At 73.2% G+C, this 41,371-nt stretch carries 33 protein-coding genes; 11 read left to right on the plus strand and 22 right to left on the minus strand.

Going from position 1 to position 41,371, the window contains the following annotated elements; translation table 11 throughout:
• Nucleotides 1-79: 79 nt before the first annotated feature.
• Both ACFVGO_RS33360 and ACFVGO_RS33365 read left to right on the plus strand, forming a co-directional pair.
• Nucleotides 80-439: a hypothetical protein gene (locus tag ACFVGO_RS33360; RefSeq protein WP_359908503.1), complete on the plus strand. Its 360-nt coding sequence runs from the start codon at nucleotides 80-82 to the stop codon at nucleotides 437-439.
• A gap of 263 nt (nucleotides 440-702) precedes the next feature.
• On the plus strand, nucleotides 703-1,539 hold the full coding sequence (locus tag ACFVGO_RS33365; RefSeq protein WP_359908506.1) for a hypothetical protein: 837 nt from the start codon (nucleotides 703-705) through the stop codon (nucleotides 1,537-1,539).
• A 298-nt stretch (nucleotides 1,540-1,837) separates the two neighbouring features.
• Here ACFVGO_RS33365 and ACFVGO_RS33370 read toward each other — a convergent pair whose 3' ends face one another.
• The 14 genes from ACFVGO_RS33370 to ACFVGO_RS33435 form a co-directional block, all read right to left on the minus strand.
• Nucleotides 1,838-2,671 carry a hypothetical protein gene (locus ACFVGO_RS33370; RefSeq protein ID WP_380635839.1) on the minus strand — a complete coding sequence of 278 codons (834 nt, stop codon included), beginning with the start codon at nucleotides 2,669-2,671 and terminating at the stop codon, nucleotides 1,838-1,840.
• A 71-nt stretch (nucleotides 2,672-2,742) separates the two neighbouring features.
• On the minus strand, nucleotides 2,743-3,567 hold the full coding sequence (locus ACFVGO_RS33375) for a hypothetical protein (RefSeq protein ID WP_380635840.1): 825 nt from the start codon (nucleotides 3,565-3,567) through the stop codon (nucleotides 2,743-2,745).
• 122 nt (nucleotides 3,568-3,689) lie between these two features.
• Complete coding sequence (locus ACFVGO_RS33380) at nucleotides 3,690-4,652, minus strand: enoyl-CoA hydratase-related protein (RefSeq protein ID WP_359908515.1); 963 nt, start codon at nucleotides 4,650-4,652, stop codon at nucleotides 3,690-3,692.
• Nucleotides 4,649-5,920, minus strand: a complete 1,272-nt coding sequence (locus ACFVGO_RS33385) for a cytochrome P450 (RefSeq protein WP_359908582.1) — start codon at nucleotides 5,918-5,920, stop codon at nucleotides 4,649-4,651. The genes ACFVGO_RS33380 and ACFVGO_RS33385 overlap by 4 nt, the downstream gene beginning before the upstream one ends.
• Before the next feature lie 287 nt (nucleotides 5,921-6,207).
• Nucleotides 6,208-7,587, minus strand: a complete 1,380-nt coding sequence (locus ACFVGO_RS33390) for a cytochrome P450 (protein WP_359908518.1) — start codon at nucleotides 7,585-7,587, stop codon at nucleotides 6,208-6,210.
• A gap of 74 nt (nucleotides 7,588-7,661) precedes the next feature.
• Nucleotides 7,662-8,252 carry an ATP/GTP-binding protein gene (locus ACFVGO_RS33395; protein WP_359908521.1) on the minus strand — a complete coding sequence of 197 codons (591 nt, stop codon included), beginning with the start codon at nucleotides 8,250-8,252 and terminating at the stop codon, nucleotides 7,662-7,664.
• Complete coding sequence (locus ACFVGO_RS33400; protein ID WP_359908523.1) at nucleotides 8,227-8,601, minus strand: DUF742 domain-containing protein; 375 nt, start codon at nucleotides 8,599-8,601, stop codon at nucleotides 8,227-8,229. The genes ACFVGO_RS33395 and ACFVGO_RS33400 overlap by 26 nt, the downstream gene beginning before the upstream one ends.
• Nucleotides 8,598-8,999, minus strand: a complete 402-nt coding sequence (locus ACFVGO_RS33405) for a roadblock/LC7 domain-containing protein (protein ID WP_359908526.1) — start codon at nucleotides 8,997-8,999, stop codon at nucleotides 8,598-8,600. Before ACFVGO_RS33405 ends, ACFVGO_RS33400 begins: the two co-directional genes overlap by 4 nt.
• The gene (locus ACFVGO_RS33410) at nucleotides 8,996-10,282 is read right to left on the minus strand and encodes an ATP-binding protein (RefSeq protein ID WP_359908529.1); all 1,287 of its coding nucleotides are present in this window, start codon (nucleotides 10,280-10,282) and stop codon (nucleotides 8,996-8,998) included. The genes ACFVGO_RS33405 and ACFVGO_RS33410 overlap by 4 nt, the downstream gene beginning before the upstream one ends.
• Before the next feature lie 420 nt (nucleotides 10,283-10,702).
• Nucleotides 10,703-15,649, minus strand: a complete 4,947-nt coding sequence (locus ACFVGO_RS33415) for an NAD-glutamate dehydrogenase (RefSeq protein ID WP_380635843.1) — start codon at nucleotides 15,647-15,649, stop codon at nucleotides 10,703-10,705.
• A 284-nt stretch (nucleotides 15,650-15,933) separates the two neighbouring features.
• The gene (pruA, locus tag ACFVGO_RS33420; protein ID WP_380357174.1) at nucleotides 15,934-17,559 is read right to left on the minus strand and encodes an L-glutamate gamma-semialdehyde dehydrogenase; all 1,626 of its coding nucleotides are present in this window, start codon (nucleotides 17,557-17,559) and stop codon (nucleotides 15,934-15,936) included.
• A gap of 226 nt (nucleotides 17,560-17,785) precedes the next feature.
• Entirely contained in the window at nucleotides 17,786-18,442 is a 657-nt protein-coding gene (locus tag ACFVGO_RS33425) for an HAD hydrolase-like protein (RefSeq protein ID WP_359908535.1), read from the minus strand.
• A 47-nt stretch (nucleotides 18,443-18,489) separates the two neighbouring features.
• Complete coding sequence (locus ACFVGO_RS33430) at nucleotides 18,490-18,999, minus strand: DUF6912 family protein (RefSeq protein WP_359908538.1); 510 nt, start codon at nucleotides 18,997-18,999, stop codon at nucleotides 18,490-18,492.
• A gap of 146 nt (nucleotides 19,000-19,145) precedes the next feature.
• Complete coding sequence (locus ACFVGO_RS33435) at nucleotides 19,146-20,279, minus strand: patatin-like phospholipase family protein (protein WP_359908541.1); 1,134 nt, start codon at nucleotides 20,277-20,279, stop codon at nucleotides 19,146-19,148.
• A 334-nt stretch (nucleotides 20,280-20,613) separates the two neighbouring features.
• Here ACFVGO_RS33435 and ACFVGO_RS33440 point away from each other — a divergent pair, with 334 nt between their 5' ends.
• Nucleotides 20,614-21,072 carry an Rv3235 family protein gene (locus ACFVGO_RS33440; protein WP_380635846.1) on the plus strand — a complete coding sequence of 153 codons (459 nt, stop codon included), beginning with the start codon at nucleotides 20,614-20,616 and terminating at the stop codon, nucleotides 21,070-21,072.
• Nucleotides 21,073-21,173: 101 nt separating this feature from the next.
• Here ACFVGO_RS33440 and secA read toward each other — a convergent pair whose 3' ends face one another.
• Nucleotides 21,174-23,936 carry a preprotein translocase subunit SecA gene (gene secA, locus ACFVGO_RS33445; protein WP_359908546.1) on the minus strand — a complete coding sequence of 921 codons (2,763 nt, stop codon included), beginning with the start codon at nucleotides 23,934-23,936 and terminating at the stop codon, nucleotides 21,174-21,176.
• A gap of 265 nt (nucleotides 23,937-24,201) precedes the next feature.
• Between secA and ACFVGO_RS33450 the strand changes: the two genes are divergently transcribed.
• Together ACFVGO_RS33450 and ACFVGO_RS33455 are read left to right on the plus strand one after the other, a co-directional pair.
• Nucleotides 24,202-24,759 carry a GNAT family N-acetyltransferase gene (locus ACFVGO_RS33450; RefSeq protein WP_380357171.1) on the plus strand — a complete coding sequence of 186 codons (558 nt, stop codon included), beginning with the start codon at nucleotides 24,202-24,204 and terminating at the stop codon, nucleotides 24,757-24,759.
• A 132-nt stretch (nucleotides 24,760-24,891) separates the two neighbouring features.
• Nucleotides 24,892-26,094, plus strand: coding sequence for a winged helix-turn-helix domain-containing protein (locus ACFVGO_RS33455; RefSeq protein WP_380635848.1), 1,203 nt, complete (start codon nucleotides 24,892-24,894; stop codon nucleotides 26,092-26,094).
• Nucleotides 26,095-26,106: 12 nt separating this feature from the next.
• Here ACFVGO_RS33455 and ACFVGO_RS33460 read toward each other — a convergent pair whose 3' ends face one another.
• Nucleotides 26,107-26,859: a response regulator transcription factor gene (locus tag ACFVGO_RS33460; RefSeq protein WP_359908555.1), complete on the minus strand. Its 753-nt coding sequence runs from the start codon at nucleotides 26,857-26,859 to the stop codon at nucleotides 26,107-26,109.
• A 195-nt stretch (nucleotides 26,860-27,054) separates the two neighbouring features.
• Nucleotides 27,055-27,750: a ribosome hibernation-promoting factor, HPF/YfiA family gene (hpf, locus tag ACFVGO_RS33465; RefSeq protein ID WP_359908558.1), complete on the minus strand. Its 696-nt coding sequence runs from the start codon at nucleotides 27,748-27,750 to the stop codon at nucleotides 27,055-27,057.
• A 369-nt stretch (nucleotides 27,751-28,119) separates the two neighbouring features.
• Here hpf and ACFVGO_RS33470 point away from each other — a divergent pair, with 369 nt between their 5' ends.
• Nucleotides 28,120-28,848, plus strand: coding sequence for a ComF family protein (locus tag ACFVGO_RS33470; protein WP_380635851.1), 729 nt, complete (start codon nucleotides 28,120-28,122; stop codon nucleotides 28,846-28,848).
• 75 nt (nucleotides 28,849-28,923) lie between these two features.
• Here the strand turns inward: ACFVGO_RS33470 and ACFVGO_RS33475 are convergent, their stop codons facing one another.
• The 3 genes from ACFVGO_RS33475 to mtrA are packed head-to-tail and all read right to left on the minus strand — an operon-like array spanning nucleotide 28,924 to nucleotide 33,578.
• Complete coding sequence (locus tag ACFVGO_RS33475; RefSeq protein WP_359908561.1) at nucleotides 28,924-30,813, minus strand: LpqB family beta-propeller domain-containing protein; 1,890 nt, start codon at nucleotides 30,811-30,813, stop codon at nucleotides 28,924-28,926.
• Nucleotides 30,788-32,899 (minus strand): MtrAB system histidine kinase MtrB, encoded by a 2,112-nt coding sequence (gene mtrB, locus ACFVGO_RS33480; RefSeq protein ID WP_380358111.1) that lies wholly within the window; start codon nucleotides 32,897-32,899, stop codon nucleotides 30,788-30,790. Before mtrB ends, ACFVGO_RS33475 begins: the two co-directional genes overlap by 26 nt.
• Before the next feature lies 1 nt (nucleotide 32,900).
• Nucleotides 32,901-33,578: an MtrAB system response regulator MtrA gene (gene mtrA, locus ACFVGO_RS33485; RefSeq protein WP_030247322.1), complete on the minus strand. Its 678-nt coding sequence runs from the start codon at nucleotides 33,576-33,578 to the stop codon at nucleotides 32,901-32,903.
• 308 nt (nucleotides 33,579-33,886) lie between these two features.
• On the opposite strand from mtrA, the gene ACFVGO_RS33490 reads away from it, so the two are divergent.
• The 5 genes from ACFVGO_RS33490 to ACFVGO_RS33510 all read left to right on the plus strand — a co-directional run bounded on the left by ACFVGO_RS33490 (nucleotide 33,887) and on the right by ACFVGO_RS33510 (nucleotide 39,458).
• Entirely contained in the window at nucleotides 33,887-35,089 is a 1,203-nt protein-coding gene (locus ACFVGO_RS33490) for a hypothetical protein (RefSeq protein WP_380635853.1), read from the plus strand.
• A gap of 5 nt (nucleotides 35,090-35,094) precedes the next feature.
• Nucleotides 35,095-35,796 (plus strand): DUF4129 domain-containing protein, encoded by a 702-nt coding sequence (locus ACFVGO_RS33495; protein WP_359908566.1) that lies wholly within the window; start codon nucleotides 35,095-35,097, stop codon nucleotides 35,794-35,796.
• Nucleotides 35,793-37,013 (plus strand): DUF4350 domain-containing protein, encoded by a 1,221-nt coding sequence (locus ACFVGO_RS33500; RefSeq protein WP_380635855.1) that lies wholly within the window; start codon nucleotides 35,793-35,795, stop codon nucleotides 37,011-37,013. Before ACFVGO_RS33495 ends, ACFVGO_RS33500 begins: the two co-directional genes overlap by 4 nt.
• The gene (locus ACFVGO_RS33505) at nucleotides 37,010-38,020 is read left to right on the plus strand and encodes an AAA family ATPase (RefSeq protein WP_380358103.1); all 1,011 of its coding nucleotides are present in this window, start codon (nucleotides 37,010-37,012) and stop codon (nucleotides 38,018-38,020) included. Before ACFVGO_RS33500 ends, ACFVGO_RS33505 begins: the two co-directional genes overlap by 4 nt.
• Nucleotides 38,021-38,147: 127 nt before the next feature.
• The gene (locus ACFVGO_RS33510) at nucleotides 38,148-39,458 is read left to right on the plus strand and encodes a DUF58 domain-containing protein (protein WP_380358100.1); all 1,311 of its coding nucleotides are present in this window, start codon (nucleotides 38,148-38,150) and stop codon (nucleotides 39,456-39,458) included.
• A gap of 43 nt (nucleotides 39,459-39,501) precedes the next feature.
• Here ACFVGO_RS33510 and ACFVGO_RS33515 read toward each other — a convergent pair whose 3' ends face one another.
• Complete coding sequence (locus ACFVGO_RS33515) at nucleotides 39,502-40,659, minus strand: RNA polymerase sigma factor (protein ID WP_380358098.1); 1,158 nt, start codon at nucleotides 40,657-40,659, stop codon at nucleotides 39,502-39,504.
• A gap of 8 nt (nucleotides 40,660-40,667) precedes the next feature.
• A complete protein-coding gene (locus tag ACFVGO_RS33520) occupies nucleotides 40,668-41,075 on the minus strand; it encodes a YciI family protein (RefSeq protein WP_359908576.1) in 408 nt (135 codons plus the stop codon).
• Nucleotides 41,076-41,371: the final 296 nt, after the last annotated feature.

Here is a 41,371-nt window from a genome sequence, read left to right on the forward strand (position 1 = left end):
TCGCGGCCGATAGTCGCGCCTCAGCCCTGTACCAGCAGATTTCGGCGCTTGACAACGTCGCCTGACGAAGGAGCAATTCATGCCGTCCGACGGGCAATTCTTCCGCGAAGCGTGGATCGCCGGTGTGTCGAAGCACTATCCGGGCGAGCCGAAAGCAGGCTATGTCGCCGCATGGGACGAGACTCCTGAGTGGGAGCGGGAGTGCGCCGCCGCCGTCTTCGGCCAGGTCCGTGACTTCATCATCGTGAGCGGCGGCAACACGTCAAAGCTCACCCGGGAGCAGAAGAGCCGATTCGTCGCGACGTGTTGGATCGCTCAGATCCACAAGCACATCGAGAATCCGAAGCCGGGCTACGTCGCTGACTGGGTCGATCTGCCGTCGTGGCAGCAGGAGACCGATGCGGACATCTTCGAGGCGATCGAACGCACTCGTCCTTGAGTATCGCGCTCCACCCCCGCCCCCCGTGCCGATGGGCGGGGGTGGGGCCCGAGGCCGCCGGGTGGGACGGGATGCGTGGGAAGTCGGCGGGACCGACTTCCCACGCAACGGTGGGGGGCGTACTTGCTGCGGGGCCCGGGCCTCACACGAATGACTCGCACTCCGTGTAGTCGTTGTGCTACTTTCCGCATCATCAACAGAACATAGGAGACCCCGGCGGTGGTGACACACCCCGGGGTCGGGCACCAGGAGCAGGACTCCAGATGCAGATTCATCGTAGCGCGCACGTGCGCGCATTCACCGTGCTTCCGAACGGCCTGTTGCAGGACCGGCGGCTGAGTTACACCGCCCGGGGCCTCCTCGCCGACCTCCTCTCCCGTCCGGACGGTTGGCGGGAGGACGGGCGGCAGATGGCGGACAGCAGTCCGCAGGGGCGGGGTGCCGTCCGACGGGCGCTCAAAGAACTGAAGGACGCCGGGTACTACCGGGTCGACAGGGTCCGGATGGCCGACGGAACGGTCCGGTCCGAGGCCCATGTCTTCGACACCCCGCAGCCCGAACCGGCTGTCCCCCGCCCGGCCTCCGGTGGTCGAGGGACCGGCATCACTGTCACCCCTCCCGTAAAGGACCCGGGGCAAGAACCCACCCTCCCGGATGAACGGACGCGGGCCGCCGTGGCCACGCTGTTCCGGGTGATCCGGCCCGAACCCCGTCTGCGCCTCGGCGAGGCCGAGGCGCGAACGCTGGCTCCGCTCGTCGCGCAGTGGCTGGAACGAGGCTGCGACGAAGCCGGGTTGGCCCACGCCCTGCTCCCCGGGCTGCCCCAGCCGATGCACTCCCCCACGGCGATCCTCCGGGACCGGCTGCGGCGCAAGCTGCCGCCGGAACGCCCCGAAGCGCCCCCGCCGACGCCGTACACCGAGTGCGGCCGCTGCCACGATCCGGTGCCCCGGCCGGGAATCTGCCGCGCCTGCGCGGGCCTCGGCGCGAGAACCGTCGCCGTCGGCACGGGAGCCCCCGCCACCCCCGGCGGCGTCGCCCGGGCCCGCTCGGCCCTGCGCGGGCGGCACGAACCGCTCATCGCGGCGGGCAGCGGCTGACCGCCGCACGCCCTGCGCCGGTTCAGCGCTCCACGGCCCCTCCCCCGGTTGCGGTCCCGCTACGGGCGGGCGCCGGGGCCGGGGCCGGCGAACAGCTCCCCGAACGCCCGTCGGTCGCCGCTCCTCCATCGGGCCCGCTGTGACGGTTGCACGCTCCCACCTGTCCGCACGGGCCGCCGGGTTCCCACCGGAGTACGGCAAAGGCCCCGACGAACCCGGTGGTTCGTCGGGGCCTCCGCCGCCGGCCGGTCGGGCCGCCAGGCGGTCAAGCCGCCAAGCCACCAAGCCGGTCAGGCCGTCAGGCGCACTTGATGTCGCGGTTCACCACGGCCATCCCGGCGACCTTCGCGCCATCCACGGTGAACTCGTACTGCCAGCCCTGCTGGCCCTCGACCGGCAGCACGTACTTGCCACTCTTGTCCTGCTGGAGGCCCTTGGCGCCGTACGCCTGCTGGAGCGCCTCCAGGGTGGAGCCGGCGCTGATGCCCTCGGCCGTCTTCGCCTCCGCCGGGGCGGCCAGCTCGCGCAGGCCCGCCTCCGCGAAGGAGACCCGGCCGGTGGTCAGGTACGCCTTGTCCTTGGCCTCCTGTGCCACCCTCAGGTCGACCAGGGCCATCGTCGAGTCGGCGATCAGCTTGGCGGCGGCGGCCGAGTCCTTGGCCCCGGCGGCCGAGCCCGCGGCGGCGGCCGCCGCGTCCTTGGCAGAGGCGTTCGGCGGCAGGGTGCCCGCCGGGGCGGGCGCCTTGCCGCTGGCCGCGTCGGCCTTGGCGCTGAGGTCCTTGTAGCGGGCCTCGGTGGCCGCCTCGGCGGCCATCCGGGCCTGGTCCGGTGCCGGGCCGCCCTTGTAGACGAAGTCCGTGCAGCCGCCGAGCAGCGAGACCGGTGACGGCTCCAGGGCGCCGGTGGCCAGCCCGGCCTCCTTGGCCATGCCCGGCTTGAGCCCCTGGTACCCAGCCGCCGCGAAGGCCTCCGGGCCCTTCGTCGTCGGCGCCGCCGAGGGTGCCGCAGCGGCGCCCTCGGCCTTCGCCGAGTCCTTCTTGTCGTCGGACGAACAGGCCGTCGCTGAGGCGGCCAGCAGTACTACCGAGATGCCCACGCCCACCGCGCGGACCGTGGCCCGGTTCTTCCCCATGTCACAAACCCCCACGTGATCTTTCAAGGGTCACCGTACCGAGAGTGCGGCCACGATCCACAACCGGTTTCTCAGGCGCAGTAGGTGTTGTGCTTCACCAGGGCGAGCCCGGCGACCTTGCCGTCGGCCACGGTGAACTCGTAGAACCAGTCCGGGCCGCCGCTGCCGCTCTCGGCCGGGAGTTCGTACGTGCCGCCCTTGGTCGGCTTGAGCTCCTTGCCCTCGTAGGCGCGCTTGAGCTCCTCCTCCGTCGAACCCGCGCCGACGCCCTCGGCGGTGCGGGCGTCCGCGGGCGCCACCACCTGGCGCAGGCCCTCGGTGCCGAAGTTGACCCGGCCGGTGGCCCTGAGGGCCTCGTCCCGGGCCTTGCGGGCGGGCGTGACGAGGTCCAGGTCCTTCTGGAGCTCGGCGAACTCCTTCTGGTCGGCGGCATCCTGCTGGAGCTGCTCCTGGAGGCGCGCGCTGTGCTCCTGCAGCTCCTTCAGCGAGGCCCCGGCCGCCAGCGGCGGGAGCGTCTTCCGCTTCGCCCTCATCTCGTCCATCCTGGCCAGCGCCTTGCCGGCCTTCGCGTGGACCTCCGCCTCGTTCGCCATCCGGACCGGATCCGGCGCCGGGCCGCCCTTGTACGCGTAGTCGGTGCAGCCGTTCAGCACCGAGACCGGCGACGGCTCCAGGGCTCCGGCGGCGAGCACCTCGTCCTTGGTCATCGACAGCTGCAGCCCCCGGTAGCCGTTCGCGCCGAACGGCTGCGGTGGCGTGGCGGCCGCCGCGCTCGCACCGGCCTTCCCCGCGCCGCCCTCGTCGCCCCCGCCGCCCTCGCAGGCCGCCGCCCCGGCCACGACCAGAGCCATCGTCAGTACGGCCACCGCCGCACGGGTGTTGCGGATCGTCCCCACGGTGATCCCCTCCCCTTCGTCGATCGCACACGGTAGCGAACGTGCGGGCACGATCCACAATCGTTTTCCCCACGTACGGAAGGGGCCCGCGCGAGGACGCGGGCCCCTTCCGCACGCACGCGTCAGGAGGCCGGGGGCCGGGCGGCGAGGCCGCGGGTGTAGTGGGCGGCGGCGAGGACCGAGGCCATCAGCTCGGAGTCGAGCACGGAGGCGTCGGCCAGCCGGGTGGCCGACGCGTGCGAGGCGAGCAGCGTCTTGGTGACCCGCAGGGCGGCCTCGGGGCGGCGCGTGACGGGCCTGGCCCACTCGTCCACCGCCCCGTCCAGGTCCTGCTCGGGGACGACCCGCTGCAGGATGGCGAGCTCCCGCGCCTCCACCGCGCCGACCGGCCGGCCGGTGAGGATGATCTCCCGGACCCGGGCCGCGCCGACCTCGTGGAGCAGGCGGGGCAGCAGCCCGCCCCAGGCGACGGGCAGGCCCAGGGCCAGCTCGGGCAGCCGGAAGACGGCGTTGTCGGCGCCGACCCGCAGGTCGCAGGCGAGCGCCAGGGCGAAGCCGGCGCCGGTCGCCCGGCCCTGGACCCGTGCGACGGTCACGGCGGGGCTGTTGGTGAGGGCGTCGCAGACCCTGCGCGCCCTGTCCCCGTAGCTGCGTATCCGGCCGCCGGTCGGGTCCTCGTCCAGGCCCGCGAAGAGTTCCTCGCGGTCGCCGCCGAGGCAGAAGTCCCGGCCCGCAGCGGACAGCACGATCACCCGCACGGCCGGGTCGGGCACGGCGAGGAGGGCGAGGAGTTCGTCCAGCATGGCGGAGGTGACGGCGTTCCCGGTCTCCGGGCTGTCCAGCTCGACGTGGAGCACCGCTCCCCGGAGCTCGGAACGGACCGTACGGACCGGCGCGGGCCCGGGTGCCGGCTCGGAGGCCGGCTCGGGTGCCGAAGCGGGGCCCAAAGCGGGTGCCGGCTCGGGTGCCAGGGCGGAGGCCGGCTCGGGCTGGGCGTACCAGCCGGTGGGCGCCGGGGGGTTCGCCGGGTACGGGGGCCGCATCGCGTACGGGTGGTACTGGGGAGCCTGCGAGGAGACGTTCATGCGGCCACTCTCAGGGACGTCACCCGGTGGAAGACCATCCGGGGCGCGTGCTCCGGCGGGCTCACCGCCCGCAGCGTCGGGAAGCGCTCCAGCAGCTGGCCGAGCAGGGCGCGCGCCTCCAGCCGGGCCAGGCCCGCGCCGAGGCAGTAGTGGGCGCCGCCGCCGAAGGTGAGGTGGGTGCCCCGGCGGAGCGGGTCGAAGGTGTGCGGGTCCGGGTTGCGGCGCGGATCGCGGTTGGCCGCGCCGTACATCACGTGGACCATGGTGTCCTTGGGGAGGAACGTCCCGGCCAGCACGGTGTCCTCGCCCGCGACGCGGCTGTTGACGCGGATCGGCGGGTCGTAGCGCAGCGCCTCGTCGATCGCCTCGTCGATGTGCTCGGGCCGCTCCCGCAGCCACTCCCACCGGCCCGGCGACTGCAGCAGCTGCCACACCAGCGAGGAGAGCAGCGTCGCCGTGGTCTCCAGCGAGGCGATGGTGACGAACATGGTGAGCTGGTAGACCATCCGGTCGGTGGCCTCGCGGTCGGACTCCAGCCCGTCCCAGGTGCGGATCCAGCCGGCGATCACGTCGTCGCCGTCGTTCTCGCGGCGTTCCCGGACGAGGCGGGTGAAGTACTCGCGCAGGTCCATGGTGGCCTGCTCGGAGACCGCCAGCTGGCTCTTGGTGGGCAGCAGTTCCTGGGCGTGCACCTGGTTGTGGGTCATCGTCAGGATGTGCGGGTAGTCCGCGGGCGCGATGCCCAGCCAGCGACCGACGGTGCCGATCGGCAGCTGCTCGCCGACCACGGTGGCGAAGTCCGCCTCGCCGTCCGTCCGTATTCGCTCGGCCAGGCGGTCGAGCAGCCCCGTGACGTCGGCCTCGATCTCCGGCGCCATGTCCCGCAGCGTGTTCCGGTCGAAGAGGCTCCCGAGGCTGCGCCGCTGCCGGGTGTGCTCGGGGGCGTTGAGCCGGGAGAGGGTGCGGCTCATCTCCTGGGTGGCGACGGCCTCCCAGCGCTCCGTCCCGGTCTGCCGCTCCTGCCAGGCGAAGTCGGGGACGAGCCAGGTCCTGCCGCGCAGGACCTGGTCGCACGCCTCGTAGCCGGTGACCAGGTAGCCGCCCCAGGGCGCCGGGACGAGGTCCCCGAGCGCCCGCAGCCCGTCGTAGACCGGGCTCGGATCGGCGAGCCCCTCGGCCGACCGCAGCCTCCGCAGCAGCGGGACGGCGGCACGGCGGTCGACCCTGCCGTCAGGGTGCTCCGACTCCGCGGGGCGGGCTTCCAACATGGCGGTCACACGGGCTCCTTCAACACGCGGGCGGGCAGTACGGCGGCGTACTACCCAGCAACAGCGCGCTCAAGCGTCGATCCGTGTTGCCCACGTCACGTACTGCACCGCCGTCGCACGCCGTTCACCTCGCGGTGACCGGGCGGCTTCCGGCGGCGCGTCGGACCGGGATCCCCGGGGCCCCGGACGCCCGGGGCCCTGAATCAGGCCCCGGATCGGGCCCGGGATCAGACCCGAAATCGGGCCCGGGATCAGACCCGAAATCGGGCCCGGGACCGGACCCGGATTCAGACCCGGAAGACGTCCAGGAAGGAGCTCCACCAGCCCTTCTTCTGCGGCGCCCGGGCGGGCGCGGCGGCGGTGGGCTGCGGGTACGCCTGCGCCTGCTCGGAGCCGGCCGGCGAGGGGGCCGGGGCGGGGTCCGCGACCGGCCGCGCGGTGCGGGCGGCCACCGGACTGAACCGCACCGGCAGCGAGACCAGGCCGCGCTGGAACGGGCCCGGCCGCCACTCCACGCGCTCCGCGGGAACCGCGAGCGTGACGTCCGGGAGCGCGTTGAGCAGGCACTCGATGGCGCTCAGGGCGATCAGCTGGGCCGGGGACTTGGCCGGACAGGCGTGCGGGCCGGCGCCCCAGGCCAGGTGGGCCCCCTTGCTGAGGGTCAGCCGGGCGTCGGTGAGCGCGGGGTCGCTGTTGGCGGCGGCGAAGCTGATCACCACCGGGCTGCCGGCGTCCATCGGGACGCCGCCCAGGTTGAGGTCCTGCATCGGGTAGTGCGTCGCGTAGTTGGCGATCGGCGGGTTGTTCCACAGCACGTCGTCGAGGGCGTCCTCGATGCGCAGTCCGGAGCCGCCCTCGCCGGACAGCAGCAGGAGCAGCGCGTTGCCGATCAGGTTGCGCTCGGGCTCGACGCCGGCGCCCATCAGCATGACCAGCTGGTCCTTGAGCTCCTCGTCCCGCAGGCCGGCCGGGTGCTGGATGAGCCAGGAGGTGATGTCGTCGCCCGGCTGGCGGCGCTTCAGCGCGACCAGGTCCATCAGGCAGGAGGTCAGCTCCTCGTTGGCCTGGATCACGTCGAGGCCGTCGAAGAGCGCGGACATGCTGCGGGTCAGCCGGTCGCCGATGTCGGCCGGGCAGCCGAACAGCTGGTTGAACAGCAGCAGCGGCAGCAGCTTGGCGTAGTCGTTCAGCAGGTCGGCCCGGCCCAGCGCGCTGAACTGGTCGATCAGGTAGCCGGCGATCCGCTCGACGTGCCGGTTGAGCCGGTTGTCGTTGAGCCGGTCCAGGCTCTCGGTGACGGCCTTGCGCAGCCGCAGGTGCTCGGCGCCGTCCGTGAAGAGGCAGTTGGGCCGGTAGAACATCATCGGCAGGACGGGGCTGTCCATCGGCACCCGGCCCTCGTTGAGCGCCGCCCAGCGCCGCGAGTCCCGGGCGAACATCCCCGGGTTCTGCAGCACCCGCAGGGCGGCCTCGTGCGAGGTGACCAGGGTGGCGTCCACCCCGGGGGCCAACTCCACCGGCGCGGCGGGACCGTGGGCGCGCAGCTTGTCGTAGACCGCGTCGGGGTCGGCCGAGAACATCTCCCCGTAGAGCGGCGTGCTCACGCCGACGTGCATCGGGCAGCCCGGCGGAGGCGACTGCGGGACGGGTCGCTGCAGAGATTCCATGGGTCGTTCCTTGGGGGGTGGCCCCGGGCGGGTGCGGACCCGGGAGACGTGAGGGGAGGGAGGCGTGGGGGAGGTCAGGAGGCGCGTTCGAGCAGGTGCCGGACGAGCGTCAGCAGGGCGTCGGCCGAGGACCGCTGGTCCCGCGCGTCGCAGAACACCACCGGCGTGTGCGGCAGCAGGTCGAGCGCCTCGCGGAGCTGGTCCTCGGTGTAGTCGCTCTGCCGGTCGAAGCTGTTGACCGCCACCGCGTACTCCAGGCCGTACTGCTCGATCAGGTCGATGACGGGGAAGGTGTCCGCGAGGCGGGTCGGGTCGGCCAGCAGCAGGGCGCCCAGCGCCCCCCGCGCCATGTCCTCCCAGAGCTGCATGAACCGCTGCTGTCCCGGCGTGCCGAACAGGTACAGCACCAGGTCGTCGCCGAGGGTCAGCCGGCCGAAGTCCAGGGCGACGGTCGTGGTCTTCTTGTCCGGTACGCCACGGAGGTCGTCGACGCGGATGGACGCCTGCGTCATGCTCTCCTCGGTGCTCAGCGGGGCGATCTCCGACAGCGCCCCGATGAGCGTGGTCTTGCCGACCGCGAAGTGCCCCACGACCAGGATCTTGACAGCGGTCGTCACCGCGCCGGGGACGTAGATGTCCTCAGGCGAACCGGCGTTGAAGTCCATGCAGTACCTTCTCTAGAAGTCTCGGGTCCGGGGCCTGGGCCGGGGGCGGGGCCGACCGGCGCAGCAGCCGTCCCTCCCGGATCAGGTCCGTCAGCAGCAGCCTCACGACCCCGACCGGCAGCTCCAGCCGGGCCGCGACCTCGGCCACCGAGAGGTAGCCGCCGGAGCACAGCTCCCAGATCGCCCGGGTTTCGGGGCTCGGCAGGGCGGGGAGGTCCTGCTCGGGCGCGACGGTGACCAAGGTGATCAGAGACAGGTCGTCCGCATTCGGTAATTCGCGTCCACCGGTGATGACGTAGGAGCGGATGAAGCCGCCGGTGACCCGCTGTTCCTCGCCGCCGGCCGTCATGAGCCGCTGAGCGTGCTCTGGCGCGGCGCCGCCGACATCGCCCGTCCGAGCGCGCCCACCTGCTGCTGCATCCGGAAGGACATCGCCTCCATGTCGACGTCGGGGGCGGTGGAGGCGGCCAGGTACGCGCCGCTGCCGGCCGCGATCAGGAAGATCCAGCCGTGGTCGTACTCCAGCAGGGTCTGGCGCCAGAGCCCGCCGCCTCCGCCGACGAACGGGGCGACCGCGCGGCTCAGCGACTGCATCGAGCTCATCGCGGCGGCGTTGGTCTCCGCCTCGTCGCGTCCGATCTCGCTGGAGCGTTCGAGCAGGAGGCCGTCGGCGGAGACGAGGATGGCGTGCCGGGCGCCGGGTACCTGGAGTACGTCGTTGAGCACCCAGGAAAGATCACGGCTCACTGGATCTCGGTTCCTTCCGTGGTCATGGTGTTGCGCCCGGACAGCGTGCCGCGCTGGAACGCGCCGAGGCGGGACGGCGTGTGCTGGCCGGTGCTCCGCACCGGCTCCTCGGCCCGACCGGGGTCCAGCGGGTTGGGGACGACCGACACGGGGCGCTGGCGGCGGCGCCGGGGCAGCAGTCCGTCCGCGGTGGTCTCCGGTCCCGCCGTCGCCGCGTACGGCGCCGGCACCGGGGCCAGGGGCGCCGCCGGCTCGGAGAGCGACACCAGCCGCTGGCCGGCTCCCGGCGCCCAGGACTGCGCGGGCTGCTCCACCGGCGCGGCCTGGGCCTGGTAGTCGGTGTAGTCGGTGTGCTCGGCGACGGGCGGGGCCGCGACCTCGCTGCTGAGCAGCTCGGCGGGCAGCAGCACCACGGCGCGCACACCCCCGTACGGGGAGACCGAGTCGACGGAGACCCGGAAGCCGTAGCGGGCGGCCAGCATGCCGGAGACGGCGAAGCCGAACTTCGGGGGGTTGCCCAGGCTGGTGAGGCCGATCGGCGCGCCCGGGTTGAGGAGCAGTGCCGCGCGGTCCTTCTCCTCCTGGCCCATGCCGAGGCCGGCGTCGTCGATGATCAGGCAGACGCCGGTGGGGACGGCCTGGACGCTGACCTCCACCGGGGTGTCCGGGGCGGAGTAGTTGGTCGCGTTGGCGAGCAGCTCGGACAGCACCACGGCGACCGGCTCGACGACCTTGCTGGCGAGCGAGACGCTGACCCGGGAGTGGATCCGCACCCGGTCGAAGTGCCGGATCCGGCCCTGGGCGCTGCGGACCACGTCGTAGACCGAGGCGACGCTCTCTCGGCGGCCCAGCCAGCCGCCGCAGAGCACCGCGATGCCCTGGGCGCGCCGGCCGAACTGGCTGTTCGTGTGGTCGATCGTCATCAGGTCGGCGAGGATCTGCGGGCTGTCGCCGTACTTCCGCTGCACCTTGTCGATGACGACCTGCTGCTCGTCGGCCAGGCCCTGGAGCGTCCGCATCGCCGACTTGAGGACGGCCTTGGTGTCCTCCTCGGCGTCCCGGCGGACGGCGGTCAGCTCGGACGCGTGCTGGCCCTGCAGGTGGTCGTGCAGCGCGGCGAGCTCGTCGCTCCGGCGCTGTGCCAGGGCGCTCGTCTCCTCCAGGGAGGCGTTGCGCCGCCGCAGGGCGAGGTTCGTCCTGCGGGCCTGGAGGGCCGCTCCGACGGCTGCGAGCATCACCACGATGAAGACCCAGAAAAAGGGTTCCTGCACAAATGACGTCATGAAACTCTCTTCAGGTGGCATCGCGTGGAGCCGGTCCGGGCCCCGAAACGCGAATGGGACTGGCGGCCCGAACCTCCCCGAAAGGCACCTGATGTCACATCACATCGAAGTGCATTCCGGCACGAGACCTGCGGCGACGCCTATCGCGGAGTCAGCCTACTGCAACTCATGCCATGTCAGAACAGATACCAAAAAGGGCAGTTGGGGCGAAATTCCACGACTTGCTGGGAACTCTGACAAGAAATGACGGCATTCGTGACGCCGCGTTAACCACAGGGACACGTCCCGACCACACTTCGATTCGCGCGCAGGGTGATTGCGCCGTCACGCCCCGGAATCGACGGCCCTCCGGACACGGCGGCCGCGCATGCGGAAGGGGCCCGCGTCCGTGGACGCGGGCCCCTCCGGTGCAGCCGTCCGTCAGCGCATCGAACCGGTGCGCAGCAGGGTGCGGATGACGCGCATCGCGACCGAGAGGCTGGACAGCTCGTAGTTGTCCGAACCCCTTATGTCGTCGAGGGTGCTCTTGGCGCGGTTCAGCAGGGTCGAGTTGAGCTCGGCCCAGGCGGTGTACCGCTCCTCCGGGGTGGCGCCCTCGGCGCCGCAGGCCAGGACGTCGGCGGTCAGCGCCGCGTGCGCCGCGAAGAGGTCCTCGCGGATCGCGGCCCGGGCCATCGACGACCAGCGGTCGGTGCGGGGCAGCTCGATGATGCGGTCGAGCAGGTGCGAGATCTGGAGCCGGTCGCCCAGGTCGTAGTAGAGGTCGGCGACCTCGGCGACGTCCTTGCCGGAGCGGTCCGCGACCTCGGCGACGTCCAGGGTCGGGAAGACCGAGGAGAGGCCGGCGATCCGGGTGGCCAGCTCCTCCGGCACCCCGGCCGCGGCGAGCTCGCCGTACACGGACTCGAACCAGGTCAGGTCCTCTCCGCGCAGCGGCTTGGGCAGCGAGGCCCAGACCTGGTTGACGCGGTCGTGGAAGAACTCGATGGTGCCGGCGATGTCGAGCGGCTGGCGGCGGTTGTTGAGCATCCACCGGGTGGCGCGCTCGACCAGGCGCCGCGAGTGCAGGCGCATCTTGGTCTGCACCCGGGCCGGGACCTTGTTGTCCAGGTCCTCGATCTCGGCCCAGATCGGCTCCAGGTCGAAGACGGCCCGCGCGGCGGTGTGCGTCCGGGCGATCTCCTCGTAGGTCGCGCCGGTCTCCTCCTTCAGGCGGAAGGCGAAGGTGCAGCCACCGCGGTTGATCGTGTCGTTGACGATCAGCGTGGTGATGATCTCGCGGCGCAGCGCGTGGTTGTCGATCGCGTCGGCGAACTTCGCCCGCAGCGCGCTCGGGAAGTACTCGTGCAGCGCGCTGCGGAAGAACGGGTCGTCCGGCAGCTCGGTGGCCAGCAGCTCCTCGGCCAGGATGATCTTGGTGTACGCGAGCAGGACGGACATCTCGGGCTGCGAGAGGCCGCGGCCGTTCTGCTGGCGCTCACGGATCTGGCGCTCGGTGGGCAGGAACTCCAGGCCGCGGTCCAGCTGGCCGGCCGACTCGAAGCGGCTGATCATCCGGGCGTGCACGTTGACCATGCTGTGCGCCTGGGCGACGGCGTTGGCCAGCACGACGTTCTGCGCGTAGTTGTTGCGCAGCACCAGGTGGCCGACCTCGTCGGTCATCTCGGCCAGCAGGACGTTGCGCTGCTTGACCGTCATGTCGCCCTCGGCGACGACCTGGTTGAGCAGGATCTTGATGTTGACCTCGTGGTCCGAGGTGTCCACACCGGCGGAGTTGTCGATCGCGTCGGTGTCGATCCAGCCGCCGGTGCCCTCCGGGCCGCCGGTGGCCGCGTACTCGATGCGGCCGAGCTGGGTGCAGCCGAGGTTGCCGCCCTCGCCGATGACCCGGGCGCGGACCTGCTCGCCGTTGACCCGGATGGCGTCGTTGGACTTGTCGCCGACCTCGGCGTTGGTCTCGCTGGACGCCTTGACGTAGGTGCCGATGCCGCCGTTCCAGAACAGGTCGACCGGGGCCTGGAGGACCGCCCGCATCAGCTCGGCCGGGGTCAGCTTGGCCGCCTCGACGCCGAGCGCGGCCCGGACCTGCGGGGTCAGCTGGATCGCCTTGGCCGACCGGGGGTACACCCCGCCGCCGGCCGAGATCAGCGACTTGTCGTAGTCGTCCCAGGAGCTGCGCGGCAGCTCGAACAGCCGGCGGCGCTCGGCGTACGAGGAGGCCGCGTCCGGGTTCGGGTCCAAGAAGATGTGGCGGTGGTCGAAGGCGGCGACCAGGCGGATGTGCTCGCTGAGCAGCATGCCGTTGCCGAAGACGTCGCCGGACATGTCGCCGATGCCGATGACGGTGAAGTCCTCGGTCTGGGTGTCGACGCCGAGCTCGCGGAAGTTGCGCTTGACCGACTCCCAGGCGCCGCGGGCGGTGATGCCCATGCCCTTGTGGTCGTAGCCGGCCGAGCCGCCGGAGGCGAACGCGTCGCCCAGCCAGAAGCCGTAGGACTCGGCGACGCCGTTGGCGATGTCCGAGAAGGTCGCGGTGCCCTTGTCGGCGGCGACGACCAGGTAGGTGTCGTCCTCGTCGTGGCGGACCACGTCGGCCGGGTGCACGACCTCGCCACCGACCAGGTTGTCGGTGATGTCGAGCAGCGCCGAGATGAAGGTCTTGTACGAGGAGACGCCCTCGGCCAGCCAGGCGTCGCGGTCGACCGTCGGGTCCGGCAGCTGCTTGGCGACGAAGCCGCCCTTGGCGCCGACCGGGACGATGACGGTGTTCTTGACCATCTGAGCCTTGACCAGGCCCAGGATCTCGGTGCGGAAGTCCTCGCGCCGGTCGGACCAGCGCAGGCCGCCGCGGGCGACCTTGCCGAAGCGCAGGTGGACGCCCTCGACCTGCGGCGAGTAGACCCAGATCTCGAACGCCGGGCGCGGGGCCGGCAGGTCCGGGATGGCCTTCGGGTCGAACTTCATCGACACGTAGGAGTGCCACTCGCCGGAGGCGGTGCGCTGGAAGAAGTTGGTCCGCAGGGTGGCCCTGATGAGGTTCAGGAAGGAGCGCAGGATGCGGTCCTCGTCCAGCGAGACGACCTCGTCGAGGGCGCCGGACAGCTCCTCCACGATGCCCTCGGTCAGCTCCAGGGCGCCCGAACGGTGGCTCGGGCTCAGCCGGGCCTCGAACAGGTTGACCAGCAGGCGGGTGGTGTGGGTGTTGTTGCGGAGCGCGTCCTCCATGTAGTCCTGGGAGAACGTGGAGCCCGCCTGGCGCAGGTACTTGGCGTACGTGCGCAGCATCATCGCCTGGCGCCAGGTCAGCCCGGCGGTCAGCACCAGCTCGTTGAAGCCGTCGTTCTCGGCCTTGCCGGTCCAGGTGGCGGCGAAGGTCTCCTGGAAGCGCTCGCGGGCCTCGTCGGTGAGCTCGGTGGCCTCGCGCAGCTTCAGGCCGAAGTCGTAGACCCACGCGGTGGTGCCGTCGGAGCGGCGCAGCGCGTACGGGTGCTCGTCCAACACCTCGACGCCCAGGCGCTGGAGCACCGGCAGGACCTCGGTGAGCGAGATCGGGCCGCCGACCCGGTAGATCTTGAAGCGGCGCTCGTCGTCGCCGGCGCCGACCGGCTGGTACAGGTTGAGGCGGAAGTCGCCCTCGCCGTGCAGCGACTCGATCTGCTTGATGTCGGCGACGGCGGTGCGCGGCGGGAAGTCGGCGCGGTAGCCGTCGGGGAAGGCGTTGGCGTACTTGTGGCCGAGTTCGGCCGCCTTCTCCTCGCCCAGCTCGGTGTGCAGCTGGTCGTGGAAGCCGTCCATCCAGAACCGCGCGGCCTCGGCCAGCCGGTTCTCGATCCGCTCGATGTCCGTGTCGGAGAGGTGCGGCAGCTCGGTGCCCGGGGCGACCCGGACCACGAAGTGCAGGCGGGTCAGCACCGACTCGGTGGCGTACACCGTGTAGTCGATGGTGGCGCCGTTCAGCTCCTCCTTGAGGATGTCGGTGATCAGCAGCCGGATGCGCGTGGTGTAGCGGTCGCGCGGCAGGTAGATGAACGCCGAGAAGTAGCGCCCGTACTCGTCCTGGCGCAGGAACAGCCGCAGCTTGCGGCGCTCCTGGAGGTAGAGCACGCTCGTCGCGATGGAGAGCAGCTCGGAGGCCGGGGTCTGGAAGATCTCGTCCCGCGGGAAGGTCTCCATGATCTGGAGCAGGTCGCGGCCGTCGTGGCTCTCGCTGGAGAAGCCGGACTCCTCCAGCACCTCCTGGACCTTGCGGCGCACGACCGGGATGCGGGTGACCGACTCGGTGTAGGCGGCGGAGGAGAACAGGCCGAGGAAGCGGCGCTCGCCGATCGGCTCGCCGGCGGCGTTGAACTTCTTCACGCCGACGTAGTCCAGGTAGGACGGGCGGTGCACGGTGGCCCGGCTGTTGGCCTTGGTCAGGACGAGGAGCTTCTTCTCGTGGGCCTTGGCGCGCACCGGCGCGGAGAGCCGGCCGAAGGCCTCGCTGACCGCGTGGTGGGCGTCGTCGTGGCTGTGCGGGTCGGCGCGCAGGATGCCGAGGCCGGTCCCGGCGACGGCCTTGAGGACCTCCTCGCCCTCGTGCTCGACCAGGTCGTACTCGCGGTAGCCGAGGAAGGTGAAGTGGTCGTCGGCGAGCCAGCGCATCAGCTCCCAGGCCTCGCCGACCTCCTGCTCGGGCAGGCCGGCCGGGGGCTCCTCGGCCAGCTCGTCGGCCAGGCGCAGCGCGCTCTCGCGCATCTTGCCCCAGTCCTCGACGACCTCGCGGACGTCGCCGAGCACGCGGCGCAGGTCGGCCTCGATGGAGCGCAGGTCCTCGCGGTCGGTCTCGCGGTCGACCTCGATGTGCATCCACGACTCGACGGTCGCGTCGGCCGGCCAGTCGGTGCCGGCGGCCTGGCTGCGGGAGCAGGCGTCGACGTCCAGGATCTCCAGCAGCTTGCCGGTGATGTCACGGCGGACGACCAGCTGGGGGTGGATCACGATGTGGATCGCGCGGTCCTGGCGGGACAGCTCGTTGGTGACGGAGTCGACCAGGAAGGGCATGTCGTCGGTGACGACCTCGACCACGGTGTGGCCGCAGGACCAGCCGTTCTCCTCGACCGAGGGGGTGTGGACCCGCACCTCGGCGGTGCCCTGCGGGCGCTTGAGGCCCAGCCGGTAGTGGGAGGCGGCCGCGCCGTAGACGTCGACCGGGTCGCGGTCGACCAGGTCCTCGGGCGCGGTGTGGAGGTAGTAGTGGTGCAGGTACGCGGTCAGAGCGCCATTGCTCAGACCTTCCCCCGGCGCCGCTCCCCCCACCTGGCTGTTCTCAGCGGCTGCGGCTGCCTTCTTGAGCAGTTCGGCCTTGGCTGCGTCCAGCTTGGTCTGCATGACTTCTTGGCTCCTGTCGCGCGCCGTTGCGTGACTCGGTGGTGTGTGGATGTACACCGACGGGTCACCGCAATCCTGCCGCACCATCCGACTGAAAGGGGCTCATGGCGCGCATGAAACGTCCTCCCAGCGGGTAGGACGACTCATTCGTCCTGCAGCCACCCGACGACGCCAGCCAGCCTAACCGGATCAATCGAAGGTGGACAGGGACAGGTAGGCGCAAACCCGCAGGAAGTCGGGTCCGTCCTGGACAGCATGTCCAAACCGGAGTCCGGTGTTCACTCTCAGCCCATGTGCGGGTAGCCGTGGTGCGTCGGCGGGACGAAGGACTCCTTGATCGACCGTGCGGAGGTCCAGCGGAGCAGGTTCTGCGCGGCGCCCGCCTTGTCGTTGGTGCCGGAGGCCCGGCCGCCGCCGAAGGGCTGCTGGCCGACGACGGCCCCGGTCGGCTTGTCGTTGATGTAGAAGTTCCCGGCAGTGAAGCGCAGCTCCTCGACGGCCTGGGCGATGGCGTAACGATCCTGCGCGATCACCGAGCCGGTCAGGCCGTACGGGGCGCCCTCGTCGACCCGGCGGAGCACGTCGTCCCAGCGGGAGTCCTCGTAGACGTGGACGGCGAGGATCGGGCCGAAGTACTCGGTCCGGAAGATCTCGCCCCGGTGGTCGGAGGAGACCAGCACGGTCGGCCGGACGAACCATCCGATCGCGTCGTCGTACTGTCCGCCGGCCGCCAGTTCGATCGTCGGATCGGCCTTCGCCCGGTCGATCGCGTCCCGGTTCCTCTCGAAGGCGCGCCGGTCGATGAGGGCGCCCATGAAATTGGACAGGTCGGTCACGTCGCCCACCGCGAGCGCGTCCACCTCGGCCAGGAAGTCGTCCTTGATCCGCTGCCAGAGGCTGCGCGGCAGGTAGGCGCGGGAGAGCGCCGAGCACTTCTGGCCCTGGTACTCGAAGGCGCCGCGGATCAGCGCGGTCCTGAGGATCTCCGGGTCGGCCGAGCGGTGGGCCAGCAGGAAGTCCTTGCCGCCGGTCTCGCCGACGATCCTCGGGTACGTGCGGTAGCCGCCGATGTTGGCGCCGATGGTCTGCCACAGGTACTGGAAGGTGGCGGTGGAGCCGGTGAAGTGCAGCCCGGCGAGCGCCGGGTCGGCCAGCGCCACCGGGGAGACCTGGAGGCCGTCGCCGGTCACCAGGTTGATCACCCCGGGCGGCAGGCCGGCCGCCTCCAGCAGCCGCATCAGGTGGTGGGCGGCCAGGGTCTGGGTCGGCGCGGGCTTCCAGACCACGGTGTTGCCCAGCAGCGCCGGGGCGGTGGGCAGGTTGCCGGCGATCGCGGTGAAGTTGAACGGGGTGACCGCGTAGACGAAACCTTCCAGCGGGCGGTGGTCGGTGCGGTTCCACACGCCGGGCGAGGAGGCCGGCTGGTCGGCCAGGATCTGCCGGGCGAAGTGGACGTTGAACCGCCAGAAGTCGATCAGCTCGCAGGCGGAGTCGATCTCCGCCTGCTGAGCGGTCTTGGACTGGCCGAGCATGGTGGCCGCGTTGAGCGTCTCCCGCCAGGGGCCGGCGAGCAGGTCGGCGGCGCGCAGGAAGACCGCCGCGCGGTCGTCGAAGGAGAGCGAGCGCCACTGCCGCCCGGCGGCCAGCGCCGCGTCCACCGCCGCCCGGGCGTCCTCCCGGGTGGCGTTGCCGAGCACGCCCAGCTTCGCGGCGTGGTGGTGCGGCTGGACGACCTCGATCCGCTCGCCGCCGCCGAAGCGCTGCTCGCCGCCGATGACCATCGGCAGCGGGACCTGCTCGGCGGCCAGCTCGTCCAGCCGCCGGACCAGCCGGCCCCGCTCCGGGCTGCCGGGCGCGTACGCGTGCACCGGCTCGTTGACCGGCACCGGGACCTCGGTGACTGCGTCGATGGGCATGGTGGCTCCGTCCTGGCGGCTGGTCGGGTGTGACACCAGCCTGACCAGCCGGGGCGCGATCCGCCCGTTCAGACACGCGGACGGCGGACGTGGCGCCCGCCACGTCCGCCCGCTTCCCGGGGCCCGGGGTCCGGCCCGGGACGGCGGCAGGGCCCGCGGTCCGGCCCGGGACTGCGGGAGGGCCCGCGGTCCGGGACGGGACTGCGGCAGGGCCCCGGGTTCAGCCCGCGATCCGGCCGGCCAGCTCGACCGCCTCGGCCAGACTGTCCACCACCGGGACGCCGACCGGCTCCAGCTTCTCCCGGGTGTGCGAACCGCCGGTGTAGAGCACCGCGTGGGCGCCCGCGCCGAGCGCCGCCACGGCGTCGTCCGCGGCGTCGCCGATCAGCACCGTACGGGCCGGGTCCACCCGCTCGCCGAGCGCGGCCAGGTGCCGGGTCAGGTGCTCCGCCTTCTGGCCGCCGGACGGGCCGCTGCGGCCGTCCACCCGCAGGAAGCCGCCGGTCAGGCCGAAGGTGTCGACCAGCGGGAGCAGCGCGTCGTGCTCGTACATCGACAGCAGCGACTGGCTGTTCCCGGCCGCCCGCCAGCCGTCCATCAGCTCGCGCACGCCCTCGGTCAGCCCGCAGGAGGCGCTGAGCTCCCGGTAGCGGTCGTGGAACGCGTCGTCGAGACTCAGCCACTCCTGCGCGGAGGGCATCCGGCCGAGCAGGCGCTGGTAGAAGCGGGGGATCGGGATCTCGTACTGCTCGCGGTACTCCTGGAGGCTCATCGGCTCGATGCCGACGGTCGCGAACGCGGCATTGCTCGCCCCGAGCACCGCCTCCATGTCGTGGAAGAGCGTGCCGTTCCAGTCCCAAACGATGTGAGTGCGCACAGGGTGAAACGGTAACCCGACCGGGTGACACGCCGGTAGGACGGACCTCACGCGAGCAGGGCGGGGATCTCCTGGGTCGCGTACCAGAGCAGGTCGTGGTCCTCCGCGCCGTCCACGGTGAACTGGGCGTCCTGGTCGCCCGCGTCGGCCGCGGCCACCGCCGCCACCGCCGCCGCCACGTCCGTGACCACCTCGTCGTCGGCCACGTCGGCGTGCACCGCGGCCGCCTTGGCCAGCCGCACCGGGCCGGCCAGAACCACCCGGCCGAGCGAGGCCTGGTCCTGGTACTCGTCCCCGGGGAAGGGCCGCACCGACGCGTCGGCCACGTCCAGCGCCACCACCACCCGGCGGCACGGGGCCTGCGGGTCGGCGGCCAGCAGCCGCAGCGAGGACTGCGCGGCCCGGTTCAGCGCCGCGTACTCCAGCTCCTCCAGGTCGTCGCTGACGTACCACTCGCGCAGCGCGGGCGTCACGGCGTACGCGGCGGACTGGTCCAGGGCGCCGCCCTCGCGCGCCGCCGCCAGGCCGGTCAGGGTGGTGGGCACGTACACGCGCATCGGTGGCACTCTCCGGTTCGTCCAGCAGGGTTCGTCCAGCGGGGTTCGTCCAGCGGCACCGATCCTCCGGCGCCCCAAGACTCCAGCGCCCCAAGAATAGGCGCCGCCGGACGGCCCGTGATCGCCTCCCGTCCCGGGCCGGGCCCTCACCGCCGGGGCCGCAGCGCCTCCCGGCCGGTGCGCAGGGCGCTCTCCAGGACCGCGCCGCGGCGAGCCGGGTCCATCATGTTCGGGCCCATCGCCGCGAGGTCCGCCGGGGTCGGCGCGAGCAGCAGCACCCGGACGCCCTCGGCCCGCAGCAGCGCGGCCTCGCGCAGCAGCTGCCGGGTGACGGCGTGGCGGTAGCGGCTCACCAGCTGGGCGAGCACGCCGCGGGGGCGTTCCCGGGCGCGCCACTCGCGCAGGGCGGCCAGGGTGTCGCGGCCGGACGCGAGCCCGCCCCGCCGCCCGGCCCGCCCCGGCCGGGGGTCCAGCCGCAGCGCCATCGGGGCGAGCACGTACACCTCGTCCAGCCCCCGGCCGAGCATCAGGTCGGCATTGGTGGCGGACCAGCAGCCGCCGTCCACGTACGCCGAGCCGTCCAGCCGCACCGGCACGAACCAGCCGGGGATCGCGCAGGAGGCCATCACGGCGTCGGGCACCGGGACGGCCGGGGCGCCCGGGTCGCCGAAGACGACCCGGCGGCCACTGCGGTAGTCCACGGCCACCACCCGCAGCGGCGATCCCCCGCCGCCGGGCTCCGGCCGGCCGTCGTCGCCGGCCGGTCCACCGCCGCCGAGCGGTCCGGTGTCGCCGAGCAGGCCTCGCACCAGCTCGCCGACCGGCGCCAGCGAGCCCCGGCCGTGCGGTGCGAGCGCCGAGACCATGGTCAGCAGCGGGTACTCGCGCGGATGCCGGACGGCGTCGCGCAGCAGCCCCGGCGAGCCGATGCCGACCCGCGGGCGGGGCGGCAGCGCACCGCCGACGGCGGTGTCGTAGTCGAAGTCCACCCCGGCCAGCGGGCCCTCGGTGATCGGCAGGCCGCGCTGGTGGTCGCGCAGGTGCTCGGGGCGGACGCCGCCGGCCAGCATCGCGGCGAGGATCGCGCCCGCCGAGGTGCCGAGCAGGACGTCGGCCTCGCCCGGCTGCCGCCCGGTGGCCTCCTCGACGGCGCACAGCGCACCGACCGTCCACGCCGCGCCGAGCATCCCGCCGCCGCCCAGCACCAGGCCGCGCCGGGGACCGCCCGCGGCGGGCCGAGCGGTGCCCGCGGCCGACGCCGCCGCCACCCGTGTCGCCATACCGGCCGCCCCTCGTCGTGGGAGCCCGGCCGTCCGCTCCCGGTCAGGGTCCGATGGTGCGCTCCGGGCCGGTACGGCGCAACGCGGCGGCCGCGCGCCGCCACCCGGTCCGCCCAGTCGGAGCGTCCCCTTTCGGGCCGTACGGTCCGTCCCCGCACGTCAACCGGGCGCCGCCGACCGGCCCGTCCGGCCCGTCGCCGCACTGGCCGGTTCCCCCGGATAGGTGAACTCCAGCGCCTGCCCCCGGCACTCAGGAAACCCGTTGCCGCCCCGCGTCGGACGCCTCCAGCCTGGACCCGTCCGTACCCGCACCACCCAGCCGAGGAGCCACCCCGTGACCGTCCGGTTCACCGCCCGTCCCACCGCCCACCCGGACCGCCGTCCGCGCGACGCCGGCGGCTGCGACCCGGCCGGCCGCCGGCCGCGCCACCCGCGCGCCGCCTGCACCGGACCCGACTCCCCCGGACCCGACTCCGGGGCGCTGGCCGCCCGGTTCGCCCACCGGCTGGTCGAGGTGCTCACCGGCGCCCGGCCCTCCGGCCAGCTGATGCGGCACACCAGCCTGGCCGGCTACGGACAGCTCGCCTCGCTGGTACGGGCCGGAGCGCTGCGCCGCGGCGGCCCCGCCGACCGGCCCCGGCTCGGCCCGGTGCACGACCGCTCGCCCGCCCCGGACGCGGTCGAGGCCTGCGTGCGGGTCGACCTCGGCCGGCGCCACCACGTGGTGGCCTTCCGGCTGGAGCAGCGCGGCCCGGCCGGGCAGTGGCAGTGCACCGCCGTGGAGGCCCGGTGAGCGCCCCGCCGCACCCCCGGCGGTACACGACGGCGCAGGGCGCCGTCCCGGTCCGGGAACGGCGCCCTGCGTGGCGTCCTGGCTGGTGTCCGGCGGCCGGCTCAGCCCTTGCGGCGACGGCCCTTGGCCGACTTCGCGGCCTTGCGGCGCTCGGCGCGGGTCAGCCCGTCGCCCTCGTCCTCCGGCGCGAGGTCCTCGAAGTCGCCCTCGATGACACCGCCGCCGACCTCGTCCGAGGGGGCCGTGTAGTGCAGCCGCTGCGGCTTCGGGGCCTCCAGGCCCTTGGCCTTGATCTCCGGGCGGGCGGCGTCCTTCTCCAGCTTGTCGAGCACCACCTGGGCGTCCTCGACCGGGACCTCCTCGACCTGCTGCTCGACCTGGACCTCCAGGTTGAACAGGTAGCCGACGGACTCCTCCTTGATGCCCTCCATCATCGCGGTGAACATGTCGAAGCCCTCGCGCTGGTACTCGATCAGCGGGTCGCGCTGCGCCATGGCCCGCAGGCCGATGCCCTCCTGGAGGTAGTCCATCTCGTAGAGGTGCTCGCGCCAGCGGCGGTCCAGCACCGACAGCACGACCCGGCGCTCCAGCTCGCGCATGATCTCAGCGCCCAGCTGGTCCTCGCGGGCGCCGTACTGGCCCTGGATGTCCTCCTGGATGGACTTGATCAGGAACTCGGGGGTCAGACCGGCCTGGCCGCCGGCCTCCTCCTCCAGCTCCTCCAGGTCCAGGGTGACCGGGTAGAGCTGCTTGAGCGCGGTCCAGAGCTTCTCCAGGTCCCAGTCGTCCTCGAAGCCCTCACCGGTGGCCGCCCGGACGTACGCCTCGACGGTGTCGTCCATGAAGTGGCCGACCTGCTCCTGGAGGTCCTCGCCCTCCAGCACCCGGCGGCGCTCGCCGTAGATGACCTCGCGCTGGCGGTTGAGCACCTCGTCGTACTTGAGGACGTTCTTGCGGATCTCGAAGTTCTGCTGCTCGACCTGGGTCTGCGCGGAGGCGATGGCGCGGGTGACCATCTTGGACTCGATCGGCACGTCCTCCGGGACGTTGGCCATCGAGAGCACGCGCTCGACCATGCCGGCCTTGAACAGGCGCATCAGGTCGTCGCCCAGCGACAGGTAGAAGCGGGACTCGCCCGGGTCGCCCTGACGGCCGGAGCGGCCGCGCAGCTGGTTGTCGATCCGGCGGGACTCGTGCCGCTCGGTGCCGAGGACGTAGAGGCCACCGGCCTCCTTGACCTCGTCCTGCTCGGCCTTGACCGAGGCCTTGGCCTTCTCCAGCGCGGCCGGGAACGCGGCCTCGTACTCCTCCGGGGTGTCCGTCGGGGTCAGCCCGCGCTGCGCCAGCTCGGCCGCCGCGAGGTGGTCGGAGTTGCCGCCGAGCATGATGTCGGTACCACGGCCGGCCATGTTGGTGGCGACGGTGACGGCGCCCTTGCGGCCGGCCTGCGCGACGATCTGCGCCTCGCGCTCGTGGTGCTTGGCGTTCAGCACCTCGTGCGGGATGCCGCGCTTGCGCAGCTCCTGCGACAGGTACTCGGACTTCTCGACCGACACGGTGCCGACCAGCACCGGCTGGCCCTTCTCGTGCTTCTCGGCGATGTCCTCGACCACGGCGGCGAACTTGGCCGGCTCCGACTTGTAGATCAGGTCGGGCTGGTCGATGCGCAGCGGCGTCTTGTTGGTCGGGATCGGCACCACGCCGAGCTTGTAGATCTGGTGGAACTCGGCGGCCTCGGTGGTGCCGGTACCGGTCATGCCCGCGAGCTTGTCGTACAGGCGGAAGAAGTTCTGCAGGGTGATGGTGGCCAGGGTCTGGTTCTCGTTCTGGACCTCCACCCCCTCCTTGGCCTCGATCGCCTGGTGCATGCCCTCGTTGTAGCGGCGGCCGGCCAGGATGCGGCCGGTGTGCTCGTCGACGATCATGACCTCGCCGTTCATCACGACGTAGTCCTTGTCCCGCTTGTACAGCTCCTTCGCCTTGATGGCGTTGTTCAGGAAGCCGACCAGCGGGGTGTTCACCGACTCGTAGAGGTTGTCGATGCCCAGGTAGTCCTCGACCCGGCTGACACCCTCCTCCAGGATGCCGACGGTGCGCTTCTTCTCGTCGACCTCGTAGTCGCGGTCGACCTTCAGGCGCTGCACCAGCTTGGCGAAGTCGGCGTACCACTTGGTCGCCTGGTCGGCCGGGCCGGAGATGATCAGCGGGGTGCGGGCCTCGTCGATCAGGATCGAGTCGACCTCGTCGACGACCGCGAAGTAGTGGCCGCGCTGAACGAGTTCGTCCTGCGACCAGGCCATGTTGTCGCGCAGGTAGTCGAAGCCGAACTCGTTGTTCGTGCCGTACGTGATGTCCATCCCGTACTGGCGCTTGCGCTCGACGGGCGTCATGCTGCCCAGGATCACGCCGACCTCGAGGCCGAGGAAGCGGTGCACCCGCCCCATCCACTCCGAGTCGCGCTCGGCGAGGTAGTCGTTGACCGTGATCAGGTGGACGCCCTTGCCGGTCAGCGCGTTCAGGTACGCGGGCAGGGTGCCGACGAGGGTCTTGCCCTCACCGGTGCGCATCTCGGCGACGTACCCGTAGTGCAGGGCGGCGCCGCCCATCAGCTGGACGTCGTAGTGCCGCTGGCCGAGCACGCGCTTGGCGGCCTCGCGGACGGTGGCGAACGCCTCGGGGAGGATGTCGTCCAGGCTCTCGCCGTCGACGAGCCGCTGCTTGTACTCGTCGGTCAGTGCGCGCAGCTCGGCGTCGGTGAGGTTGACGAAGTCCTCTTCGATGGAGTTGACCTGGGCAGCAATCCGCTGCAGCTTGCGAAGGATCTTGCCCTCGCCGGCGCGCAGGATCTTGTCGAAGACGGACACGTGAGCGGGCTCCTTGCCTGTATTGGCACTGGACGACTGCACGGCGGGTCACCCCACCGCACGGGCCATCGTATGCGAGGAGTCCAACCCCCCGGGAGGTGCGTCAGCACGGTATTCCCGTGTCACCCCCGCGGGCACATGGCCCGATAGCACCGCCCACCGGGGCAAAACGGTCGGCGAGCCCTGGAATCGGCCTCCTGGCGGGCGGGCGGACCGGCGGGATATTCGGATGCCCGGCCGCCTCACCCGGCGAAATAATCCGTTCATGGAAGAAACCAGCACCGAACCGGTCGTCCTGACCACCGAGCGGCTCGTCCTGCGGGCCCCGCAGGAATCCGACGTCGACGCCGTCTTCGCGGCGTGCCAGGATCCGGAGATCCAGCGCTGGACCGTCGTTCCGTCTCCGTACCGGCGCGAGGACGCGGAGTTCTTCGTGCGCGATCTCGCCATCGAGGGCTGGCGCACCGGAGCGAACCGGATCTGGTGCGTGTTCGAGCGCGAGTCCGGCGCCCTGGTCGGGTCCCAGGGGCTCGTCCTGCGCGCCCACGACCCGGGCTCCGCCGAGATCGGCTGGTGGGCGGTGAAGGAGTTCCGCGGCCGCGGCTACACCACCGAGGCCGCCCGCGCCGTCTCCCTCTTCGGCCTGCGCGAGCTCGGCCTGCGCCGCCTGGAGTGGCAGGCCTACGTCGGCAACGAGGGCTCCCGCGCAGTCGCCGCGAAGGCCGGCTACCGCTTCGAGGGCACCCTGCGCTCTTACGCCGAGCAGCGCGGCGTCTTCCACGACGCCTGGATCGCCTCCCTGCTGCCCTCCGACCTGGCCTGAGGCCTCGGCGCCGGCCCGGGCCCGCGAGGCCCGCGGGCCCGGGTCGGCGCCGTTGCGGTCCGTTGCGGTCCGCTGCGGTCCGCACCCCGCCCCCGGCCCGCGCTGTCAGTGCCCGGGGCTACGCTCCCCGGCATGACCGCCGCTGACGCCCGCCCCGCCCCCGTCGCCGTCCTCAGCGCGGACGACGCCCGCCGGATCGCCCTGCGCGCCCAGGGCCTGCTGGGCGCGCCGGACCGCCGCGGCGGGGTGCGCGGGGTGCTGCGGCACCTGGGCGCCGTCCAGTTGGACACCATCTCGGTGCTCGCCCGCTCGCACGAGCTGGTGCCGTACGCCCGGCTCGGCGCGGTCGGCCGCCCGGCCGTCGAGGCGGCCTACTGGGGCGGCGGCACGAGCTTCGAGTACTGGTCGCACGCGGCCTGCGTCCTGCCGGTCGAGGAGTGGCCGCTGTTCGCCTTCCGGCGCCGCCGCTACCGCGACCGCGGCCACCTCTGGGGCCACCAGGTCGCACCCGAGACCTACCGCGCCGTGCTCGACAAGCTGCGCGCCGAGGGGCCGTTGACCTCCACCGAGCTGGGCGGCGCCAAGCGGACCGCCGAGTGGTGGGACTGGTCCGACACCAAGATCGCGGTCGAGCGGGCGCTGGCCTTCGGTGACGTGGTCTGCACCGAGCGCCGGAGCTGGAAGCGGGTCTACGCGCTGGCCGAACAGGCCGTCCCGGCCGAGCTGTTCGGACAGGAGCGGTCGGACGAGGACTGCCTGCGCACGCTGGTCGGCCAGGCCGGCGCCGCGCTCGGCGTGGCCACCCGGGCCGATCTGCTGGACTACCACCGGCTGCGCGCCGAGCAGTTGGACCCGGTGCTCGCCGACAGCGGGCTCGTCCCGGTCGAGGTGACCGGCTGGGGCCCGGACGGCGCCCCGGCCCCGGCCTGGGCCGACCCGGCCGCCCTCGCCACCGTCCCGCGCGGGCGCCACCGCACCACGCTGCTCTCGCCGTTCGACTCGCTGGTCTGGGACCGCGCCCGCACCGAGCGGATCTTCGGCATGACGCACCGGCTGGAGGCGTACACGCCCAAGCACAAGCGGGTGCACGGCTACTTCGCGATGCCGCTGCTGGCCGGCGGCCGGCTGGTCGGCCGGGTCGACCCGGCCCGCGAGGGGCGCACCCTGGTCGCCCGGCAGATCTCGCTGGACGGCGGCGGTGCCCGGCACGTCGAGGCACTGGCGACGGCGCTGCGCGAGGCGGCCGACTGGGTCGGCTGCGACGGGGTGCGGGTCGGGACGCTGCACGACGAGCGGCTGCGCCCGACCCTGGAGAAACTGCTGACGGACCGCTGAGTCCCGCCCGGCTCACCCTATTTCGAGGATCTTCTCCCGCATCGCGTACACCACGGCCTCCATCCTGGAGTGCAGCTGGAGCTTCTCCAGGATGTTGCGCACGTGGTTCTTCACGGTGTTCTCGCTGATGAACAGCTCCTTGGCGATCTCCCGGTTGTTCATCCCGGTCGCCACCAGCTTGAGCACCTCCAGCTCCCGGTCGGTGAGCCGGGGCGCGGGCACCAGGTCCCGGTCGTCGGAACGGCGCTGGATCATCGACTTGAACTCGGTGAGCAGCTTGGACGCCATCGAGGGGCTGATCTGCGACTGCCCGTCGGCGACCGCGCGGATCGCGGTCGCGACCTCGTCGGTGGAGATCTCCTTGAGCAGGTAGCCGGTGGCCCCCGCCTTGATCGCCTCGTAGAGGTCGGCCTCCTCGTCGCTTATCGTCAGCATGATGATCTTGGTGCTGGGCGCCACGTCCTTGATCGCCGTACAGGCCTCGATCCCGCTGCGGCGCGGCATCCGGACGTCCATGAGGATGATGTCGGGCAGCAGGTCGGCGGCCTTCAGCACGGCCTCGGCGCCGTCCCCCGCCTCGCCGACGACCTTGATGTCCGGCTCCTCCGCGAGCACGATCTCCAGCCCGCGGCGGAACAGCGCGTGGTCGTCCACCACCAGGACGCGGATCGGCTCACTCCGGCGCGGCTCGTACGCGGACTCGTCCTCCGCCCCCAACGGCAGCCCTGGCCCGGACCCGGGCCCCAGCCCGAAGTGATCCCCCATCCGCTCCTCCCCCTTCGCGGGTCGTCGTGCGCCAATCATTCCACGCCCCGAACCCGCTGCGGTCACCCTCCGGTGTCGATTCCCCCGCATCGGGTGACCCCTTCGCCGGGCGCCCCGAACGGCGGACACGCCCGAACGCCGGTGACCCCGGCGGCCAGGGCCGCCGGGGTCACCCCTCCATCACCGCTCGGACGGTCAGTCCTCGTCGTCGGACCCGCCGATCGCGCCGCCCGCCCCGCTGCCCGGCCCGGCCGCGAGGTCGGTCTGCAGGTGGATGACGCCGTAGTGGTAGCCGTGCCGGCGGTAGACCACGCTCGGCAGGCCGCTGTCCTTCTCCACGAAGAGGTAGAAGTCGTGGCCGACCAGCTCCATCTCGTAGAGCGCCTGGTCCAGCGCCATGGGGGCGGCCGGGTGCGTCTTCTCCCGGACCACCAGCGGGCCTTCGCCCTCCACTTCCAGGGATCCCATCATGGTCTTGCGGACGGCGCCGTTCGTCTCGCCCTCCGGCGCCGTCGTGGCCGGGAGCGCGGCCAGGGCCGCGGTCGCCTCGGCGACGCTGATCGGGGTGCGGCCGTTCGCGCCGCCCTTGTGCACCCGACGCCGGTCCGCGGACTTGCGCAGCTGCGCGTCGAGCTTCGCCGAGGCCAGGTCGAGCGCCGCGTACGGGTCGGCGGCGGCGGCTTCGGCCCGGATCACGGGGCCGCGGCTGCGGAGAGTGATCTCGACCCGATCGGAGCGGTCGGCCTGCCGCGGGTTGTGCTCCTTGGACACCTCGACGTCCAGGCTGATGGCCTTGGCGTCGAACTTCTGGACCTTCTCCAGCTTCTCGGCCACGTGCTCGCGGAACCTCTTGGGCACCTCGGTCTTGCGGCCCTTGACGACGATGTCCACGCAGAACTCCGATCCCTCGTGCTGACGCCGATCCGGGTGCTACCGGACCGGACTGAGACCCAGCTGGACCAGCCCATCCACTGCTGACCCCCCGCCCCCGCCGCCAGCGGCGGGAAACGACTGGCCCTCACCTCACTTCCTCCCCACCAGGGACGGTTGAAACCCCCTGGGCCTTATCGAACACCTCACACGGGTTTTCCGCCTCCCCAGGCGATGAGGAGGGTATGACCCGATACTGCGGTCGGGCGGTCAAGCTGGTCCACCCTGTCTACCCTCTCGCGGGTGAAGTATGGGTAAATACCTGGACAACGCCCCCCATACGGCGGATCCTGTGCTGACTCTCCGTGCCTGCCACCGCCAGGAGCAGCCGTGCCGCCGTCCCCCGCCGCCACCCGCCCGCCGGCCGCCCAAGGGCCGTTCGGCCACGCACTGGCCGGGCTGCTGGACGTCCTGCTGCCCGCCGACTGCGCGGGCTGCGGCAGCGAGCGCACCCAGCTCTGCCCGGCCTGCCGGCGCGCGCTGGCCACCGCACGGCCGGCCCCGACCGTGCTGCCCTGGACGCACGCCGCCGCGCCGTACACCGGTGCGGTCCGGCAACTGCTGCTCGCCCACAAGGAGCGGGGCGCGCTGCGGCTGGCCGGGCCGCTCGGCGAGGCCCTCGGACGGGCGGTGCGCTCCGCCCTGGGGGCACGGGCCGGGGCCGCGCCGCTGCTGCTGGTCCCGATGCCCTCGGCCCGCTCGGCCGTCCGCGCCCGCGGGCACGATCCGACGCTGCGGCTGGCCGGGGCGGCCGCCCGCTCACTGCGCCGGACCGGCCTGGACGTCCGGGCCGCGCCGCTGCTGCGGCACACCCGGCCGGTCGCCGACCAGGCCGGGCTGAACGCGGCCGAGCGGCGCCGCAACCTGCGCGGAGCCCTGACCGTGCTGCCGCGCGCCCGGACCGGGCCCGCGGGCCTCGCGGGCCGTCACCCGGTGCTGGTGGACGACCTGGTGACCACCGGGGCCAGCCTCGCCGAGGCCGCCCGGGCGCTGGCCGACGCCGGCCTGCCGGCCCGGGCCGGGGCCACGGTCGCGGCCACCGCGCGCCCGGCCGGCTGACCGCCGCCGCGTCAGCTCGCGCGGCCGGCCCCGCGGCGGGCCCGGGAAGGCCCGTCGGCCCGCCCGGACGCGCCGTCAGCCCGCGTAGAGGAAGGACCGGGGCTTGTCGATCAGCGAGGCTTCCCGCCACTGGTGGTTGACCAGGCGGAAGGCCTTGATCTCGCTCGGCTTGCCGTCCGCCTGCTTGACCTCGCCCATCGCGAGCACCGGCGGCGCCTGGGTCAGGCTGTCCCCCCGGGACTCCGAGGCCGCGACGGTCGTCATGCTCTCGGCGCTCTGCAGCTGGGTGTCCGTGCTCTGCGAGCCGTCGGTGCTGATGAAGTACAGCTGCTGGGTCCGGTCGGACTCCTTGCCGAGCACGAGCAGCTGGTCGGTCTCCGCCCAGGACACCGAGGCGACGTCGGTGAGCGTGGGGGCGGCCCGGCGCAGCCCGGTGATCTTCACGGTCGGCGCCTGCGGGGTGCCGTCGTGCACCACCAGTCCGAACCACAGCGAGCGGACGGCCGAGCCCGGGGTCCTGGCCACCAGGGCGACCCGGACGCCGTCCGAGGAGATCTTCAGCGACTGCACGGTCTGCCCGGTCAGCCCCTCGACCGGCACGGTGTACGACTTGGCGCCGCGCACCATCACCACCCGCGGGGCCTGCTTGTTGCGGTCCACCACCCAGAGGTCGCCGCGGCCGTCCCAGGTGGGCGAGGCGAAGCCGTCCTCCTTGTCGCCGCCCTTGGCCGGAGAGCTGAGCACCGGCTCGCCCATGGTCACCGCGCTGTCCGACAGCGGCACCGAGTAGACCTGGTGGCCGTCCTCGCTGATCGCCGCGACCTGGGTGCCGCTGCGGCCGACCGCGACGGCGCCGAGCGGCGGCTTGGTGTTCGACTGCGGCTTGCCGAGGACGCCGCGGACCGGATCGCCGGGGCCCCCCTCGTCGGTCGCCACCAGGGCGCCGTCGGCACGCTGGTAGTACTGCTTCCCGGGCGTCGGCCCGGCCAGCGCACCGGGGCCGGTGGGCGGTTCGTCGCCGCGGCCGACGGTGCAGGAACCGTGCGGCCCCTTCAGCTCCAGCCGCTCGACCTGGCCCTTGCCCTGGTCGGCGAGGGTGTAGAAGAACTGGGTCGCCATCCGCCGGCAGGCCATCGGCTCGCCGAGGTCGACCCCGCCGATCTGCAGGTGGGCGACCCTGCCGTCGTCGATGGTCACCCGCTCGACCCTGACGCCGCTCGGGAACGCCGTCCGGACCACCGGCGAGAGCCAGGTCGAGGGCCCGTCGGCCACCGCCTGGGCCGCCGTGGCCAGCGGGTCTATCCGGCGCCGCAGGTAGACCGGGTCGGCGACCAGCACCTCCTGGCCGACGTTCCCGGAGGCCACCGCCGACGGGTCGGGCGCGGTGTAGAAGAACCGCGCGACCTGCCGGAAGCTGTTCCGGAAGTTGGTCTCGTTCATGATCACGCCGGTCGGCAGCTTGTCGATCCGCCACTCGTCCTTCTCCCGGACGAAGGTGAAGTCGGACGAGACGTTGTTCTGCCCTGCGACCAGCTGGTACGAGTGCTTCTCGTCGACGGTGGCGACCAACTGCCCGCTCACCGGCACCGAGACCGTGGTGTCCGCGTCGGTGACGTCCTGGCCGCCCGGGATGGTCGTGGACGAGAGCACCCGGATCTCCGCCTCGGGCTTCCACTCCGCGGCGGCGCTCTCGGTGAGGTACTTGCGCGCGGTGTCGTACCCCTCGTCGGCGGTCACCGCGTCCAGGAACCCGGTCAGCAGCTCGCGCGGCTTGGCGCCCCGGCCGGGTGCCACCGGGTACACCCGGGCCTGCAGGTTCTTGTCGGCCGACCCCTGGGGCAGCTCCACCCGGGCGATGCCGCCGGAATCCGGCATGGTCGCGCAGCCGCTCGCCACCAGGGCGCCGACCAGCGTGCCGACCGCCGCGAGGAGCCGCGACTCAGTCCTGTTGCTCGTCCCTCGCACGCTGCGACCCCTCCGCGTCCGTCGTCCCGCCCGTCACGTCCGGCTCCGCCGTCCGCTGTGCCACCGACGGCCGTCCGGGCGTCGGGTCCACCATGACCTGGGCGCCGGTGGCCCCGTACCCGGCGGCCGTCCACACGCCCGAGGGGTCCGCGCGCGGCCCCTCCGGCAGTCGGCTGCGGCCCAGCCCGGGGCCGATGTTCAGCACCCCGCCGAGCCCGCTGCCGAGGCTGCTGCCCACGGCCTCCGGCGTCTCCGCCTGGTCCTCGACCGCGGCCGTCGCCGTCGCCCCGGACGGGCTGATCGCCCGCCGGTACGGCGTGCCCTGCGCGCCCAGGCCCCGGTTGTTGCGGGAGTCCTCCGGCTCCAGCCGGAACGGCGCCCGGGTGATCTCGCCGCCGCGGGTGCGCGGCAGGGTGAGCCGGAAGTGCGAGCCGCCGCCGGGCTCGCCCCAGGCCTGGAGCCAGCCGCCGTGCAGGTGGGCGTCCTCGACGGCGATGGACAGGCCGAGGCCGGTGCCGCCGGTGGTCCGCACCCGGGACGGGTCGGCCCGCCAGAAACGGTGGAACACCCGGGACGCCTCGCCCGGCTTGAGTCCGATGCCGTAGTCGCGCACGCCGACCGCGACCGCGCCGTCCGCGGAGCCCAGCCGGACCACCACGTCACGGCCCTCGCCGTGCTCCAGGGCGTTGACCACCAGGTTGCGCAGGATGCGCTCGATCCGTCGGGAGTCCACCTCGGCCAGCACCGGCTCGCCGTCGCCGCGGATCACCACAGCGCTGCCCTTGGCCTCGGCGAGCGGCTCGGCGGCCTCGACCACCCGCGCGACGATCTCGCGCAGGTCGACCGGCTCGGCGTCCAGGATCGCGGCGCCGGCGTCGAAGCGGCTGATCTCCAGCAGGTCGGCGAGCAGCGACTCGAAGCGGTCCAGCTGGCCCTGCAGCAGCTCCGCCGAGCGGGCCGCCATCGGGTCCAGGTCCTCACGGCTGTCGTAGATGAGGTCGGCGGCCATCCGGACCGTGGTCAGCGGGGTGCGCAGCTCGTGCGAGACGTCCGAGACGAACCGCCGCTGCACCCGGGACAGCTCCTCCAGCTGCCGGATCTGCGCCTGAAGGGCGTTGGCCATCCGGTTGAAGGACTCGCCGAGGCGGGCGATGTCGTCCGTCCCGGTGACCTTCATCCGCTCTTCCAGGTGGCCGTCGGCGAGCCGCTCGGAGATCCCGGCGGCCATCCGGACCGGGGTGACCACCTGGCGCACCACGACCCAGGCGATGCCGCCCATGAGGATCACCACGAACACCCCGGCGGTCGCCAGGGTGCCGGTGACCAGGTTGAGGGTGTCGGTCTCCTGGCCGAAGGAGAACACGTAGAACATCTGGTAGCTGTTCCCGGCCGCGGCCGGACCGACGAACTGCATGCCGAGGGCCAGCCCGGGCTCGGACTTCCCGCCGCTCTCGGGCGAGCGGTGGATCCGGGTCGGCTGGTCGAACATCTGGCCGGGCTCGGAGGCGAGCTTGGCCCGCAGGGCGTCCGGGATGCTGATCGGCTGGATGTCGCCCGAGTAGCGCGGCGCGAAGCCGGCGGTGTCGGGGACGACGGCGCCGGTGCCGGGGGCCATGGCGATCACCGAGTAGACGGTCTGCCCGCTCCCGGCAAGGTCGTTGACCTGCCGCAGCAGCCAGGTGCCGGTCTCGTCGACGGTCGGGTCGGCGGTGCCCCGCAGCTTCTGGTCCCGGGCCTCGTCGATCTTCTTCTGCTCGACCTGGAAGCCGATCCGGGCCTGCGCGCGGGCGGCGTCCATCTTGGTGTCGAGCAGGCCGGTGCGCACCTGCGCCACCACGACCACACCCAGCACCAGGACGACCGCGATGGACGCGAGCAGGGACACCGCGACCACGCGCAGCTGGATCGACCGGCGGTAGAGCGTGGCCACCCGGTGCACGGGGCGGCGCAGCTGACGCTTGACCAGCGCCACCACGGCGGAAGGGCCTCGCCGGCGGCGGGTGGTCGAACTCAGCACGTCGCCGCGCACGGCACCGGCCCCGTCGGCCGCGGAACCCGACGGGGTGTCGTCTGCCCGGTCCGTCACGTCAGCTGGGTCCGGCCTTGTAGCCGACGCCGCGGACGGTCACCACGATCTCGGGGCGCTCCGGGTCCTTCTCGATCTTGGAACGCAGGCGCTGCACATGGACGTTGACCAGGCGGGTGTCCGCCGCGTGGCGGTAGCCCCAGACCTGCTCCAGCAGTACCTCGCGGGTGAACACCTGCCAGGGCTTGCGGGCCAGCGCGACCAGCAGGTCGAACTCCAGCGGGGTCAGCGGGATGCCCCGGCCGTCCCGCTTCACCGAGTGGCCGGCCACGTCGATCACCAGGTCGCCGATGGTCAGCTGCTCGGGCGTGGGCTCCTCGGCGCGGCGCAGCCGCGCACGCACCCGGGCCACCAGCTCCTTGGGCTTGAACGGCTTGGTGACGTAGTCGTCGGCGCCGGACTCCAGACCCACCACCACGTCGACCGTGTCGGTCTTCGCGGTCAGCATCACGATCGGGATGCCCGACTCCGCCCGGATCTGCCGGCACACGTCGATGCCGTCCCGACCGGGCAGCATCAGGTCCAGCAGGACCAGGTCCGGCTTGGTCTCCCGGAACGCCGCTAGCGCCCTGTCCCCATCCGCGACGAAAAACGGCTCAAAACCCTCACCCCGCAGCACGATGCCGAGCATCTCGGCCAGTGCGGAGTCGTCATCAACGACGAGGACGCGTCCCTTCATGCGTCCATCTTCTCATTACCGGATTGTGACCTGCCGCACAGCAGTGCCAATGCTCCAGAACGGCCAACTCCCCCACCGGTGCATTCCGGCCATACCGGGCGAATGCGCCCGCCGGGAACGCCCCCGGCCCCCTCCGGACCCCCTCCGGACCCGCTGCGGACCACCGCCCGACCCGCCGCCGAGGACCGTTGCCGATCAGCAACCGGATCGCCATGGGGCTGGTTTCCGGCCCCATGGCACGATGGGCGCTGCGCGCGGGCGGAAGATCCGTTCGCAGTCGCGCCCGTGACGCCCTCCGAGGAGCAGTGATGACCGACACCCCGGGCTGGGCCTCGCCCAGCTCGTCCGAGCCGCCCCGCGACGACGCCCGGCCCCCGGCCGACGCGCCCGCCGCCGTGCCCGGGCCGTCGGCACCACCGCAGGACACCGCAGGCCGCCCCGGCCCGGCCGGCGCCCCCCGGCCCGGAGAGCAGTGGGGACAGCGGTGGGGCCAGCAGTGGGGGCAGCAGCCTCCCGGCGGCCACCGCCCGTACGGCTGGGGCGCCCCGGCGAGCCCCAAGCCGGGCGTCATCCCGCTGCGCCCGCTGAGCTTCGGCGAACTGCTGGACGGTGCCGTCACCACCGTCCGCCGGCACTGGCGCACCGTGCTCGCGCTCTCGCTCGGCCTCGCCGTGCTCTCCCAGGCCGGCTCCGTCGTGGTCAACCTGCTGGTCAAGGGGAAGACCGGCGAGTCCACCCAGACCCTGCGGATGCTGGCCGGGCTGCCGCTGGAGCTGCTGCTCAACGTGTTCGCCACCGCGCTGCTCACCATCGTGGTCAGCCGCGCCGTCCTCGGCCGGTCGGTGACCGCCGGGGAGGCCTGGCGCGACGCCCGCCCCCGGCTGCTCCAACTGCTCGGGCTGACCCTGCTCACCGCCCTGCTGGGCCCCGGTGTGATCCTGCTCGGCTTCGCCCCCATGGTCGGGTACGGCCTCGCCGGCCAGGGCTCCGCCGCCGTCACCGGCCTGCTGAGCCTGCTCGGTCTGCTGACCCTGCCGGTCGCCGCCTGGCTGTGGATCCGCTTCAGCCTCGCCGCCCCGGCCCTGATGCTGGAGAAGCAGGGCGTGCTGACGGCACTGTCGCGCTCGCGGCGCCTGGTCCGCGGCGCCTGGTGGCGGGTCCTCGGCATCACCGTGCTGGGCTACGTGCTGGCGTTCGTCGTCGCGATGGTCGTCGTGGTCCCGGCCCAGCTCATCGGCCTGCTGCTGGGCTTCGAGAAGCTCAGCCGCCAGGGCCTGCCCGACGCCGCCGACCAGGGCGTCGCCATGCTGCTCCTGCTGGCGGTCGCCGGGATCATCGCCGGCACCTTCACCACCCCGTTCATCGCCGCCGTCGGCGTGCTGGTCTACATCGACCAGCGGATCCGCCGCGAGGCCCTGGACATCGAGCTCGCCCGCGCGGCCGGCCTGCCCGAGCACGGCGGCACCGGCTGGGGCGGCGGCCCGGGCGACCCGACGTCAGCGAGGCGCTGAGCCGGATGCCGAACTGGGGGGAAGGGCTGCTCGCCGCGGGCGGCGCACCGGTCACCGTGCCGCGTGACCCGGCGCGCGAGGCCGCCCGCGACGAACTGCTCGACGCGGAGTACCACAAGCACGACCCGTCCGTGCTGCAGCGGATCACGGACTGGATCTACGACCACATCGCCAGAGCGCTCGACAGCATCTCCGGCGACGGCACCACCGGCACCACCGGACTGATCCTCTTCCTGATCGTCGCGGTGCTGATCGGCGCCGCGCTCTGGTGGCGCCTCGGCGCACCGCGCCGCGCCGCCCGCACCGTCCCGGACGTGTACGGCGCCGAGGGCCCGCGCAGCGCCGACCAGTACCGGGCGGACGCCGCCGGGCACGCCGCCGCCGGACGCTGGACCGAAGCCGTCCGCGAGCAGATGCGCGCCCTGGTGCGCAGCCTGGAGGAGCGCACCCTGCTCGACATCCGCCCCGGCCGCACCGCCGACGAGGCCGCCACCGAGGCCGGCCGGGCGCTGCCCGAGCACGCCGCCGCACTGGCCGCGGCCGCCCGGACCTTCGACGACATCGCGTACGGCGAGCGCACCGCCGACCAGGACGCCTACCGGCTGCTGCACGAGCTCGACCGGACCCTGGAGCGCACCCGCCCGGTCCTCGCGCCCGACACCGCCGGTGCCGCCGTCCCGGCCCCGACCCCGGGAGGAGCGGCATGACCGGTACCGTCCCCACGCCCCCGCCCGGCACCGAGGCGCCCGGCACCCCGACCAGCCTCACCCCCAGCACGCGCGGCCTGTGGCGCCGGGCCCGCTGGTACCTGGCCGTCCTCGCCGCCCTGCTGATCGGCGCCGCCGCCGTGTCCGCCCTCGACCAGGACCGCCGCTACCCGCCGCTGGACCCGCGCTCGTACGACCGCGACGGCGCCCACGCCGTCGTCGCCCTGCTCGAACGCCAGGGCATCAAGGCCGAGCTCAGCACCGACCCGACCACCACCCCGGCCGGACCGGACACCCTCGTGCTGCCCGAACCCGACCTGCTCGACCCCGCCCAGCTGCGCGCCGTCGCCGCCGCCCGGCACCGGCGGCTGGTCCTGGTCGCCCCCGGCCCGGCCGCGCTCACCGCGCTCGCCCCCGGCATCCGGCTGTCCGACGACGCGGGCGGACCGGCCTACGCCTCCGTCCGCTCCACCCCCGCCGACTGCTCGCTCACCGAGGCCGTCCGGGCCGGCAGCGCCCAGCAGGGCGGCATGCTCTACACCAGCGGCAGCCGCGGCGAGGGCTGCTACGCCCGCGGCCACGGCTACCCGCTGGTCGGCCTCCCCGTCGGCGACGGCGACCACGACGTCATCGTGCTCGGCAGCGGAACCTTCCTGCACAACGGCGAACTGACCAAGGACGGCGACGCCTCCCTCGCCCTCGGCCTGCTCGGCTCGCAGCCCCGCCTCACCTGGCACCTGCCCGACTACTCCGCCCCGCTCCCCGAGGGCGCCCGCACCAAGACCTTCGGCGACTACCTGCCGAGCGGCTGGCACTGGGCCGGCTACCAGCTCGCCGTCGCCGCCGTGCTCGCCGCCCTCTGGCGCGGGCGCCGGCTCGGCCCGGTGGTCAGCGAGAACCTGCCCGTGGTGGTCCGCGCCGCCGAGACCACCGAGGGCCGCGCCCGCCTGTACCGGCGGGCCAGGGCCCGCGGCCGCGCCGCCGAGGCGCTGCGCGGCGCCACCGCCCACCGCCTCGCCCCCGCCCTGGGCGTCCCGCTCCGGGCCGACGCACCCGACTCCGACGCGCTCTGCGTCGCCGTGGCCGACCGGCTGCCCGCCCGGCCCGCCGGGGACGTCCGGGCCCTGCTGTACGGCCCGCCCCCGACCGACGACGCCGCACTGCTGCGGCTCGCCGACGACCTCGACGCCCTCGAAAGGCAGGTACGGAACCCGTGACCGACCAGGCAACCGCCCAGCTCCGCTCCGTCCCCGGCACGGCACCCGCTACCCCCGCCACCGACCCGCGCACCGCGCTGACCGCCCTGCGCGCCGAGATCGGCAAGGCCGTGGTCGGCCAGGACGCCGCCGTCACGGGCCTGGTCGTCGCCCTGCTCTGCGGCGGCCACGTGCTGCTGGAGGGCGTCCCCGGCGTCGCCAAGACCCTGCTGGTGCGCACCCTGTCCACCGCGCTCAGCCTGGGGACCAAGCGCATCCAGTTCACCCCCGACCTGATGCCCGGCGACGTCACCGGCTCGCTCGTCTACGACGCCCGCACCGCCGAGTTCTCCTTCCAGCCCGGCCCGGTCTTCACCAACCTGCTGCTCGCCGACGAGATCAACCGCACCCCTCCGAAGACCCAGGCCGCCCTGCTGGAGGCCATGGAGGAGCGCCAGGTCACGGTGGACGGCGAACCGCGCGCCCTGCCCGTCCCGTTCCTGGTCGCCGCGACCCAGAACCCGGTCGAGTACGAGGGCACCTACCCGCTGCCCGAGGCCCAGCTGGACCGCTTCCTGCTCAAGCTGATCCTGCCGCTGCCCGACCGCGACCAGGAGTTCCAGGTGCTCTCCCGGCACGCCGCCGGCTTCGACCCCCGGGACCTCCGCGCGGCCGGCGTCCGCCCGGTCGCCGGGCCCGAGCACCTGGTCGCCGCCCGCGAGCAGATCGCCAAGCTGACCGTCTCCCCCGAGATCCTCGCCTACATCGTCGACCTCTGCCGGGCCACCCGGCAGTCCCCGTCGCTGTCGATCGGCGTCTCCCCGCGCGGCGCCACCGCCCTGCTCGCCGCCTCCCGCGCCTGGGCCTGGCTGGCCGGCCGCGACTACGTCACCCCGGACGACGTCAAGGCGCTCGCCCTGCCCACCCTGCGGCACCGGGTCGCGCTGCGCGCCGAGGCCGAGATGGAGGGCGTCACCGCCGACTCCGTCATCCAGGCCGTCCTCGCCCAGACGCCCGCACCCCGCTGACCCGGGCACACCCCACCGCGGCACGCCGTCCCGCACCCCACCGCACCACACCCGTTTCCGGCCCTCCGGCCCACGGGCTACCGGCCCACGGGCCACCGACTCACGGGCTTCCGAAGGAGCGCACCGCATGGCCCTCACCGGGCGAACCGCCCTGCTCGCCGCACTCGGCGCGCTCGTCGTGGGCCTGCTGCTGCCGTCCTGGACCGGGATCGGCCTGGTCACCGGCGCGGTGCTGGTCGCCGTCGCGGTCGACCTGGTGCTCGCCGCCCCGGTCCGCGGCCTGCGACTCGGACGGAGCGGCGACACCACCGTGCGGCTCGGCGAGCCCGCCACGGTCGAACTGACCGTCACCAACCCGTCCGGCCGACTGCTCCGCGGCCTGGTCCGCGACGCCTGGGCCCCGTCCGCCTGGCGCCCCGGCACCGCCGAGGCCGCCTCCCGGCACGCCCTGACCCTCCCCGGCGGCGAGCGGCGCCGGATCACCACCGTGCTCACCCCCACCCGCCGCGGCGACCACCACGCCCACCGGGTGACGGTCCGCTCGCTCGGCCCGCTCGGCCTGGCCGGCCGCCAGGGCTCGCACCTCGTCCCCTGGACGGTCCGCGCACTGCCCCCGTTCGCCAGCCGCAAGCACCTGCCCTCCCGGCTCGCCCGGCTGCGCGAACTCGACGGCCGCACCTCGGTGCTGACCCGCGGCCAGGGCACCGAGTTCGACTCCCTGCGCGAGTACCTGCCCGGCGACGACGTCCGCTCCATCGACTGGCGCGCCAGCGCCCGCCGGAACACCGTCGCCGTCCGCACCTGGCGCCCCGAACGCGACCGGCACATCCTCGTCGTCCTCGACACCGGCCGCACCTCGGCCGGCCGGGTCGGCGACGCACCCCGCCTGGACGCCGCCCTCGACGCCGCGCTGCTGCTCACCGCCCTCGCCACCCGGGCCGGCGACCGGGTCGACCTGCTCGCCCACGACTCCCGCAAGCGCGTCACCGTGGCCGGCAGCTCGGCCCACGAGGTACTGCCCGCCTTCACCAACGCGATGGCCGGGCTCGAACCCGCCCTGCACGAGACCGACATGCGCTCACTGGTGGCCACCGCACTCAAGATGGCCCCCCAGCGCTCGCTGATCGTGCTGCTCACCGGCCTCGACGCGGCCCCGGTCGAGGACGGGCTGCGCCCGCTGCTGCCCATGCTCACCAAGCGCCACGAGGTCGTCCTCGCCTCCGTCGCCGACCCGCAGCTGGAGGTCCTCGCCGCCGGGCGGGGCACCCTGGACGCGGTCTACGGCGCGGCGGCCGCCGAACAGACCCGCGCCGACCGCCGGGCCACCGCCGAGCGCCTCACCCGCCACGGCGTCACCGTCCTGGACGCCCCGCCGGCCCGGATCGCCCCGGCCCTGGCCGACACCTACCTGGCGATGAAGGCCGCCGGCCGGCTCTGAGCCGCTGCCCTCCGGATGCCGCCCAGGCGGATCCGACGCTCCGTCACTCCCGGGTCCGCCCCCTCAACCCAGCGTTGAGCCGGGCCGCCTGACGGGTCAGGTGCTCGCGCTCGGCGAGGTTGGACGCCTTGAGCGCCGCCTCCGCGTACAGCCGCGACGCCGTCGCCGCGTCCCCGTCGCGCTCGTGCAGGTACGCCGCCACCGCCGTGTACCGGGGCAGCGCGTCGTCCAGTTCGGCGAGCTCCGCCAGCCCGGCGCGCGGACCGTCCGCCTCGCCGACCGCCACCGCGCGGTTGAGCCGCACCACCGGACTGGCGGTCAGCCGGACGAGCTCGTCGTACCATTCGACGATCTGCACCCAGTCCGTCTCCTCGGCGGTGGGGGCGTCGGCGTGCAGCGCCGCGACGGCCGCCTGGGCCTGGAACTCGCCCAGCCGGTCCCGGGCCAGGGCCCTGTGCAGGATCCCGATGCCCTCGGCGATCAGTCCGGTGTCCCAGCGGGCGCGGTCCTGCTCGGCCAGCGGCACCAGCGCACCGTCGGGCCCGGTCCGGCCGGCCCGCCGGGCGTGGTGCAACAGCATCAGGGCCAGCAACCCCGCCACCTCGGGATGATCGATCACCGCCGCGAGCTGCCGGGTGAGCCGGATCGCCTCGGCCGCGAGGTCGACATCACCGGAGTAGCCCTCGTTGAAGACCAGGTAGAGCACCCGGAGCACGGTGGCGACGTCCCCTGGCTGATCGAACCGGACGCCGGAGACGGTGCGCTTGGCCCTGCTGATCCGCTGCGCCATCGTCGCCTCGGGCACCAGATAGGCCCGGGCGATCTGGCGGGTGGTCAACCCGCCCACCGCACGCAGGGTCAGCGCGACGGCCGAAGAGGGCGTCAACGACGGGTGGGCGCACAGGAAGTAGAGCTGGAGCGTGTCGTCCGCACCGGCCGCGGGCCCCGGCCCCGGCTCCTGCTCGACCAGGTCCTCCCGACGGCGCCGGGCGGCATCCGACCGGGCCGCGTCCAGGAACTTGCGCCAGGCCACGGTGACCAGCCAGCCCTTGGGGTCGCGCGGCTGCCCGTCGGACCAGACCCGGACCGCCTCGACCAGCGCCTCCTGCACGGCGTCCTCGGCCGCCGCGAAATCCGCTCCGCGGCGGACGAGGACACCGATGACGCTCGGCGTGAGGCTCCTCAACAGGGCCTCGTTCATCGGGCAGGTCACTCCGTGATGGTCGGCGGCATGGCGAGGAACGGGCGCAGTTCCAGCCACTCGTGGATCGGCTTCCCCCCGGCCCCGGGCGCGGCCGACAGCTCCCCGGCCAGCTCGACGGCGCGCTCGTAGCTGTCGACGTCGATCACCATCCAGCCGGCGATGAGGTCCTTGGTCTCCGCGAACGGACCGTCGGTGACCGGCGGACGCCCCTCGCCGTCGTACCGGACCCACGTCCCCTCGGGTGCGAGCGCCTGACCGTCGACGAACTCGCCGGTCTTCTCCAGCCGGTCCGCGAAGTCCTGCATGTAGGTGATGTGCGCCGTGACCTCCTCCGGCGTCCACTGGTCCATCGGCACGCAGTTGACCGCGTCCGGGGCACCCCGGTAGTGCTTCAGCAGCAGGTACTTGGCCATCGTCGTCTCCTCGGAGCTTGGTGCGACCCATTCTGGCCGCGCTCACCCCGGGGACGGTGCCGGGCACGGGTTCTCGACACGGCCGGCCGAGATTTTTTCGACCCACCCGCGGCCGGCCTGTCGGGCCCGGAAGCCTCGTTGGGCCGGTTGGGCCGGTTGGGCCGGTTGGGCCCGGAAACGCGAAGAACCCCCATCCGGAATCCGGATGGGGGTTCTTCTGAATAATTGTTCGGCGGCGTCCTACTCTCCCACAGGGTCCCCCCTGCAGTACCATCGGCGCTGTAAGGCTTAGCTTC

Source organism: Kitasatospora sp. NPDC057738 (assembly GCF_042798815.1).
GTDB lineage: Bacteria > Actinomycetota > Actinomycetes > Streptomycetales > Streptomycetaceae > Kitasatospora > Kitasatospora lactacystinica.

Coding starts and splice junctions, on each gene's coding strand:
- ACFVGO_RS33415 (WP_380635843.1), bottom strand. CDS start 15,649: ATGCAGACCAAGCTGGACGCAGCCAAGGCCGAACTGCTCAAGAAGGCA.
- ACFVGO_RS33360 (WP_359908503.1), top strand. CDS start 80: ATGCCGTCCGACGGGCAATTCTTCCGCGAAGCGTGGATCGCCGGTGTG.
- ACFVGO_RS33460 (WP_359908555.1), bottom strand. CDS start 26,859: ATGGGGGATCACTTCGGGCTGGGGCCCGGGTCCGGGCCAGGGCTGCCG.
- ACFVGO_RS33495 (WP_359908566.1), top strand. CDS start 35,095: ATGCCGAACTGGGGGGAAGGGCTGCTCGCCGCGGGCGGCGCACCGGTC.
- ACFVGO_RS33450 (WP_380357171.1), top strand. CDS start 24,202: ATGGAAGAAACCAGCACCGAACCGGTCGTCCTGACCACCGAGCGGCTC.
- ACFVGO_RS33510 (WP_380358100.1), top strand. CDS start 38,148: ATGGCCCTCACCGGGCGAACCGCCCTGCTCGCCGCACTCGGCGCGCTC.
- ACFVGO_RS33385 (WP_359908582.1), bottom strand. CDS start 5,920: ATGTTGGAAGCCCGCCCCGCGGAGTCGGAGCACCCTGACGGCAGGGTC.
- ACFVGO_RS33400 (WP_359908523.1), bottom strand. CDS start 8,601: ATGACGGCCGGCGGCGAGGAACAGCGGGTCACCGGCGGCTTCATCCGC.
- ACFVGO_RS33435 (WP_359908541.1), bottom strand. CDS start 20,279: ATGGCGACACGGGTGGCGGCGGCGTCGGCCGCGGGCACCGCTCGGCCC.
- ACFVGO_RS33410 (WP_359908529.1), bottom strand. CDS start 10,282: ATGACGTCATTTGTGCAGGAACCCTTTTTCTGGGTCTTCATCGTGGTG.
- ACFVGO_RS33380 (WP_359908515.1), bottom strand. CDS start 4,652: ATGAACGTCTCCTCGCAGGCTCCCCAGTACCACCCGTACGCGATGCGG.
- ACFVGO_RS33430 (WP_359908538.1), bottom strand. CDS start 18,999: ATGCGCGTGTACGTGCCCACCACCCTGACCGGCCTGGCGGCGGCGCGC.
- ACFVGO_RS33520 (WP_359908576.1), bottom strand. CDS start 41,075: ATGGCCAAGTACCTGCTGCTGAAGCACTACCGGGGTGCCCCGGACGCG.
- ACFVGO_RS33490 (WP_380635853.1), top strand. CDS start 33,887: ATGACCGACACCCCGGGCTGGGCCTCGCCCAGCTCGTCCGAGCCGCCC.
- ACFVGO_RS33390 (WP_359908518.1), bottom strand. CDS start 7,587: ATGGAATCTCTGCAGCGACCCGTCCCGCAGTCGCCTCCGCCGGGCTGC.
- ACFVGO_RS33395 (WP_359908521.1), bottom strand. CDS start 8,252: ATGGACTTCAACGCCGGTTCGCCTGAGGACATCTACGTCCCCGGCGCG.
- ACFVGO_RS33455 (WP_380635848.1), top strand. CDS start 24,892: ATGACCGCCGCTGACGCCCGCCCCGCCCCCGTCGCCGTCCTCAGCGCG.
- ACFVGO_RS33365 (WP_359908506.1), top strand. CDS start 703: ATGCAGATTCATCGTAGCGCGCACGTGCGCGCATTCACCGTGCTTCCG.
- ACFVGO_RS33515 (WP_380358098.1), bottom strand. CDS start 40,659: ATGAACGAGGCCCTGTTGAGGAGCCTCACGCCGAGCGTCATCGGTGTC.
- mtrA (WP_030247322.1), bottom strand. CDS start 33,578: ATGAAGGGACGCGTCCTCGTCGTTGATGACGACTCCGCACTGGCCGAG.
- ACFVGO_RS33500 (WP_380635855.1), top strand. CDS start 35,793: ATGACCGGTACCGTCCCCACGCCCCCGCCCGGCACCGAGGCGCCCGGC.
- ACFVGO_RS33370 (WP_380635839.1), bottom strand. CDS start 2,671: ATGGGGAAGAACCGGGCCACGGTCCGCGCGGTGGGCGTGGGCATCTCG.